This window comes from Flavobacterium piscis, assembly GCF_031457575.1.
Classification (GTDB): domain Bacteria; phylum Bacteroidota; class Bacteroidia; order Flavobacteriales; family Flavobacteriaceae; genus Flavobacterium; species Flavobacterium piscis_A.
The window spans coordinates 57,672-112,510 of record NZ_JAVDWQ010000019.1; the positions used below are offsets into that span (position 1 = coordinate 57,672).

The following is a 54,839-nucleotide window of genomic DNA, read 5'->3' on the forward strand; positions in this document are numbered from 1 at the left end:
CCAATGCCGTTTAAGGACCTCAAAAATCAAAATTTCATGGGAATTATTCAGGGCGTTTCTCCAATCGGGAAAATACAAATTTTACTTGAAGATGATTCTGTTACAGAATTTGATATAAAAGAGGTTCAGATGCTTTACTGATAGTTGGTGAATAGGGTTCAAAGTGGCAAAGGTTTAATTAAAAATTTTGCTTATATCTGGAAAACCTTCTTGAAACAAAAGGTTAATCCTATATTTTTAACAAAAAAAGTCCGATCAAATCGGACTTTTAATTAATAATTTACAATCAATCATTAACAATTATAGCTTTGTCATATTATTTGCCAAAGTTTCAATGAATTTTCCAATTGGACCTTTAATCATCATAGCCATCATTGCGTTGAATTCTCCTTCAAAAAGTAATTGTACTTCACTTGATGAATCAGAGGTGCTTTCTATATTAGAAACTAAAGTAAATGGAAGTTTATCACTTGCAGCTCCTAAAACAATTTTGTTTGGTGCTGTTTTCTCCTTCATTTTCAGTTTTATTTCAGGCATCCCTTTCAGTCCAAAAATAAAAGCATCTTCGCCAATTACTTCAAATTTAGCAATATTTTCAGGCATTAGTTTTTCAAAATTCTTAACATCAGACAATAAATCAAATAATTCTTGAGCTGATTTCTGAACAGTAACTTTCGGACTTTCTAAGTTCATATTTTTTATTTGTTTGTTTCTACAATTATTCCTGTCCCCAGGTAGACGGGGTAACACTCCATTCCTGTAAAGCAGTCAGATCATCTTCAGAAATGTATTGTTTTTCGACCGCCAATTCTAATAAATTAGTATAATTGCTCAATGTGTATAAATCAACATTAGCATTTTTGAAGTTTTCTTCGGCAACATTAAAACCATAGGTGAAAATTGCAGCCATCCCTTTAATATTTGCACCTTCGTTACGTAATGCTTCTACTGCCATCAGACTGCTGTTACCGGTACTAATCAAATCTTCGACCACCACCACATTCTGGCCTTTTTGCAAAAAGCCTTCAACCTGATTCTGTCTTCCGTGTTTTTTTGGTTCCGGGCGTACATAAACAAAGGGCAATCCAAGGCTTTCGGCCACTAAAATTCCTACTCCTATCGCTCCTGTAGCAACACCGGCAATAACATCCGGTTTTCCAAATTGTTTTTCAATGTTCTTTGCAAACTCATTCCTGATATAATTTCTTATCATTGGAAACGAGAGTATTAGCCTGTTATCACAATAAATAGGTGATTTCCATCCTGAAGCCCATGTAAAAGGATTTCCTGGATTCAATTTAATTGCATTTATTTGCAAAAGCAATTCGGCTGTTTTTTCGGCAGTATCTTTATTAAAAATCATAGTACAAATGTATAAAGTTTTTGTGAACGACAAACCACTTTTTTTGACAAATGAAATCTCAAAGGAGACCGATTTTCAATTGTTTCTATTAGAGAGTATTGATATTGAACAACTTATTGTCAAGATGTTTCAAAATAAAATTCAAAAGGCTTATTTATATCATCCTGACGAAAAGGAGATTATGAAAACTTTAAAAGCTAAAATTCCTGTTAATAAAGCGGGAGGAGGATTTGTTTATAATAATAAAAAAGAAGTTTTATTTATTTTTAGAAATGGAAAATGGGATTTGCCGAAAGGCGGAATAGAAAAAGGCGAAGAGATTGAAGAGACTGCTATGAGAGAAGTTGAAGAAGAAACCGGCGTAGGTAAACTTCAAATTATCAATAAACTTCAAAAGACTTACCATGTTTTTAAACGTAACGGAAAATATAAATTAAAAATTACGCATTGGTTCGAAATGCAATCTGATTTTGAAGGAATTCCTCAAGGACAGCTCGAAGAGGGCATAGAAAAAGTGGCCTGGCTTAATCCGGAACAAATCAAAGAAGCCTTAAAAAACTCTTACGAAAATATCAAATTATTATTTGAAAAAGAAAATCAATTGCAATAGCAATATCAGCTCCCAATTTCAAATTAGAATTTATAATATTAATCTTTGCCATTGAAATTTAGTATTGATAAGTGCTTGCCACCATTTAAAAAAAAACCCCAATGAACGCAAAGTTCATTGGGGGGTTTTTTTAAATGGTGTTGGGCTATCCGCGCTACTTGCCCCTAATGAGGAACTATCAGGTTTTTTGCGGGGTTTGTTCTGGAAAAGTACATAATTATATTTGATCCAGTTAGTGTTTTTAACTGAAACTGTATTTATTTTTTGATGAAGTTGTTATTCAAAAAACTAAAAATTTCATCAAAATGCTGAGTCGGTTCTGTATGTGTCCCTTCAAGAACCAGATGTTTATAAGGATATTTAAAATTGTATTCTTTCAATCTGGCCGTGATTTTATTTCCCATTTCTACTGCCGGTATTATTTCGTCTTTTGTTGCTGAAAGCAGTAGAATAGGGCCATTAATTTTTTCAACTTTTATCAATGCTTTTTGTTCTGCTATCGTGTCTTTAAGCATTGCTTCAAAAGTACCTCTCAAATCTCTTTTCATTAAGAAAGGAACGGCTTCTTCATTTACCGGTACATAAGGGAGTTCCTTTCCCTTGAATGTCCAGCAGGAAGAATTGAATTCCTGAGTATGTCCGGGAAAAACAGCATGACTGGTTGACATGCCTACAATACAAGTAATATCTTTGTAATAAGTGCCCAGGAGTAAAGCTAAATCAGCGCCTCTGGAACCTCCAATTACTGCAATTTTCTTTTTATTTATTCTTTTATTTTTTGAAGCTTCAGCAATTGCATTATAAATAGCATCGATTGCAATTTTATCTAAAATTTCTGGTGTATTCCTGCATCCAAAATATCCAATAGCTAAAAAAGCATATCCTCTTTCTGTAAATTCATCTCTTGTCTTTTTCCAATAGTCTTTTGTCCATACATTCCCTCCTTCTGAGCCCCCAAGTCCAACTATCAATGGTTGTTTTTCTCCTTTTCCAAGATATAAGATTGCTTCTGCATTTTTTGCTTTAATAGTGTCTTGTGTATAACCAAATATTGAACTAACTGAGAAAATTGCGATACTTACTAATTTTGAAATATTCATCTGTCTAAATAATTAAAGTTTTCACAAAGTTGAATTAAATAGACAGAATAGTTTTTGATCTATATCAAAAAATCATTTTTCAGCTCTGATTCTGCTCAAAGTTTCCTGAGTTATACCTAAATAGGAGGCGATCATCCCCAATGGAATTCTGTGATGAATGTCATGATAAGTTTCTATAAAGTGGTTGTATTTTTCTTTTGCAGTAGTAAAGCGCATTGACGTAATTCTCTCCATCAAATGCCCAAAAATGGTTCCCATTGACAATCTTGCATAACGTTCCATCTCAGGAAAATTTTCAAATAAATACATCAAATCATTCACCTGTAAACAAAATGCCCGGGTGTCTTCAATGGCATCAATATAATAAATGTCCAAAGTTCTTGTTCTAAAACTTTTTGGTGAATTACTCCATTCTCCTTCCGCCGGAAAATATTCACTAATTTCTTTTCCGTCTTTAATAAAATAAGTACGAAATAGTCCTTTTTGGATAAAATAGGATTTTGTACATACTTTATCTGCATGATGTATCAGATCACCCTTTTTAAAAGTAACAAAACTGATTTTATTGATTAAAGCAGTTTTCAATTCATTATTTAGCCTGATGTATTCTTCAAAATGTCTGAATAATATTTCTTCTTGTTCGATGATTCTGTTTTTTAAATTTGTTTTTCTTTTTTCGATAAATTTATCATTGATACATTATAAGTAATTTTTATTGGCCTCAGATATAGTTTACAACGATGTACTTTAAGTACATTTTGCTTTAGCTTCTTATAAATAGTGTTCAACCTTGCAGACTTCAGTCTGCCAATCAAATCTATGGACTTTTAACCCATAGAGAGTGGTCTGGTTTTTTACTACAATATTGTTGTTAGCCAATCATTTAATTTATTCGTAATTATATTATTGATTTTCTCTAACTTCTTAAAATCTTTTCCATTGCCTTTCCCTTGGCCAGCTCATCAATCAACTTGTCTAAATAACGAATTTTTTGCATGAGCTTGTTTTCGATTTCTTCAACCCGATAACCACAAATTACCCCGGTAATTTTTATAACATTTTCATTTAATTGAGGAGCCTCTGCAAAAAAAGTTTCAAAGTCTTTTTTGTTTTCTATTAGTAGCTTTAGCTGTTGTTGAGAATATCCTGTTAACCAACAGATTATAACATCAACTTCGGCTTTTGTACGACCTTTTTTCTCTGCTTTATTGATATAATGCGGATATACGCTTGCGAAAGAAGTTGTAAATATTCTATGCTTTTCCATAGTTCTTTTTAAGTTAAATTGAAAATTGCGTAGATTGCTGCTATTCAAAAATAGTTAAAATGGATGTAAATAATACAATAAAATTTATGACTAAAAGAATTGAAGTAATGAGGGGAATTCACTGTTAACCTAAAAATGGACGAATCTCAACTCTAATTTTCCTATTTTTGCAAAATGAATAAAAATCACCATTCCAACAATATACTTTCGAACTTAGGTATTCAGAGCCTTAACGAAATGCAGGAAGCTGCACAGGATGCTATTTTAAACGAGAATAATGTTTTGCTTCTTTCTCCAACAGGATCAGGAAAAACATTGGCTTTTTTACTGCCAGTGTTAGAATTATTACAACCTGAAATTCTTTCAGTTCAATGTTTAATTTTAGTGCCTTCGCGTGAATTAGGCCTGCAAATTGAGCAGGTTTGGAAAAAAATGGGAACTGCTTATAAAGTAAACATCTGCTATGGAGGCCACTCGATTGATACCGAAATCAAGAATTTGAGTAATCCGCCAGCTGTTTTAATTGGAACTCCGGGCAGAATTGCCGATCACATTGACAGGGAAACTTTCAGGACAGATAAAATTCAGACATTAATATTAGATGAATTCGATAAGTCATTACAATTGGGTTTTCATGAGCAAATGTCTTTCATCATCGGAAAATTATCAAAACTAAACAAACGTGTCTTGGTTTCGGCAACTTCAGATATTGAGATTCCAAAATATACCCGTGTGGTAAATCCAACGATTTTAGATTTCATTCCGGAAGAAGAGGAGAAGGCGAATCTTTCTATGAAAATGATTGAGTCACCGACAAAAGATAAATTAACGAGTTTGTTTAATTTGATATGCTCGCTGAAATCACAATCGGCTATTATATTTTGTAACCATCGTGATGCTGCAGAACGTATCAGCGATACGTTGAACGAAAAGGGAATTTATGCCACGTATTATCATGGCGGAATGGATCAGGACGAGCGTGAGCGTGCTTTGATTCAGTTCAGGAACGGAAGTGTAAGTTATTTAATTACGACAGATTTGGCTGCCCGTGGACTGGATATTCCGGAAATGAAACATGTGATTCATTATCATTTACCTTTAAAAGAAGATGAATTTACACATCGTAATGGACGTACAGCCCGTATGCTGGCTTCGGGAACTGCCTATATCATTATCCACGAAAGTGAAAAGCAATTAGATTATATCGATTATGGTATGGATGTCCTGAAAGTAGAAAACACAACAGCTTTACCAAAGCCTCCCGAATATCAAACCATTTATATCAGTGGCGGGAAAAAAACAAAACTGAATAAAATTGATATAGTAGGTTTCTTTTCCCAAAAAGGAAAACTCGAAAAAGGCGATTTAGGCCTGATTGAAGTGAAAGATTTTATTTCTTTTGCAGCCGTAAAATATAATAAGGTAAAAGATCTTCTTAAAAATATCAAGGATGAAAAAATGAAAGGTAAGAAATTTAAGATTGAAGTGGCCAGAAAAGTGGTAAAGAAAGAAGAGGAGAAATAATTTTGTATGGCATGTTTAAATACTTCAGATGTTTTTCTAAAGATTTTTTTCAAATATTCTAAAACCAGCAGCCTTTTTATAATCGATATTTGTAGTAAAATATCTGTTTTTTTAACATATTTACTGGGTTGTAATTTTATGATTTGGATACTTTATCATTAAATTAATGTTTTTTAATAGCGTGTTATTTATCTGATTTATAGAAGGTTATAATGTGTTTTTATGGAATGTAATTCAATTATGAACAACAATTTTCTTTAATGTTAAATAAATTAACGATTAACACTTTAATTTATCATAATTTCTGCGTTTATTGCACAAGCAAATAATAACCCCAAATTAATTATGAAAAGAATTATTACCATTGGCATTTTGTTCTTGAGTTTTGCGTCTTTCGCACAGATTAAAGTTTTAGAGACCGTACCAGTTGAAAAACTAGGAAAAGTAAACAACAACTACATTCAAAAAATTGGAGATGAGTATACAGTATTTTATACTAGTATTCAGAATGAGGATGAGTCTTCAAGTTTAAGAAAGTTTGCATTTAAAAACGTTAATAACGATTATGTAAATCTTTATAATATTATTATGAACGGCTTTACTGCAAGTCCTTTATATGATATTAAATTAGAATTGCCTAATAATTACATTTGGTTGCACTATACAGGAAGTGTTAGCCCTGATAAAGCTACAGTTCAGTTTATGGTTTCTTCTAAAGATGCTTCTTCTGTAACAAGCAGTATCTCTGAACCGTTTATAAAGGATCAGATTAATAAATTATTTCAAAAATAATTGATTCAAAATAAAACAACAAAGGCTATTCAATTCTGAATAGCCTTTGTTGTTTATAGATAAATATATAAAATCTGAATTATATCTTTTTCACATATTGAGTAATGATTACAATTTGCTGACCGTCTACTTTACCTTCAATGTATTCTGCATTTTCATGATCTAAACGGATGTTTCGTACGGCAGTGCCTTGTTTGGCGACCATACTGGAACCTTTAACTTTTAAGTCTTTGATTAAAACTACAGAATCTCCGTGCTCTAAAATAACGCCATTACTGTCACGGTGAATAATCTTGTTTTCATCATCTTCGCCTTCTCCGGTTGCCTGTGCCCATGCCAGAGTATCTTCATCTAAATACATCATATCCAATAATTCCTGTGGCCATCCTGCAGCACGCATACGACTTAACATTCTCCAGGCTACAACTTGTACGGCAACATTTTCATTCCACATACTGTCGTTTAAACACCTCCAGTGATTCAAATCAACATTGTCAGGGTTGTCAATTTGGTCAATGCACGTATTACATGCTAATATACTTTCATCAAGTCCGCCTTTTTGAGTGGGTAATACCTGGTATACTTTTAAGTTTTCTTCAGCGCCACAAAGTTCACATTTAGACCCGCTGCGTTTGTTTAATTCTCTTTCGATGCTCATTATATTATTTTGATTTTTGGCGAAAGTATAGTTAAATAGAACATTTCGCAAATTTATAATTCACGATTAGCAATTAATCTCGTTTAACTTCATAAATTTTCTCTTCCTTATAAAGTTTCAGCATATCTTTTTTAGCCACGCTGTATGTTTTTTTATAATTTTCGACTACATCAATCTTATCAATGTCAGTTTTTGAATCAATTTCCATATCATTCATGAAAACAACTAGGCTGTCTTTTGAAACCTGATCAACTTTCATAGTTGAATAATGCCTTTCTGCTGAATTGATGAAATAAATGTCCCCAACTTTTGGACTCTTAATAAAATTTTCACTATTTACATCTGTTTGATGTGAAGTATAAAAAATTAATACAAAAATACCAGCAATTAAAAATAATCCTGAAAACATCCATATAGGTGTTTTAACATTGTTCTTTTCTTTTTCTCTTTCTAATTTTTGCTGAATCGAAGATGACAATTCAGTCTTTTCAAATGTCTTTTTACATGAATTACATTCAGCAAAAGTTAATTTTTTAATCGGGAAAAAAGGAATCCAATATAAATGACCATATTTTCCAAATATGCTATAGGTCATAGATACATTTGTATTACAATTTGGGCAGTCTACATTGATAATTTGGCCATTTCTTAAATTGGCAGCTTTAGTTCCGTAAAAAAATATCATTTCAGGTTTTTTTGAGTTAGTTCTTGCAAAAATAAGAATATCGCTTACTTTTTTAAATTTATATTTTTAAACTAATAATAAAAATTACTTTTTTACTCTTACCGCATCCGGAACGAGCATTTCATATTCTCCACCATTACGCAATACATCACGAACAATACTTGAACTAATATAAGAAGTTTTTGCAGCTGTTAATAAAAATACTGTTTCAATTTTTGACAAGCGTCTGTTGGTATGGGCGATAGCTTTTTCAAATTCGAAATCGGCCGGATTGCGCAGACCTCTTAAAATGAAATTAGCTTTTAGTTTATGGCAAAGATCAATTGTAAGGCCTTCGTAGGTTATTACCGAAATCTTTGGTTCATCTTTGAAAGTTTCTTCGATAAAACGCTTTCTTTCTTCTAATGAAAACATGTATTTTTTTTCAGCATTGACACCAATCGCAATTACGATTTCATCAAAAAGGGAAACTCCTCTTTTGATGATGTCTTCATGTCCAAGTGTGATTGGATCAAAAGATCCGGGAAATATGGCTTTTTTCATTTTTTTCTTTTAAGGTTCAAAGCTGCAAAGGCACAAAGGCGCAAATGTTTTTAATTTTAAAAATTGAAATTGACTTTCATTCAGGTAATTCTTTTTGTATTTATTGCCGAAACCCATTCTTCTTTGTTACATACATAGCATTTTGCTGTTCCTGCTTTTTTTTCTTCGGTGTGACCACAAAATGTACAGGAATAAATACCGTCTGTTAGAATTATTTTACTTTTTGTGCAGAATAAAGCTGGCAGGATAGGAAGACCGTGTTTTACTTCTTTGTCTTCGTAATAAAAGACACTGATTTCACCGCTGGGTTCTATAAAAGCATGTTTTACCTGTCCTAAATGTTCAATTGATTTTACGCGAAGTTCAGAGAAAAATTCGTCCTGGGCTAAAGTCTCTTTTTTGAAACTTGATACAGAAAATCTCCCGTCGTTAATTAGACATTCCGTTTTGCCTTCTATAAAGTCTTCAAATTTTTTGCTTTTTCCGGTAAGCCAGGTTACAGAACGGTACAAAATAATAATAACAGTAAAAACGATAATTGCCGGTACAATTCCAACATCTTCATAAAACATGGGATCACCGGCTGCGGAACCCAATGCTATAATAATTACAGTTTCGAAAATAGACAATTGTTTTACGCCTCGTTTTCCGGCCAATTTTAGTGTCAACAATAAAATGATGAACATTACAGTAGAACGAAATATTACTTCCAGAATAAAAATTTCTGGTAATTCATTAAAAAGTATTCTATTCCATTCGAAGATTTCTTTCATTTTTTTGTTTGAGGTTCAAAGGTTCCGGGTAACAAAGGTTCAAAGGTTTTATCTTTTTTTATCAATTCTGCCAAGATTGTGTATTAAAAAAGGTTCTGAGATCTTAGCATTTAGAATCTCAGAACCCTGGTGACTTTTAAGAAAGCGCCAACTCAATTGCATTTGTAAATAAGTCTTCCAAAGAAATTCCGGCTGCTTTTGCTTGCTGTGGAATCAAGCTTTCTGTCGTTAATCCCGGGATGGTATTCATTTCAAGCATGTAGGGCTCATTGTCTACGATGATGAATTCGCTTCTTGAAAAACCTTTCATTTTTAGGACTTCGTAAGCACGTTTTGCTACTTCACTCACTCTGTTTGTTAGTTCATCGGAGATTCTGGCTGGTGTGATTTCTTGTGATTTTCCTTCGTATTTGGCTTCATAATCGAAGAAATCATTATCAGAAACAATTTCGGTGATTGGTAAAACCTTGATTTCTCCTTTATAATTGATTACGCCAACAGAAACTTCGGTACCGTCAAGGAAACTTTCAATGATAATTTCGTTGTCTTCTTTATACGCTACTTCAATGGCGATTGGCAGTTCGGCAGCCGTTTTTACTTTTGAGATTCCAAAACTTGAACCGGCTTTGTTTGGTTTTACAAAACATGGCAAACCTACTTTTTTAATGATTTCCGCGGTATTGATAACATCACCTTTGTTTAGGTAATAAGAAATAGCCGTTTTGATTCCGTATGGTTTTAAAACCGATAATAAATCACGTTTGTTGAATGTGAGTGCCGATTGATAATAATCGCAGGAAGACTGCGGAATGCCCAGCAATTCGAAATACGCCTGCATTAATCCGTCTTCACCCGGAGTTCCATGGATGGCGTTGAAAACACAGTCGAAAGTGATTTTTTCTCCGTTTGCAGTAACAGAAAAATCATTTTTATCAATTGGAAACTCAGCATCGTTTTCGTCTACATACACCCATTTTTCTTTGAAAATATGAATACGGAATCCGTTGTATTTTGTTTTGTCAAGATATTGGTGCACGACGTTTCCGCTGATAAGCGAAATTTTGTATTCGCTTGAATATCCGCCCATGATGATGGCAATGTTTTTCATTTTTTACTGTTTATATGTTGAATCGTTTTTTTTCAGGTTTCAGGTTTTCTTTTGTTTGCTTCGCCAATTCGGCTAAAGCCAAATTTCAGTTTTGCAAGGATTTTTGTTAATCTGTTTTCTATTTTCGTTCTGTTTGTCATTTCTGATAAAAAAAGAAAGAGTTCTTATAAAACCTAACGCCCTAGCCCTGATGGGAGCAGCATCCTTTTGTGCCGGTCCCGATAGCTATCGGGAGCACAAAAGATATAGCGGACAGCAGGAAACAGCTCCTTCTAATAACGAGTATTAAAAGCTTTCTTGTTTTAAACAAAATTATCATTTTTTTTGAAACGAAATAGCTTTATCTTTGCCACAAATAAAAATAAATTTATGAGTTTACGTAAGTATTTTACAAGTCGGGTTTTTTTTATACAAATATTGATTGCTATTGCTATTATTGTTGTTTTAGTGTATTTATTTATGCATTGGCTGACTTTTACAACTGATCATGGTCATGAAATTGAGGTTCCGAATTTATCTAAACTGACTGAAGAGCAGGTTGAAAAAAAACTGGACGAACTGGACCTGGATTATGTGCTTTTGGATAGCGTGGATTACCGAAGTGAATTTCCGAAATACAGTGTTGTTGAGCAGGATCCGTTACCTGGAACGAAAGTGAAAGTAGGAAGAAAAATATATATTAAAATTAACGCTTCCGGATTCTCATCAGTAAGAATACCTGATTTAATTGAGAAAACATATCGTGAAGCTGTTCCGACATTGAAGGCTTTAGGTCTTGAAGAAGGAACGATTACCTATATTCCGAACCTTGGAAAAGATATGGTTTTGGAAATTCGCCATAAAGGCAGAAACTTAAAAGCAGGAGACAGAGTGCTGAAAGCTTCTAAAATCGATTTGGTTTTGGGAGACGGAAAAGCAACCTATGTGCATGATAGCCAGGATGTAGATAGTTTAGGTGCCTCAACCGAAAACCCGCAAGATGAACAATAATATTGAAAATTTAGATCTGGAAGACGAGTTATTTGAACATTACAGATTTGAAATTCCGAAGGGTCAGGCGCTTTTGAGAATTGACAAATATCTGATGAATATGATTCAGAATTCTACTCGAAATAAAATTCAGAATGCTGCCAGTGAAGGGAATATTTTTGTGAATGATATTCCGGTAAAATCAAATTATAAGGTAAAACCTTTTGATATTATTACGGTGATGTTATCACATCCGCCGTTTGAAAATCATATTCTGCCTGAAGATCTTCCGTTGAATATTGTGTATGAAGATGATGCATTATTGTTAATCAACAAAGAACCTGGAATGGTCGTGCATCCGGGACATGGTAATTATACAGGAACTTTGGTAAATGCCTTAGCACATCATTTTGATAATTTGCCAATGAACAGCAGTGAACGTCCAGGATTGGTTCATAGAATTGACAAGGATACATCAGGACTTTTGGTGATTGCCAAAACCGAAGCGGCAATGACGCATTTGGCAAAACAATTTGAAGCCAAAACATCTGAACGTGAATATATTGCCCTTGTTTGGGGAAATGTTGCCGAAGAGGAAGGAACAATTGAAGGAAACCTTGCCCGACATTTGAAAGACCGTATGCAAATGGCAGTTTTTGCAGACCCTGAAATAGGAAAACCTGCAATTACACATTATAAGGTTTTGGAACGTTTTGGTTATGTAACGTTGATTTCCTGTAAATTAGAAACGGGAAGAACACACCAGATTCGTGCGCACATGAAGCATATTGGACATCCGTTATTTAATGACGAACGCTACGGAGGTCATTTGATTTTGAAAGGAACTACGTTTACCAAATACAAACAGTTTATAGACAATTGTTTTAAGGCATTGCCACGTCAGGCGCTGCATGCTAAAACACTTGGTTTTGTACATCCGAATACAAAGGAAATGATGCGTTTTGATACCGAATTGCCCCAGGATTTTCAGGACTGTCTTGAAAAATGGCGTAATTATTCGAAATCACATCATGTTGAGGAGGAAGAAAATTAATTTGATAATAGTCAATTAGAAAAGTATATAACAAAAAAGCTCCGGTTTGGAGCTTTTTTGTTATATACTTTTAATCGTTAAATCTGTTATTTGGACTTCTCCGTTTGTAATAAATCCTAATTTTCCTTTTAGGTTTAAATTGCTTTTTTCGATAGAACATTCTAACGTTGTTTCATCATTAACCGAGAAAGACAATTGGTTATTTAAAACTTTTATTTTCACCAAATACCACTTATTATTTTCTAATTTCATTGATTCAGTAAATAAACTTGGGCCTCCACGCATTTCATATTCGTCACTTCCTTTTTTGTATGTTCCTCTTCCGATAACGATATTTTGATCTATTTGATACAAATATGTTCTAATGTATTTTTCTTTTTCTGAGTTTAGCATGATCTCAAATAAAGATTCTTTTGTCATATTTACTCTAAAATTGATTTCATAATTTTTTGGAAGCTCTTTTTTAGATTCTATAACTCCCCAATGCATTGGACTTCCTTTTCCTGTTAAGGTATCTTTTGAAAGAAACCATTCCTTTGAGCTTGAACTCCAGTCTGATTTTAATTGTGAATCTTGCGTTATTGTATACTCTTTTTTTGCAGTTGAAATTGTACCTGAGCACGAAATTATTATTAGATGAACCACTAATAATGTAATAAATTTAATTTTCATATTTCACTTTTAATTTAATTCTGAATGGTACTTTATCTTTCCAGTTGATCCGGTTGGTGAGGGAATTAATTCGAAAACAGAGGTAGGGGCAAGGCCTTGTTCTATACGGTGCGAAACATATACAATACTGACGTTTGTTTCTTGCTTTATAGTATTGATAAGCTGAATGACCAAATTTACATTTTCATCATCAAGCCCTTCTACAGGTTCATCCAGAATTAATAAAGGAGGATGTTTTAAAACTGCTCTAACAATTAAAGCGACTCTTTGCTGCCCGATTGAAAGATCAATAAAGCGTTTTTTTCTTAAAGATGTCATTTCAATAACTTCCAGCCATTGCGAAACGACTTGTTTTTGTAGAGTTGTTGGCTCCATATATAATCCGATAGAATCAAAAAAACCTGAAAGAATCATTTCTTCCAAAGTGTGGCTTTTTTGAAATAAATCGGTCATTACCGTTGCAAAGATTCCGATTTGTTTTTTGATATCCCAAACGCTTTCGCCGCTTCCTTTTTTTCTTCCGAATAAAAATAAATCCTGCCCAAACCCTTTTGGATTATCACCTGTAATTAAAGACAAAATGGTGCTTTTTCCGGAACCATTTGGACCAATTAATTGCCAGAATTCACCTTTTTGGATCGTCCAGTTGATGTTGTTCAGGATTTTTCGATCATCATAACTAACAGAAACATTTTCCAGTTTAATTAATACACTTTCGTGGAAGGTATGTTGTTCTAAAGCTTTTGGAATTGACGATGCATTTAAAGTTTTAAAATGATTTTGGGTTTTCGAAATTGGATATAATTCAAATGTATTGTCTTTAATCTGAACTTTATTCGGAACGAAATCAAGCACGTCCGTTGTACGATTTACCAATTGGATAATGGCAACAGTACTAGTAAGTTTTTTTAACGAAAGAGCTAATTCAACACGAGAAGCCTGATCTAAATGATCGAATGGATTATCAAAAATGATAAAATCAGGGTTTTGATTGATACAGTATTTTAAAAACTCTTTTTTGCGTTCGCCTGATGAAAAGGTACGCAATTGTCTGTGAGATTCAGGAGCAGCTTCGATACTATCGTATTGATATTCTTTTTCGATGAATTTTTCGATAGAAATGTCTGAAAACAAAATCCCTTTTTGATTGTTAAAGACGGCTAATTTTCCTTGCGCCTGACCCGAAAGCAGAGTGTCAATAAAGGCTTTTTTATTTACCAGATTTGATAAAAGAATATCCCAATGCTGCATTTGTTTATTTTAAAATTTTAGTTTTTTTCTTTGGTTGCCATTTGACGATTATTACGCGACCATTCGCTCCAGGATCCGACATACAGTTTCGGAATAGGAATTCCTGCGTAATCCATGGCTAATAGGGTATGACAAGCCGTAACTCCTGAACCGCAATGGACAATAATGTTTTCTGATGGTATGTTTTTTAAAACTTTCGCATATTTTTCAGCTAAATTTCCGGAAGATTTAAAAAGGCCATCTTCTTGTAAGTTTTCGCTAAATGGAACATTAATTGCGCCCGGAATATGACCGGAAATTAAATCCAGTGGTTCTGTTAAGCCGTCAAAACGATTTTTGTCCCTTACATCGATTACAATTTTGTTGCTATTATTTCGGGCTATTTCTACTTCTTCTATATTCGCAGTTGCCAGCTTCCATTCAGAAATTGGATAAATATTGGTTGCTTCAAATGTTTCTGTTTCTGAACTTAAAGGAAATCCGATTTTTATCGCCGCTTGTAAGCCTCCGTTTAAAACCTGTACTTTTTCGTGCCCAACAGCTTTTAGCATCCACCAAAATCTTGATGCAGCATTTGAACCATTTTTGTCATCGTAAATAATGACATGGCTTTTTGGTGCAATTCCTATTTTTGAAAGTACTTCAGAAAATTTTTCCAAAGATGGCAAAGGATGCCTGCCGCCTTTTTCAGGATCATCTTCAACAGTTGCTAAATCACGATTTAAGTCGATGTAACGAGCACCTTTTAAATGTGCCTCTTTATAATTTTCTTCTGCATTAATTCCTGCTCTCGCATCAATTAATATAATTTCGGAAGTTTTTTTTAGTTCTGCTAATTCTTTAGAATTAATAATTGGGGAACAATGTTGTGACATCTAAATAAATTTTATTATAATTTAGCCGGGAATTTTTTCAATCAAAATTTCAACACCTGATTTGTCAAAATAAGTACATGTCATTTCAATAATATCAACACGCCATTTCGCAATTCCGCATTGACCTGATTGTTTGCAAAAAGTAATATAATCGGTCTGACCATCCTGATGAGCTACCAGAAATTCTATAAAACGTTCTTTGTTGGCTGTATCTTCAATTTTTATTTCAGGATATTTTTCATCAGAAATGACACTGTAATTATTTACTCCATAGTATTCTACATGCCCGTCATTTACAAAAGTGTCATAGCCTTTTACACCCAAAATAATCAGGTCCTGTATATAATTTGGAAAATCAGCACCACTTTTTACTTTTGCATGCGCTTCTTTTATTTGTTCTATTGTAAACATAAAATTTGATTTAAGGTTTTACTTTTATTGCTTCAAAAATACGATTAATGGTTTTATAAATTGATCGAAAGATTCAATATGCGGTAAATGTCCGGTATTTGGGATTTCTACCAGTTTAGAATTCGGAATTGCCTTTTGTGTTTTTTTACCTAATTCAGCATAGTTTCCCATTGTTTTTTTGACTTCTTCGGAGACTAATTGTTTTCCAATTGCCGTTTTGTCCCTTGTTCCAATGATTAAAAGTGTTGGGCTTTTGATATTTTTAAATTCATATAAAACAGGCTGAGTAAAAATCATATCGTACATCAAAGCAGAATTCCATGCAACAATGTTATAATTTGGAGCAGTGGTCCATCCGGCTCCAAGTTCTGCCCATTTTTGGTAATCCGCATTCCATTTTCCGTCGTAATAATTTTCTGTTTGATATTTTTTGATGGCTTTGTAGTTTTGTTTCAATTCAGATTCCAACCACCAATCAACGGATTTATACGGAACAACCAATTTCCAGTCTTCCAAACCAATTGGGTTTTCCAAAACTAATTTTTCGGCAGTTTCAGGATACATTAACGTAAATCTTGTGGCTAACATTCCACCCATCGAATGTCCTAAAACAGTTGTTTTTTCGATCCCCAAATGATCCAGTAATTTTTTGGTATTCTCGGCAAATTGCTGGAATGTATATTGAAAATTATCAGGTTTTGAGGACTTTCCGAAACCTATCTGGTCAGGAACGATGACACGGAACCCTTCTTTTGTTAAGGATTTGATAGTGGTTTCCCAATACGCCCCATTAAAATTTTTACCGTGAAGCAAAACAATATTTTTATTGGTGTAATTGTTTGGTTTAATATCCATATACGCCATTTGTAAGGATTGGCGCTGATTGCTCAATTCGAAAAATTGCACAGGAAAGGGATATTGGTAATTAGTCAGATTGATGTCCAGTTGCTTTATTTTTTGCTCTTGCGAAAAGCAAAATAGCGGTAATAATAAGAATATGAGTTTTATAGTTTTCATTCAAAGGATATTTTACGGTTGAGAATTATAAATTTACCGCAATACATTTTTAATGCAAAAATTAAAGTCTTAAAGTTATCAAAAAGTGGGAATAAGATAAAATTATGCCATAACAGCTATAATATTCAATGCTGCTTTTGCAAGTTCTTTATCTCCAGTAATTTCGACTTTTTCTTTTGCTTCATCAGACGTTATCCCTTTAGAAAATAAAAGCCATGCTTCATCAGGATTAATTTTTAGGGTTGCAGTTGGTTCTGTATCAAAAGATGTAGTAAATTCCCAATAATCTTCTTTTTTAATAATACTCCATTGCCCGCCAATTTCTGTATTTACAATTACGGTTACAATCGTATGATTTTGTGCTTTTATATTTTTATAGGCATGAGGCAAAGCCTGCATGAAAGTATCAATAAAAGGATAAAACAATGTTTTCGTTAAAAGAGCTTGTTTTCCAACGGCATTCCTAATTTGCTGTTGATGTAAAAATTTCTCAGTGTATTCGCGGGCAATATGAAACCAGTTTAGTGATGTCTCTTCGCCGGCCCAGGCCACTGAAAAGAGGGTATTTTCAAAAGGATTTAATGTTTGCAAATGTTCGGAATACTGCTTACCTGTAATTTCTAATAAATTAATTATAACATTCGGACTAAGTCTTTTTGTGGCATTGGTCCACGTCATATTCAATTGATTTAAGAGATTAACCAAATCTATGTAAGAATTAATATTTTCAGGTTTTTCTCCAAAATATTGATCTCTGGAAATAGATAAACCCCTTAAGTTTCCATCCAGTAAATGAGAAGCTATATCTTTTACTTTCCATTTTTTTGCTACAGTCTGCGCATTCCATTCTTCTTCAGTTAATGATTTCAAAAGGTCAATTAACAATTCATCCAGAACAGGAAATAAGTGTAAAGTTTTTATGGGGATGGTTTCTTGAGAATACATTCTATGGCTTTTAATTAAACTCAGTTTGACAAAGCTAATTTACAAAGTTTTGTAACAATTTGAAATCCGTTGAACTGGGATTCTTTCTGATTTGATATTGTGAAAATCAGAAGTTTAGTGTTGAAAAATATATGTAATTAAATTAAATAGTTAATTTTTTGCATTTCAATTGTCTGGCTAAAAAAAATACGGGTATAGCTATGTAAATAGTAATGTATTGATATTTAATAAGATAAAACAGGATAGGACAGGACGGTCTCTTTTTATCTTATGATTAAATTCGGTTATAACTATCTTATAACCAATTTGTATGAAAAAAAAAAAACCAACATTTAAGCATGCGCTTAAGTTTTTTATGATTTGTGGGTTAATTACCTGTTTTGATAATGTAAATGCCCAAACATTAGCATTTCCGGAAGCAACCGGATTTGGCAGATTTACTACAGGTGCAAGAGGTGCTGCAAATCCTCAGATTTATTTAGTAACGAATTTAAATGATAGCGGACCGGGTTCATTTCGGGATGCTGTAAGCCAGCAAGGAAGATTTGTAATATTTAAAGTAGGCGGAATTGTTAATTTGCTTACTCAGGTAGTGGTGTCGCCTAATACAACTATTGCCGGACAAACGGCTACAGGAGAAGGTATTGTGTTTTTAGGACCAAGAGTAACATTTTCAGGAGCAAGTAATACTATAGCGCGATATCTACGTATTCGATATGGAGGAACGGCCCAAAATCAGGATGCTTCAGGATTGTCAAATGGGGCGAACATGATTTTCGACCATATGACTTTTACCTGGGGTACAGATGAGGTTTTCTCTATCAACTGGGATAGTAAAGGTTTGAGTCCCGACAATATAACAATTCAGAATTCGATTATTGGTCAGGGGTTACATCGCCACAACCACTCGGCCGGCGGACTTATTCAGCCTTCAGGCGGGAAAATAAGTCTGATTGGAAATTTATACATCTGTAATAAAACCCGTAACAATAAAATAAAGGGAATTAATGAGTTTGTAAACAATGTCGTTTATAATTGGGGTAACTACGGAAATACGTACGGACATACTGAATCAGGAGACGCTTATATTATGGGTGGGGATTCTGCCGGAAATTCTGATGTAAATATTATCAATAATTATTTTATTGGAGGGCCTAATACCAGCAGCTCGGTTTCTACACCTTTTAACAGAGGAAATGCTAATTTCTTTTTATACGGTTCAGGCAATTATTTTGATAATAATAAGGATGGTATATTGAATGGTACTCTGGTACCGGCAGATTTAACAGGATACCCTACCGAAGATGCAGCATCAATTCTGTCAACACCATATGATTATCCGATGAAAAATACAACGCTTACTGCTGAGGATGCATATGATAAAATTGTATCAGGTGTTGGAGCTTCGTACCCAAGACGCGACCAGGTAGATAATTTAATGATTTCAGATTTGATGTCTAAAGGTACAACAGCTACTTATGTGTATGTTCAAAATGATTTAACCGCCAAGTTTGGTTTCATTAACGGAGGTGCAGGGCATGTTTATGGTGCTCCGGCTCCTTTAGATACAGATAATGACGGTATGCCAGATGAGTGGGAAGATGCTAATGGGTTAGACAAGAATACTGCTGATGCTTTAGCAATAAGTACGTCAAATGCACCTTATCTGAATATTGAAGTGTATATTAACGGACTAACGAATCAAACGCCAACAGATTTTGTTATTCCGCCATCAAATATAAATTTCACTAATGTTATCTCAATAGAAGTTCCGCCATCCAGTTCTTTAACCATTAATTGGATTGACGGTGCTGTAAATGAAGATAATTATGTAGTAGAGCGTTCAGTAAATGGCACTGATTATACAGAGATTGTTACGCTTGGTGTCAATGTTACAACCTATAACGACGCCGAATTGCTTCCAAATACTAAATATTATTATCGGGTTAAAGCAACAAACAGCACCGAGTCATCAGTATACGAAACCGCATCAATAACTACACCGCCAATTCCGTCAGCACCCACTAAAGCGACTGCACCAATTCCTGCTACAGGATTTAATAATGCAGAGCTGACAAATGGTAATTTAACATTGAAATGGAGTGGTAGTTCAAATACAGTAACTTATTCGGTATACTTTGGTACTGATTCAGGAAGCTTAACTAAGTTAACTGATATTGCTTATTCTGCAAGTGTGTCTCATCAGCTTACTGGTTTAAGTCCGGCAACTAATTATTATTGGAGAATTGATGCTACCAATACAAAAGGAACTGCAACAGGAGATATATGGAGTTTCCGTGCTCTGACACCAAGCCTTGTTGGTCATTGGCCATTTAAAGAAGCAGCATTGGAAGGTGAACAAATTACTGATCTTACTAATTATGCCAATCATGGCGTATTAGATGTTGCTTATGATAATGCAAATGTTAGAGTAGCAGGAAAACAGAACAATGCTTTAGATTTAACGACATCATCGAGCAGTATGTATCTGGCGAGTATTCCAAATCAGGATTATTTATTGTTTGATAAAAATTCTTTTACGATTTCTTTCTGGATGAAAGCCGCTCCTGGTTTACTGCCCAGTTCTTCGGCAACGAGTTTATATGTTTTATGTAAAGGATCAATTACAAAAAATGCCATAACTGGCGCAACTGGTAAACGTTTTAACGTTGAAATTAAAGGAGGGGCTTTGCGTTTTGCCATAGATGATGATGTAACAAAAAGGGAAGTAACGACACCTGCTGCTAAATTTTTTACTGATGAGTGGGTAAATGTAATTATCATGAGAGATGTTATTGCCCATAAAATAAGGATTTATACCAATGGTGTTTTTTCTGCTGAGCTTGATGAAACAGCAGTTACGGGTATTGGTGAGGCAAGTGATTTCGTAATTGGTAATATTGGTGAGTTGGAGTTTAAGGTAGCTACTAATGCTCCTGCACCATATAAAGGGTTATTTGACGAGCTTAAAATGTTTAATTTTGCATTGACTGTACCAGAAGTGTTGTCCCTATACAATGAAGCATTATTGAACAATGAAAAATTCAACCAAAATAAAAATAATATTATTGTATATCCTAATCCTGTAAAGGATCAAATTTTCATTGCTATTCCAGATTACAACCAATCGTTTGTTTCAGTTACTTTGAGTGATGTAACAGGGAAAATAATTATGAATGAAAAGATTACCTCTGATGGAAATGGAGTCTTTACCCTGAAAATTGCAAACAAAAAAATATCAGGACTTTATTTATTAAATGTTTCCGGGGAAAACTTAAACAGCAATTTTAAAATTGTGGCAGAATAAGAACTATTAAGTGTCTAGTCCTGAAAAGGTTATAATAAAAAAAACCGTTACATTAATTTGCAACGGTTTTTATAATTTATGAAGAGTCTTTATTTTAAAGTCCGATAAAATCATCACTTTTTGGAAAAGTGCTCAAAGCTTCTAGTGCAATTTCAGGAGTTGGTGAAGCGAGCTTTCTAAGTTTGGTATCCATCCAGGCGCCATCCACCGTAATAACAGCACAAAGCGTATCGTCTTCTCTTCTAAATTCGTGAATGATTGACCAGCGGGACGCGTCGGCTTTCATTTTTGATGTTTTGGTGTGGATGAATATTTTATCCGAAAGCTTTAATTCTTTTCTGAAAACACATTCTTCTCTAAATAAAACAGGCCCAAAACCCTGAGTCTGCATTACTCTCAATGTTAAGCCTAACTGTTCAAGGATCTCGATACGATGCTGTGCGCCAAAATCATAATAAGCACTGTGACGAACATGAAAGTTAGGGTCGAGATCTGACCAGCGGAAGGATATTTCTTTAATAAATGATGCCATTTTATAGTTGTAATTTTAATATTATTCAGACTGTTTTTATCAGGTTGGAAAAACAGTTATTTTCAGGAAATCGAAATTACAAATAAAAACAAACAGTTTATTAGAAAATAGAACTATTGATATTGAAATTGTCTTTTTAATTTTTAAACTAAAGTGAAATATTTTATTCCAGTTTAGATCTTGTATATCTAATTATTGTAATAATTTAGAGTCTATATATGTGTATTTGAAGTCAATTGTATATTAAGAAAAGAGTAACTTCGGAATTAAATAATCAAACAGTTGCAAGAACGTACTTGCAACTGTTTGATTATTTAATAAATTTGTTTTGCTTTTTTTTTAGAGTGGGCATATGTAAATACTTTTCTTTAAAAGAAAAGTTAAATTTATTTCGAATAATGATACAAAATTTAATTGATTAAGATTTTATTACTTTCTTCTTTACCATTATCATTTATTTTTAAAATGTATATCCCTTTTTCTAATCCTTGAACATTTATCGAAGTAACTTCATCCTTAATTTTAATTTCTCTTTTTTGAGTTCCGTGTAGATCATATAATCGAGCTTGGATTTCTGAGTCTATTCTAGCGTTTGAGTTCTTGTTTTTTAATTTTATGTTCACAATATTATTTGCAGGATTCGGATATATTTCAAAGTTTGAACTATTTATTGTATCCTCATTTGTAATTTTTACCCCAGGATCAGCAACTCTGCTTATTTCTTCATCTTCATTGTTTAGCCATTGAGAAACAAGTTGCTCATTTGTTCCACAAGAGTTTGTTGCTTTTAATTTCATTGTTATTGAAAAAGGAGGGTATGCAGTAAAATTTGCGTATCCACCCACACTGTAAAAATCGACACTACCAGTACTTGAAACAAATTCCCAAGTATAACTAGAGTAGTCATTGTATAGATCTACAGCGTTATAATTATAAACATATCGTTCAACTCTTTCTCCGGTATAGTGTAAATAAGGATAGTCAACAATTCTTATAACTTTTGTTATTGCAAAAGTTTGTCCACAAGAGTTTGCTACTAATCCTGTTAATGTAAAAATACCTTTTGAAACTGGAATCACGATTGCCTGATTGCCTGAATTTGTAACAGTTGCAATTGAGTTATTAGATGAACTCCAGCTGACGGTGAGCTCATTATTGTTTAGATTTGGAATATTATAAGTTGCTGATGGTGATTGATAACATATTCCAGGACTGCCACTAATTGTTAGTAAGGAAGGACTAAAACCAAGCCTTGCTGTCGAACAAGTTTTTGAAGGTTGATCTACACCATTTAGTACTGGAACTACTGTAACGCCTGAAGGTACGGTTGTATAATTTGTAGGTTCTAAGTATATGTAATTTTCAGTTGTTGTAAAGCTTGTGTTTCCAGGGACAGGAGTACCATTTCTACTCCAACCATAGCCAACATACCACTTATATGACAAAGTTCCTGGAGAATTATAAACATTATTAACAGTAAAACTATAGCTTGAGTTTGGGGCACATCCAATTAATTGTGATGTAGGGCTAAGTTCAAATGTAGGAGACGGATTCTTGGTTAGTTTGTAGGTACAAGTTTTTGCAGGAGAATTGCCTGAAGAATGAATGTATTCCCCATAAAAATTGCTCCCAGTAACGTCAATACTTGAAGCTAATATTGTTTGGCTAAATGTCCCCTCCCATGTTGTTCCACCTGAAAAAGCAGAGTTGTTAACTAATATCCCATTAATTTCAACAGGAGTAGCGGAACTGTTTTTTTTCAAAAAGATTTTAAATTGTGCAAAAGATCCAACATCTGTTGATGAAGATGGTTTTGTAACTCTTAAAGTAAAAGTCACTGTCACGGAGGTATTATTCCCTAATGCTATTGTACTGCAATTTTCAATAGGTGAATTGTTAATCTTAACATTATACATTCCTACTATTATCTGGGAGTTAACCAAATTTGTAAAAGTAAAAATAATAAGAAGAACTTGGAGTATAACTCTTTTCATAATTTATTTATTAAAATTAGTATTAATTTTTTTATAAAAATAAGATTTTTCAACAATATATTTTAACTTTAATTAAAAAATATTTATTGAAATTATAAAAATAGATTTAAACATAAATTTTATAATTTTCGAAATATTTGTTTTATTAAGGAATTTATTAAAATTCACAGAAAAAACTAATTTAAGAATCCTTTTGTGGCGGTGTTCGCCATAAAAGATTGTAATGTATAGCAGGAAACAGCTCCTGATAATGACACGTAAAGTACTGATATGCCACGAATGTCAGTCTCCAAAAATGTCATGTTGTCAGATGATTAATGTCGTGCCAATATTAAAACTGACAATTTACTTTGGTTTTTTATATTGGCACAAAGATTGACTTATGCCACCTGAGTTATAAAATGTATATCAAAATTAAATATATAAAAAATGGGTAAAATAATCGGAATTGACTTAGGTACGACGAACTCTTGTGTTTCTGTAATGGAAGGTAACGAAGCAGTTGTTATTCCTAACGCAGAAGGAAAAAGAACAACGCCATCTATCATCGCTTTTGTTGAAGGTGGAGAAATTAAAGTAGGTGATCCTGCAAAAAGACAAGCGGTAACGAATCCTACAAAAACGATTGCTTCTATTAAACGTTTTATGGGACACACTTTTGCTGAAACTACAAGTGAAGCAAAAAGAGTATCTTATAAAGTAGTAAAAGGTGACAACAATACGCCACGTGTGGATATTGATGGTCGTTTATATACTGCTCAGGAATTGTCAGCAATGACTCTTCAAAAAATGAAAAAAACTGCTGAGGACTATTTAGGTCAAACTGTAACTGAAGCGGTTATTACTGTTCCTGCTTACTTTAATGATGCACAACGTCAGGCGACTAAAGAAGCTGGTGAAATTGCGGGTCTTAAAGTTATGCGTATCATCAATGAGCCAACTGCTGCTGCACTTGCTTACGGATTGGATAAAAAAGGAACTGATCAAAAAATTGCTGTTTACGATTTAGGTGGAGGTACTTTTGATATCTCTGTTCTTGAATTAGGAGATGGTGTATTCGAAGTATTGTCTACAAACGGTGATACTCACTTAGGTGGAGATGATTTTGACCACGAGATTATTGACTGGTTAGCGAATGAGTTTTTAGCTGAGGAAGGTATTGATTTACGTCTTGACCCAATGTCATTGCAACGTTTGAAAGAAGCTGCAGAGAAAGCAAAAATTGAATTGTCTTCTTCTTCAGAAACTGAAATCAACTTGCCATACGTTACAGCTACTGCTTCAGGACCAAAACACTTAGTTAAAAAATTATCAAGAGCTAAATTTGAGCAATTGACTGATTCTTTAGTTAAACGTTCTATGGAGCCAGTTGCTAAAGCATTAAAAGATGCAGGTTTATCTACATCTGATATTGACGAAGTAATCCTTGTTGGAGGTTCTACAAGAATGCCAAGAATTGCTGACGAAGTGGAGAAATTCTTTGGTAAAAAAGCGTCTAAAGGAGTTAATCCTGATGAGGTTGTTGCTATTGGAGCAGCTATTCAGGGTGGAGTTTTATCCGGAGATGTAAAAGATGTATTGTTACTTGACGTTACTCCTTTATCTTTAGGTATCGAAACTATGGGTGGTGTATTGACTAAATTAATTGAGTCTAACACAACTATTCCAACTAAAAAATCACAAGTTTTCTCTACTGCTGCTGATTCTCAACCATCTGTTGAAATTCATGTATTGCAAGGAGAAAGAGCGATGGCTGCTGATAACAAAACTATCGGTCGTTTTCACTTAGATGGTATTCCACCAGCACCAAGAGGAGTTCCTCAAATCGAGGTTACTTTTGATATCGATGCGAATGGTATCATCAAAGTTTCTGCAACTGATAAAGGAACTGGAAAATCTCACGATATCCGTATCGAAGCTTCTTCCGGATTAACAGCTGAAGAAATTGAAAAAATGAAAAAAGATGCTGAAGCTAACGCTGACGCTGATAAAATAGCTAAAGAAAGAGCTGAGAAACTAAACGAAGCTGACAGCATGATTTTCCAAACAGAAAGTCAATTGAAAGAGTTAGGAAGCAAATTAGCTGATGACCACAAAGTTGCTGTAGAATACGCTTTAACTGAATTGAGAATGGCTCACCAATCTCAAGACATTCCAGCTATTCAAACCGCTCTTGACAACATCAATGCAGCCTGGAAAACAGCTACAGAAGCTATGTATGCTCAAGGTGAACAAGGCCAACAAGCAGCTCCTCAACAAGAGCAATCGCAAGGTGACAATGTTGAAGACGTTGAATTTGAAGAAGTCAAATAATTACTGATTAACATCAGTTAATAATAAGTATTAAACCGCTGTAAACGAAATGTTTACAGCGGTTTTTCTTTTTTATTCTTTTTTGTTTCCGCTGTTTTTTAATCATTTTTTGCCATATATTTGTACCATATTTGTACCGGCACTTAAAAGGAGACAAAGTGGCACTTATGTATACTTATGGTACCTTAATGAGGAGACAAAGACGATGAAAAGAATAAATAAACAATGGGTAAAGTATCAGATGTGTTGGTGGTCAATTATTCTATCTAACATTTATAGATAATTAACTATTTATAGTATTATAGCAGTAAAAATTAAAACAACCTTCGGGTTGTTTTTTTGTTTTATAACGTCTTAAATCGAAAAAAATGGGTTCAAACCAGACTTGGTGTATCAGATGTGTTGGTGAAATTAGAAACATGATAAAATATGGAAAAACAAAGTCTGGCGTTCAGAGATATATTTGTAAGCTGTGCAGGAAAACCAGAGTTGAAAATTATGCTTATCAAGCTTATAAGCTAGATATGAATAAAAATATTATTCAATTCACAAAAGAAGGTTTGGGAATAAGAAGTACCGCAAGAATATTAAAAATTTCAACTACAACATTATTGAAAAGAATTGTATCAATTGCTAAAACTATTAATCAGCCTATTATCAGTAAAGGAAAAACTTATGAGGTTGATGAAATGTGTACATATATCAGACACAAAAGAAATTTTATCTGGTTGGTTTATGCTCTAGAAAAGAATTCTAAAAATGTTGTCAGTTTTAATGTCGGCAGAAGAACCAATAAAACATTAAGCCATGTTCTGGATACTTTAAAATTATCAGAAGCTAAAAAGATATTTACCGACAGATTAAAAAACTACAGATATCTGATTGATGAGGAACTGCATTCTGTAAAGCGTTTTGGTACAAATCATATTGAGAGGAAAAATTTGACACTCAGAACTCATCTTAAAAGACTAAATCGAAGAACGATATGTTATAGTAAAAGTTTGGTAGTTTTGATTGCCATTTTAAAGATTTACTTTTGGTTTTGAGTGTTAGTCAATTGTTTTATGGGTTTAAAAACTTAACGGGACTCGAACCAATTTTCCTTGAAAACACTTATTCTAGTAGCCCTAACGGGACAATTCTCGAACCATTTTTTAAATGATTTAAAAAATAAATAAATATTGTCACATAAATTAAATCTTCTAATTTAAATTAGCAGTGGAATCTATATTAAAGTATGATGAAATGCCCTCTAAAGAAAATTTCAATGAGAACATAATGATTTATTTTTGTCATTATCTCTTCAATTTAATCATAAAAAGAAGCGTTACAATAAATGTTCACAATAGGCTTGTTAAATAAGTGTTTTCTAATATGGTCACTTAGTTTTCGTCAAGTACTAGCTATAATTTTTTTCCAATTCGGCGTACTCCATAGGAGTGAACCGCATCCCACAATTTGTGTTATGTTTGAATTTTCTCATTTCATCATCTTTCATTTTTATTGTTCCCAAGCTCTTTTCTCTAGCTGTCTTCACCTCCGAGTTTTGAGGATATAAACGGCAAAACAAATGGCTGTAATGTTCGTCTTGTAGTTCATAGGAACATTGTGATCTGGCAGATTTTTCTTGTTTCTTTATCTCAAATACTTGATGTGGTTTCAACGATTCAGTAGTTTAAACTTGAAAACCTTTTGGTTAATTACAATTTAAAAAATTATAAACTATGAATCCTATCAGGACTATATTTTGAACATGATAGCTATTGACTGTTATTTTAAGTAAATGTTATATATGTACAGTAAAAAGTAAATGATAATGGAAAATGAGAAGTAAAATAATTTCTTTTTATTCAATATAGAGATGGAGATTTGTAATTTTTTTTGAAATTCAGTAGTTTTTTAGATATAAAAATTCAGGCGAATTCTTTGTGATGCCAAGTAAATACTGCATTCTTACATATTAGAGTTGTTCTATTGGATTTTTTTATGAAAAAAATTACAAATCGACTTGTTTGTTTCGTTTATAGTCATATATTCGTACTAATATTGATTACGAATCACCCTCCCCTTCCTACAAGAAGTAAATCAAAAAAAGTACTTAAGTACAAAAAGAGGTATTCTAAAATCATATAGAATACCTCTTTTTTTGTTTATACTAGTCACACAACAGAGAGAGGGTTCTAAAAACAATTTTTAACAATTTTACAAATTAATTATTTTTATTATGGCATTTAAAGCAATTTTAGAATTCGAAGGAAACGAGTACCAAGTATTATTCTCAAAAGTTGATATGTTAAGACATACTGATGGTAAAGGAGCTGTTTCATCTGAAATTAAAGGAGGTAGATTAAACCTAAAATTAAAATCTACAGACAATACTACTGTCATTGAGCAGGCAGTAAACAGTCAGCACAAACCGGTAAGCGGAAAAGTAAAATTTTTCAAAGCAGATTCTGAACAAGTAATGAAAGAACTTTCTTTTGAAAATGCATTTATTGTATTCTTCAGCGAGCAGCTTGATGCTATGGCAGAAACTCCAATGACTACTGAGATTACTTTCTCTGCAGAAAAAATTACATTAGGTAATGCAACATTAGATAACAATTGGGCTAAAATTTAATTTTTCCTATTGACAAACAAGAAGCGGTTATGTGTCGCTTCTTGTTTTTTTATGCAATTTATTGAACAAAACATTGATTAGTATCACTTCTATATTTTCAGAACACGATATTTTTAGCTTAAAATGGAATTCGGTATAAGAATTTTAGACTATAATCTATTTAAGTTAAAAATTAAAAATCAAACTTATAACTAAACATATTATGGTCATTCCTAAAATAATATTTGGTATTGATAGAAAAGAAATCTCACATTTTACGACTATTGAGCTACACCAAACCATTAATAACCACCATCATTTTAAAATTAGTGTTCCGCATTCTGTGATCGAACAACCAAGAGCATATACGATGCAGAGTGCACAAAAATGGTTGGGAGGCGTTTTGCACATTGTTTTTGAAAACAATAATGATTTTTTGGGAATAGTAACCAATATTCAATATGCTCAGGAATTAGGGCATGTAGGAAGCCAAATTATTATTTCGGGTTATTCTAAAACCATACTTCTTGAATCGGGACCAAAACTAAGCTCCTGGCAAGATACTAATTTGCATGATATCATTGATGAAGTGATAAAAACAGCAGCGGGTGAAAAATTACAAAACGATATTAAACCGGAGTTCGGCAACAATTTAGAATACCAAACCCAATACCTCGAAACTGATTTTCAATTTATACAACGCTTAGCCAAACAATACAATGAATGGTTGTATTATGATGGAGAAAAACTTTTTTTTGGCAAACCAACTACCACTACAGAGTTTACAAAATTGATTTATAATAAAGATCTTTATAACCTAAATATTTCTGTTCAGGCAATCCCTAACCAGTTTGGAGCCTTTACTTATAACGAAGATGTAGGCAAACTGTATCAAGCCAAAACCAGAGACCAGATAGAAGGATTTCCAAAATTGGGTACTGATGCCATAACTGCTTCTCAAAAACTATATGCTACATCATCATTAGAATATGGCAGAATTGCCGCTGGTGACGATATGTATTTGCAAACTATACTGCAAAACAGGCAGCAAAGTGCCGCAGCAGAATCTAATTTTATAACCGCAACTAGCCGAAACAGAAGCTTACGAATAGGCATGAGCATTAGTATAGATGCCATGCAGGTAAAAGACAAATTGGCTGCATATACCAGCGGACAAGACATTAATAAAATCAATTACGAAACCAACGAAGTAGGAATCTATATCATCACCGAAATAACGCATAAAGCCAGCGACATAGGTGAGTATGAGAACAGTTTTAAAGCGCTGCCGGCCAAAATACGCAAGCTGCCTGAACCAAACATCGCTTTTCCTATGGCCCAAATGCAACAAGCTGAAGTAGTAGCTAACGACGACCCAAGAGGACAAGGCAGGATACGTGTAAAAATGCTATGGCAATCCACCAAACAACAATCTACACCATGGTTACGTGTAATGACACCCGATGCAGGAACTAGTGGTGAGGTGAGCACCAATCGCGGTATGGTTTTTATCCCCGAAGTGGGTGATCAGGTTATGCTGGGGTTTCGCTATAACGATCCCAACAGACCATTTGTAATAGGTAGTTTATTTAACGGTAAAACGGGTACTGGCGGAGACCTAAAAAACAACATCAAAAGTATTTATACCCGCACAGGAAGCACCATCACTTTTGATGAAGGTGATTCGAGTATTTTGGTAAAAGACCCTTCCGGTAACAAGTGGTTTATGGATGGTGATGGAAATATTGAGGTTACGGCTCCAAAAAACATTACGATTAATGCAGGAGAGAGTATAATTATGTCGGCAGGGCAAAACATTGTGGCTTCAGCACAAAAAGATATAAATGTTATTGCGGGAGAAAGCATCACAGAAATAGCAAGTGAAGATTATAATCTTACAGCAAGTAATATTATTGAGACTGCCCTGGTAGGCAGAAATTCTAAAGCTAAAAGTATTACTGAAAACATGGAAACAGGCTCTTACATAAGTACTAAAGAATCTATAAATGTAGAAAGCGCCAAAGAGGTAAATATTAATAGCGGAAAACAGGTAAAGATGCAGTAGTATGGCGGGAGAAAGCGGAAATATAATACGTAACATAACTGGGAAATCCTACAAGGAAGCAGAGACTATTACAAAAGATGCCTCTAAAGGAGCATTGGATTTTAAATCTCCAAAAGAAAATACTTTTTATGGAAAAGATGGCGGAAAAAAATTTGCGGATTATGAAGCAAAAAAGGAAGAGAAAGTAGAATCTAAGCTTATAAAAAACGCATATTGGTCTGATAAATATGGAAAGAAAATTAATTGTTTACTATATTCAGTTAAAACAGTTTATGTCTTAGTGAATTTATTACAAGGAGCAAAAGGGAAAAAAATATCAATAACCTACAAAGAGTATAACTCAGTATCTAATACAAAACTAAATAGAGATACTGACTATATAATTCCAAATGACAATTTACAACAATTATGTCCAATAGCTTTTACTATTAATGATTATACGATAGAAGATGAGGATGATATAGCAGAGTATATTTTTGAGATAAAAATTGATAATGGAGAATACAGTAATGAAGAAAAACTTAGAGTGCATGCGGTAATATATATTCCTGAAATAATGAAAAGTTTAGGTTGGAATTATGCTTTTAAATCTCAAGAAGATTGGTTTAACGGAAAAAAGAATAATTATCCTTGGGAAAGTAAGCCTAAAATTGATGATTTTACTATGGGTTGGGCGTTAAGTTTTGAGAGATTTAAAAAACGTTATAATGAAAATTTAAATAAATGGAAAAATAGTCAGTCACTAGAATCATTAAAAAAGGAGATTGGTAAAATGGTAAAAGATGGGTATGCAACTTATCCTTCTTCTAAAAACACAATAACAACCTTTGGGCTTAATAACATTGCTAGTGCAGAATTGGTTGACAGTATTATTAAACCTGAGGAATTTAAAAATGAAAAAATAAAAAATGTCAATGTTAAAATTCCGTTATTTGACAAATACTATTTTACTAGTGTTCCGTATGAAGAATCAAAATTTAGTGATTTAGATGATTTTTTTGGTTCAATTGCTAATTGTAATATTCGATTTGTTGCTAAGGGAACTTTAGAATTTAAAAGCTCAATTGAAACGGAAGTAACAATTACAGAATTAGGAATATATATTAGGGATGGATTTGATTATGTGGGAGATCAGCCTTTAGGGTATTGGTCACTCAAAGATAAAAAGACAAGTAAAAATATTCTATCTGGAGGAAATTTCAGATATATTAATAATGAATCATATAGAGATTATAGAAAAGACAGTGGTATGGGAGAAGATTTTTATAGATACTCAAACATTTATATTTATAAACCTAATTTCAAATTTAAACTATGAGAGCGTTTGTAATTAAAAAAACAAGAAGTGTTTTTCAATTTTCTTTTTTATTGTTATTTTCTAATTTTTTAACTCTAATCTTATTTTATGACAGATTGCATGTAACAGATTGTTTGGCTGATGATTTAGAAGAAAGTAGTAAAACATTTTATTATTATAAAATTCTAAATTTTGAATATGCTTCAAGTTTTTTGACTCCCTGTTTAATTCGGTATATTATAGCTATCTTTTTTGTGTCTATATTTTATTGTATCTGTCTGTCTTATTTGAAATTGCATCTAAAGATAAGTATAAAAAAAATGTTTCTTTTAGTGGTATTGACAATTATTTTTGGATGTTTTCTATTTACTATTGAAACATTATTTGAAGAACCTGCTTTATTTAATTTTAATAATCTCTTCAATTTATTAACTCTTTACTTCGGGTATTTTGTTATTATTCATTTTGTTGATGTAGGTATATTTATTCTGGTAACGATAATTGCGACATTTCTTTTTTTTAGAAAAAACTATATTATGGTGTGATTAATCATTAATCAAAGAAATAGAAAAAATGGAGAAGGATGGATTTACACTTAAAGTCGCATTTGAAAGGAAAATAAAAGGTACTTTATGAAAAAGATAATGTTTTTTTTAATTATAGTAGCAGTTTTAAATTCTTGCTCTAAAACAGAATTTTCAATCGAACCAATCCCAAATGCAGTTATGTATTTAGGAAAGGATAAGTTTGAATATTTTGATGTAATGGGTAGTGATGGATTAAGTAATGAGCAAATGATTGAAAAACTAAAACAACATACTATTCAAAGTTTAAATGTTGATTCTGTTAAGGCATACGATTATCAATTGCGCATTTACTATAAACATTCTTTTTTTTCAAAATATAATACCTCAATAGGCTCGAAATGGGATGGAGAAGGCACTAGAGATGGTGATTCTCCAAACTTATTTGGTGCTGGAGACAGAAGGATTGGTTTAGTGATGATAAATAATTCTGGCGCAGAATTTAATTTTCTGTCTTATGTAGATACATCAATACCGGGACATGAAGAAATAGATAGTACTTTCCTTGCGAAAATTCTGAAATACAAAAAAAGAGTAGTTAAAGAAAGTGAATATTATTAGAAAAAAAATGAACCTCATGGAAAACTTCAATTTGATTTTTATGATCATTTTGGTTTAGATTATCCTGATATAGAAAAATATGATAATGATATTTTTATAGCATGGTTTGTCTTACAGCATTTTAGAGATTATAAACCATTTATTACAAGAGTTTCCTTTACAACTAAATTTTGATAAATATGATATTGTTTTTTTTCAGTTTAAAAAGAATATTTGAATTAATAGTGATTCTACTTATATCCTTTTTAATATTTTCTATACAATTTGGCGGACTACCCCACGGAGAATGGGTTGCATTAAATCTTTATCCAGCAATTGGCGGTTTACTCACTTGGGTTATTTTTAATATAATTTTATTTTGGACAAAAAAAAATGACACTAAAGATTTTAAATATTATTTCTGTTTTATTTTATTCGTAGTACCTTCAATTATGATGATTCTGTTTTTACTAAAAAAAATGTAACCTTATAATGTGAATTTGCAATCCTTAATCAGTAACTAAAAGTTCTAAAGATTTACATATGATGTTTGGACATATCAAATATATATAACGAAATATAAAGTAAAAGGAAATACTTTTGAAATAGGATTAGAATATATATATTATGATCACTTTGGATTAGACTATCCAGATATTCAAAAATATGATAAAACTATTTTTTATTCTTGGTTTGTTTTACAGCATTTTAGAGGATTTAAACCTTTTGTTACAAAACTTGATATTGTTGGAGAATTAAAATGAACCTTTTAGAAATACTAAACTATGAAAATTAATATGACAATTCTTATTCCTTTTTTATGTTTAACATCATGTAAAAATAAAAATATGGAAATAGAATCAATAGACAAAGAATTAAATGATAAAGCAGAATATGGGATTCAATATTTTGAAATTTCAAATTATGAAAATTTATCAAATGATGAATTAATTAATAAATTAGAAGATTTTGAGAAAAATTATAACCTAAATCGAAAACTTGAGGCTTATAGTATGTTTCAAGTATTGTTTTATAAAAAAACAATGTTTGCAAATTATCAAAAGTATGCTTATGAAACAGCACGAGATAATGAATTTGGAGGAATTGAAGGATTTGAGGATAATCTAGTTTCTAAGATATATTATTATAGAGAAGATTCAAATAAAAATCAACTTCGTTATACAAGAATATTGTATAAAAATGATTCGATTATTCTAGAAAAAAAGAACATGATTTCAATAAAGTAAAGATTTGGACATGCATATAATACAAAATATATCTGGGAGATCTCATAAGGAAGCAGAGTCTATTACAAAAGATGCTTCTAAAGGAGCATTAGATTTAAATCTCCAAAAGAAAATACTTTTTATGGAAAGATGGTGAAAAAGTTTGTTTGGGGATTATGAAGAAAAAAAGAAAGAGTTGCGAATTTTATTAGAATATAGAGATAAAAATCAAAATTATTTCCCCAAAGAAGTATTGGCTGAGTAATAGCAAATAAGAAGAGAATATGAAAAAGACGTTAATAATAGCAGGCGGAGTAATCGGATTTTTATATTCTTTAATAGGACCAGTAGTTAGTTATGCTGATACAGCACCTTTAGATGATGAAATAGGTTTTGAAATTGTTTCCTGGAAAGTTTTTATTTTAGAATCTTTGTTATGTATAAGTGTAGGATTATTAGTAGGATGGATAATGTTTTTATTCCTAAAAAAGGTTGTAAAAAAGAAGATATAACACATAAGTGCACAGAAAAAATGACTTTTGAAATAACACATAAAATAAACACAATAGTTAATGATAATGCAAAAGAAATTCAAACTTCTTTTGATGTTGAATTTCTTGCTTTAGAAAAAAAATCAGATTTTAATACATATGAAATCAGCAAGACAAGAGTTGTTAATAACCCTGTTCACGAAAATACCTATTTAACATTTCTGGAAAATTTAGATCAGCTTACCTATCCAATTAAAATTCAGACAACAAGTCAGGGAGAATTTGTTAAGCTAATAGAATATAAAGAATGGCTCGAAAGATGGGAAGAAAACACTGCTATTCTAATGGAAGAATATGATGATAACAAAAATGCCAAAGACATATTAGAAAGGTTTAATCTAAATGTATATGATGAACAAACTTTTACCCAAAATAAATTTAAAGAGCCTTTTTGGAATTTGATTTTTTTTAATCCGGAAGTTGATGAGGAGCAATCCGATAACACAGCTATTAATTGGAATATAAAATCCATTGGAAATTTAGAATGTATCGGAAAAACAAAATTTGTTATATCAGATGCCGGTGAATCTTTACTCTGTTTTGAATCGCAAGAAGCAGTAAATGAAGAATGCACCGAAATGATAAATTTTATAACAGGTAATAAATTCAATCATAAGCAGTATCTGACAAACGTAAAAGTAATTACAACTTTAGATACTTTTAATAGAAAGGCAAAACACAAAAGTGCAATTTTTGAAATTCAAAAAGATAATTTATTTCATTATAAAGAAGAAACATTTTTAAATATAAAAAGAGAAATTAATTCTAAATAATATGGCAAAAGGAGAAATAATAGTAGAAGGGGCTAAATGCTTTTGCTCTAATTCTGTTGCTAATAACAGCAAGGCTACTGCAGTGCCCTTAGTAGTAAAAAGTCAGTCTAAAAAATTAAAAGGGAACAAATATTTTGCTCAGGAAAAACCAATTGCTACCAACCTTGATGATAAAGCAGAGAACTTTAATAACGGAGAAGGTTTTGGTGATTGTTATCTTCCGGACAAAAGCAAAAAGCCAATGCCATGCAAAGCAAAATGCAGCATCAAATACAAAGACTATTATAAAAATGTAGATTTTGATAAGAGTATGAAAGTATTGCTAGATGTCTCTACAGGCACCTGCCCGGGCTATGGTACAGCTGGCAATATTGAATTTGCTACCACCGGACAAAAAAAAGCTGTAAACACAATTGATGTAAAAGAAGCAGATCCTTTTACCGTAGAAAATACCTCTTCTCAGTGGGAAACCTCAGATCCAACCAAAGAAGATTCGGTTTCTGAAATCACCATTGTTGCTCCGCTTGCAGAAAAATCAACGGGCAAGTATTATTTTATTGAAAAAGCTAAAAACACAAATATTTGGCCTTTGGCAATGCCAATTGTAGAAGCGAAACTTCAATTGAAAGCAATCTATAAAGGAGATCCGACAAAAATAACATGGGCTTTGTTTAAAGGAGATGGGGTAAAAGATAAAGTGAAAACTTTTGTGGGTATTGGAGCCAACATTGCATTTACATTAGATAAACTTTTTAAAGATCAGGAAGAAGGTTTGTATAGAATTGAAGCTTATGCAAACAAAGCAGGATTTAAAGGATGTGCAATACTTGTCGAATACATAAAAGACCATGTTGAAGGAATTACTGCACCCGGTAAAACCCTGTTAAAAAACACACCAATTCCTTTAACTTTAAAATTTAAAGCAGCTTCCTTAGTAGAAAAACAAAAAATACTTAATTTATCAGCACCTGGTCCTGTCTATGAAACATCTCCAATTGCCAGTTGGAGGGTAACTCATAATAATACTGTAATTTACAATAGCCAGATTAGTAGTGAATCTAATCTAATTAAAGTGGAAACGAAAACAGGGTCACTCGGTATTTTTACCTTCAAAAACCCCGGAGAATACCAAGTTGAAGCTTATACATCGCCCAATGATTCAAGCCCAATAAAAACAACTTTAAATGTTTTAGAATCATTAGGTGTCAATACGGTAAAAGGAACCAGCAATCAGCTGTTGCGATATAATGAGAGTCTGAAAGTAGAAGTAAGCAAGTTTAATGTAGAATTTTTGCCTGCCAACGCTACCAAAATGCAATGGTATTTGCAAAAAGACGGCATACGATTAACAGCTTTTGAAAACGCAGCTATTTCAAAAGAAAAAAGTATCAATAAACCTATTAATCAAATTCTGTATAATGATGCCAGAGCAGGAAACAACTACTTTGGTAAATATGCGATAGAAGGTTATGGAAAGCCGGCTAACCAACCTTTATTTAATGGATCTGACTGCTTTTTCTTTGAGGTAATAAGGAACTCCATGGACAAAGTTACTTTGCCAAAATCAATACCTAAAGGAGCAAAAGTAAAACTCGAAACGGCAGCCCGAATTATGCCTTTGGTTGGCGATGAAAAAATAAATTTAGAACTGCCAAATGATGTGGTAAATAATAATGACGGAACAATTACCTTTAATAATGAAGGAGAGTTTGAAATAGCGGCCTATCTTACAGGGGAACAAACTATTGATACAAAAGCAACAACAAAAATAAAAGTAGCTACCCCAGAATTAAAACGTGCATTATGGGCTTATGGCACAGGTTATAAACGTACCGAAACAGGCTATAAAGAAGAAACACATGCCTTTGTAGAAATTGCAGGATTAGAAAATCAATCCATCACCATAAAAGTTTGGGTAAGAGGCACAAGGGAATCTTTTTATTTGGAACCGTCAACATACATGCTCGAAGAAAAAAAGATAACTCTTAACGACAAAGGTATTGGTTCGTTTAAAATTACTACCGATGACAAGTATAAAGAAAAAATAAAAAAAGCGCTACCCGCAACAACCGAAGTGCCAAACCCCAATATAAGTTTGATTTTTACTGTAGAAATGCCTACAGGAAGCCAGGGAACAATAACCTTGCCCGACGATATGGCTATAAAAAACGGCAAACCGGTAGTGGGAACAAAATTTATAGAGGTATTAGACAGTAACGAAGAACTTGCAGTAACCAGTGAAAAAAAAATAAAATCAATATTTTTTGCTAAAGAAGATGGTAAAGGCGTACAGCAAACCCTTACCCATCAAGACAAAACCCACAAAGTATGGGTGCATACTGTCAATATGCAGGAAGAAGAATTAAGAGTTGATGTTATGACCCTGGTACATTCTGATTGTATGGAAGAAAAAAACGGCATCATAACAGTACTGCAAAGCATCCAGGAATATAAAGAAAAAGTGGGCAGTGACGGGTTATTAGAACTCCCTTTTACAGCCGAAGAAAAATACCTGACAGATGCAGAAACCAATCCTGTACGTTTTAGTATACAAGTAAGCCGAAAAGTAAAAGATCCCAACGATGACAAAAAAGAAGTTTATATTTTTGAAGACGATCAGTTAGCACAAATGCCTTTGCCAAATGCAAGTTTGGTACGAAGTCCTGATATGAAAACCGTAGGTATAAAAGCTACCAAACAAGATAAAACTCCTTTTAGTAAAGAAGAAAAAATTGCCTTACGAAAACAACTCATCTGTTTTAAAAATACAGCTTTAATAGTCGAAAAAGGCATTTTAACCGAGGAAGCTATTGAGAATTGTACAGTTCCTGTAGTGGTAGATTTAGAAATGGCGGAGCTTGTAAAAGGGAAAAGCTGCTATTGTAATAAAGACTTAACTGAGGAGGAAGTAAAAGCAATCATTAAAATAATAAAAGGGTCTGAAACTATTTTTGGACATGCAGACTGTACCATTAAAGATAAATCAATTGCGAGTTTTACATTAGCATTGAATACAACATTTAGAAAATATAATATAAGTAGTTGTATTCAAAAAATCACATTTTTAGCCCAGGCTTTCCATGAATCTGATAATTTTAATACTGCAGAAGAATATTCAAGCAATCACGATTCTAGTAAAAGTTTGTATAAAGGCAGAGGTTTAATACAAATGACAGGCGTACAAGGTGCGGGCTCTTCACTTTATAATGAACCAGGACCGTACAAAACTTATGCAGAATATGTAGGTAATAAAGAAATAATAAATAAACCAGAATTAATTGCACAAGAATTAACATATGCTGTGGACTCAGCAGGATGGTTATGGTCAAAAATTAAGAAAACTACAACATTCCCTGTTTTGGATAAATTTACAGAAACGCAAAAATCTAATGCTAGATGGAAATCAGAATATTTTAAAGAGGGTTTAAAAAAAACATTAAATGATTTAGCTCTTGTTATGGAAAATGTAGATGAAGAAAAATATTTCTATTTGCAATCTAAAATGTTAAATGGTTATTCTATAGATCATAAATTAGAAAAAGATCCGAATGGATGGAGTGATAGAAAAAGTACATTATCTAAATTAAAAACTTGGTTTAAATACAATAAAAATATTTGTAATAGTGGAGGAATAATTCCTGTATTATCGGGTAGGGTGCCGTGGCTTATTATTGCTATGCAAGAATTTGAAAAATATAAAGGTTTAAGAGAGATTGACAGCCCTTTAAAAGAAAAAGTGCATGAGTATTTTAAAGTTTCGTCAACAGGATCTCAAAAAGCTGACGAAACTCTCTGGAATTATACAGATGCATGGTGTGGTGCTTTTTTAGCATGGTGTTTTGAACAAACAGAAGAATTTAAAAAAATTAATACAGCCTATAGCGCTCAGGCGTTTGGCTGGAAATCAGATAAATGGAATAAAGGCGAAGATTCGGAACCATTTGTAGGAGCTTTAATTATTTTTGATTTTTCTCACGTAGCTCTAATCGTCGGTGAAAATATGGATGGGACAGCATATGTATATTTAGGAGGAAATCAAGGTAACGGAGAGAAAAGATCAGGTTATCAAAAAATCATACTAGGATCAGTTCCTAAAAATGATAAATCTATATTAGGAATTACTAAACCCAAAAAATATATTATAACAGAAGAAGATAAGAAATTACCCAAATATGATGTAAATGCTGAAAATTCAAGAGAAAGTTCGAGATAATAATAAAAATAGTTAATATGAATGCAAAAAGTAAAATTAAGATAGCAATGTGTCTCTTTTTAGTTATAAGCAATGTAGGTTGTCAAGAAAAAAAAGATATTCGTTCCACTATTGAAAATGTAAACAAGATGAATGATACTATTATAGAAACGGTTTTAACGAAACAACTTAAGCAAGGAACCTCTCAGACTATTGATGAGGCTGGTGCTGGATTACCTAAAATTCAATTTGGAATAGACGAATTAGAAGCTGCAGTGCAAATAGCCGATGAAGTATTGAAATCAAATGGTTTTAAAGAGTTAGATAAAGAAGATTTTAATCAAAAGGTTAAAAATGTTTTTGGAAGAATTATAGATCCTAAATCCAAATCAATTTTTTTACACGTTAATTTTTTTGATAAGTGTGATAGAGAATTTGTCATGTATAATAATAATGAAATAGATTATGACGGAATATTTATAGAAAAGCAGAGAAAAATAATTCTAAAATTTTATTATATACCGGAACTTATTGATTACCAAAAACAATACTCTAAATTAAATAATATTGAAAATACTAAAATAATAAGAAAATCAAGTATAGATAATTTAGAAATTGAAATTCCTCACTGGAAAGACATTCCTAATTTGAAAGATCAACGCAAAAAAAATATCCAAACGCTTGTTGCCCGCAACATGTATTTGTTTAACGACAGCCGCGCCTATTTTAAATGGTTACTCTTAAATGATCAAAATTTTATGCAGAGGTTGGTTACTATTTTTGGTTATTATGACGATAAAGAATTATTAAAATGGGTAGTTGAAAACACAAAATTTGACAGCAACAATCCAAATGAATTAGATAAGATATTCTGGAATAAAAAATGTGATGGAACTGTAAAATTAAACACTGAAATTTATTCATTATTAAAAGAAATAATTAATTCTAACGATCCTAAATGTCTGGAAGCTTTAAAAGAGTATGTTAATTATCTTTTAATGGAGAGTGATCAAAAAAACGATCTATCAATAAAAGACAGAGCTAACCTTTTAGCGCATTTGGTCTATTTTGGAGAACAATATCGTTATGATCAGAAATACAATGATCAAAGTTTTTTTATGCAGCGAATAGAGTTGTTAGATTTAGGAGGAGTTTTACGAAAAGAAATAGAACGTAATAATTTCTATAATTTGCCAAATTATAAAAACCTTTATAAAAAATCAGAGGAATATCAAGAAGCACTTATTCAAGAAATACAGTAACTTAAAACTGTTTCTTTTATAGATTAATTTTTATAGTCGAAAAAAGTATTTTAACCGAGGAAGCTATTGAGAATTGTACAGTTCCTGTAGTGGTAGATTTAGAAATGGCGGAGGTTCAAACAAGCAAAGTTTGTGTATGTAAAGAAAATAATTTTTATTGGAGTTCAAGAATTAGTTGCGATGAAAGAAAAAAAGTTTTAGAAGTATGTGCAGGACTATGGGGAGAAACTAAAAAAGTAGAAAAAGCAAGTGAATTAATGTCAATATTCCATTTAGAAACTGCTTCTTCCTTTTCACCATCAATAGAAAATGGAAAAGGTTATGTAGGATTAATTCAGTTTAATGAAGAAGCTGCAAAAACAATAGGTACAACCTATGCCAAGTTAAAAATAATGACTTTTATAGATCAGCTAGATTATGTTAAAAAATATTTAGAAAAAAATAAGGATAAGCTTTCAAGTTTGACCGATTTTTATTTACAAGTAATAAAACCTAATGCAGTAGGTAATGGTAATAATCCAGATTATATAGTATTTGACGAAAGTATAAGTGTTCCTGATAATGGTATTGAATCTGACCTAGAAAAAAGGAAAAAAAATATCACACGGGAACCATGGGTTACAAAATATGGTTATGCATCAAATGCTCCTTTTATGAAAGAAGAAGGTGAATTTAACAACAAACGAAACGCATGGCATTATACTTCTCAAAAAAATGTTGAAAGAAGAGGATTTACAAACGGAAAAACAACTGTTAAAGAAATAACCCAAGTCGTTACAGAATTGCATTATGACATAGGTAAAAATGAAATATTTAGAGGCAGTTGTAAAAACGTTGCTAATGTTGAGTTGTTTGGTAAGGCCCCATGGTTTATTGTTGCTCTGCAAGAATTTGAGGCATATAAAGGTTTAATAGAAAAAGAAAGCCCTCTTAAAGAAAAAATATCGATTTATTTTGATGTATCCTCAGCAAAAGGAGTAAAAAATAAAAATAAAGAAAATTATGGCTATAATGAACCATGGTGTGGAGCTTTTCTAGCTTGGTGTTTTGACCAGACAGATAATTTCAAAAGAATTAATACTAAACATAGTGCGGCAGCTTTTGGTTGGAAATCAACAAATTGGGAAAAGGGAGAGGACTGTGAAGCGTTTATTGGAGCAATTATTGTCTTTGATTACTCACATGTTGCTATAATAGCTGGAGAAACATTAGATGGGTCAGGATATGTTTATCTGGGTGGAAATCAAGGAAATGGAGATTTAAGAGTAAATTACCAAAAAATAATTATGGGTTCTGTTTCAAAGAATAGTAAATCAATAATAGCCATTACAAAACCAAAAGATTATAATATTTCAAAAGAAGAAAAAATATTGCAGAAGTATGATATAAATGCCGAAAATTCAAAAGAAAGTTCCAGATAAAAATTTAAAATGTGTTATGAAAAAAAAAGCTATGTTATTGTTTCTTTGTTTTTCAACCTTTGTGTGTTGTCAAGAAAAAAAAGAAAATAAAAGTGATGTAAATAATATCAAATCTCCAGAAAAAAGTACAGATATGTTAGAAAAAATATTAAAAAAACAGCTAAAAGAAGGGGCTAATAAGTTTCTTGATGAAGCTGGTCTAGAGCTAAAGAAAAGAGCTTTTGAAATAGAAGAATTAGATGCAACATTAGTAATAATTTCAAATATTTTAAAATCAAATGGTTATATACAGCCAAATAATAAGTATTTTAGTGTTAAAATAAAAAATGTGTTTGGAAGAACTATAGATTTTAATTCTGATAATAAGTATTTGTATATAAATTTTACTGACCAATGTGATAAGAAAATGATTTTTTTTTCGAACAATGGTATTGACTATAATGGGACAAATATTGTTAAAAACGAAAATTTTATAACTGATTTTTATTACTTGCCTGAGATATTTGATTATACAAAAGAATTTTCTGATTTGAAAAATATTGAGAATGAGAAAATATTTAGACATACTGAAACTAGTAATTCTGAAATTCAAATTCCCCATTGGAAAGACATTAAAGATTTAGCAAAACAACGCAAAAACAACATTCAAATTATCGTTGCTCGTAATATGTATTTGTTCAACGATAGCCAAGCTTATTTCAAATGGTTAATCTTAAATGATGAATATTTCATGAGAAGTTTAGTAACAACTTTTGGCTATTATGAAGATAAAGAATTAGTAAAATGGGTAGCTGATCAAACAGAATTTATCAATCAAAATATAGAGGAAGCAAATAAAATAATTTACAACAAAAAGTGCGATGGAAAAATAGTTTTCAGCCAGCAACTGCTTACGATATTAGCAGAAGATAAAGCAAAAGCAACCCAATTCTATGAGCTTGTACATTACAACAATTATACAAACTGGCTGTTAAGCGAAAAAAGTAATGTTGACCTCACTTTTTCACAAAAAGCCGAGATAATAGCTCGAATACATAGTTTTATTTACAGCCATAAAGAAAATTATAGAATATTTGATTTTATGGGGGTATTCGCTGAATACTTTGATTCAGATAACAAGTATACTAAAGAGTTTAAACTTAAAAATTATTATAATATTCCAGAGTTTGAAGAGCAATGGAAACAAGCAAAAATAGACGGCGATGGTATTTCCTTACCTGGTGAAGAGTAATTTAAAAGTAACTAACATACTTGTAAATAAAAAAGAAAAAACGATTTGCTTTACAACAAGTTAACGATTTCTGTGGGTGAGAGGAGAAGGCGGATCTTTTTATTTAGAACCGGCAACATACATGCTAGAAGAAAAAAAGATAACTCTTAACGACAAAGGTGTTGGCTCGTTTAAAATCACTACTGATGACAAGTATAAAGAAAAAATAAAAAAAGCGCTGCCCGCAACAACCGAAGTACCAAACCCCAATATAAGTTTGATTTTTACCGTAGAAATGCCCACAGGAAGCCAGGGCGCAGTAACCTTGCCCGACGATATGGCTATAAAAAACGGCAAACCGGTAGTGGGGACAAAATTTATAGAGGTATTAGACAGTAACGAAGAACTTGCAGTAACCAGTGAAAAAAAAATAAAATCAATATTTTTTGCTAAAGAAGACGGTAAAGGTGTACAACAGACCCTTACACACCAAACTAAAACCCATAAAATATGGGTGCATACTGTCAATATGCAGGAAGAGGAATTAAAAGTTAATGTCATGAGCCTGGTACACTCTGATTGTATGGAAGAAAAAGACGGCATCATAACAGTACTGCAAAGCATTCAGGAATATAAAGAAAAAGTGGGTAGTAACGGCTTATTAGAACTCCCTTTTACAGCCGAAGAAAAATACCTGACAGATGCAGAAACCAATCCTGTACGTTTTAGTATACAAGTAAGTCGAAAAGTAAAAGATCCAAACGATGACAAAAAAGAAGTTTATATTTTTGTTGATGATCAATTAGCAAAAATGCCTTTCCCAAATGCAAGCTTGGTAAGAAGTCCTGATATGAAAACCATAGGCGTAAAAGCCGTTAAACAAGATAAAACTTCTTTTACCAAAGAAGAAAAAATAGCCTTACGTAAACAACTCATCTGTTTTAAAAACACAGCTTTAATAGTCGAAAAAGGTATTTTAACCGAGGAAGCTATTGAAAATTGTACTGTTCCTGTAATGGTAGATTTGGAGATGGCGGAGGTTCAAGCAAGCAAAGTTTGCGCTTGTAAAGACAACAATTTTTATTGGAGTTCAAAAATAACATGTGACGAAAGAAAAAAAGTTTTAGAAGTTTGTGCCAACATCTGGGGAGAAGAAAATAAAATAGAAAAGGCTAGTATGCTTATGGCAGTTATGCATTTAGAAACAGGAAAAACATTTAGTCCTTCTCAAAAAGGAGTAAGTTCGTCTGGAGCCAAATATATAGGTTTAGTTCAGTTTAGTGCTACTACAGCTCAATCATTAGGCACATCATATGATGCGCTGGGAGAAATGAGCTTTATAAAGCAAATGGAATATGTTGAAAAATACCTTAAACAAAATAAAGATAAAATGACTACGCTTACAGATTTTTATTTGCAAGTACTCTTACCTAGTCATGTTGGTCATGGTTCTGAACCAAACTATATCGTATTTGATGAAAGTATAGCAGTTCCAGATAATGGTATAGAGAGCAGTTTAGAAAAACGAAAAGTAAACATAACAAAATACCCCTGGGTTACAAAATATGGATATGCTTCTAATTCTCCTTTCATGAAAGAAACTGGTGAATATGAAAACTCAAGAGAGGCTTGGCATTACTCTACCCAAAGCTACAAAACCAGACGAGGGTTTGTAAATGGAAAAACCTATATGTGGGAAGTAACCAAAGTAGTAACGGAAGATCATTACGAACCTGGGAGAAATGAAATGTTTAGAGGAAGCTGTAAAAACGAAGTAAAAGTTGGATTGTCAGGCAAGTATCCGCCATGGGTAACAGTTGCAATTGAAGAAGAAACTAAAATAATTAGGGAGTCTACCCACTGCCAATATATTATTGATACCTATCACAAAAGTACAGATAATGCAAAAATGAAAAGATGTGGAAGTGAAAGTGATGCTACTCGTGCAAATTCAGCTTGGTGTGGAGCATTTGTTGCATATTGTTTAAGCACATCTGGGTATAAATATCAGCCAGATCCTGGCGCAATTTGGCATGGAAAAGAAAGCTTAGTAAAAAGAAAAGACGGGGCTCCTTATGAAACATCTGAAAAGTGGGAAAAAAAATATACAGAGATGTACATGGGGGGAATTGTCGAATGGCACAATGATGGTCATACAACTATTATTGTTGGTATTGATAAAAGTGATTCAAAAAACTATATTTTATTAGGAGGAAATCAAACTAATGGATTACGATTTTGGACTGCGCCTAAAACTAAAGTACATTCGTATTGTATTTTTCCTATTGATTATGAAGGGGATTTACTGCCGCTTGAAGAAATAGAACCTAAAGATTTAAGCCCAAATGCTATAAAATATGTAGAAGGTGATACTGAGTAATAAAAAATATAAAATAAAGATGAAAAGAATATTAATAATAATTGTGCTGTTTACTATTTTTTTATCATGTAAAAAAGAAGAAAGTAAAGAATCAACAAAATTACAAATTACTAAGGCAAACGATATGAATGTAAATTCAATAGATACTACAAAAAAAATTATTGAACAACAAGTATTGCATGGATATGCTATAAAAGAAGCTGGACTTGATATGCAAAGTGATTACAATTATAAGAAAGAAGATTATGATGTAATAAAAAAATATCAATTGATATTTTGAAAAGCTATAATTATAAAGTATTAAATAATGAAAATTTTCAAAATAAATTATCTAGAATTTTTAATTTTAAAATTACAGAAAAAGATATTAATTTTTTAGTAGAGTTTGCTTGTCCATTAGAGAATATAAAATATCAGTTAGATATTAATTATACAGTGAGTAATAATAATCCACTTTTTATTGATTTAAAAAATAATATAATACTTGAAGCACTTTTTACACCACAACTTATAAATTATAAAACTGACTATCCTGATATTTATAATAAAGAAGAAAAAATAGAGAAAAAGAAGTCAATAAATGGGGAGCCAGTTGATATAATAAAATGGAAAGAAATTCCAAATCTTAACGAACAGCGCAAAAAAAATATTCAAACCCTCGTTGCTCGTAATATGTACTTATTCAATGACAGCCGAGCTCATTTTAAATGGTTAATCTTAAATGACGAAAACTTCATGAGAAGTCTGGTAACTACTTTTGGTTATTATGAGGATAAAGAATTAGTAAAATGGATTGTTGATAAAACAGAATTTACTAATAAAAATATAGATGAAGTAAACAAAATTATTTATAACATAAAGTGCGATGAAAAAATAGTTTTCGACCAACAGTTGCTAAATATATTAGGTGAAGATGATGCAAAAGCAGCACAATTTTATGAGTTTGTAAGATATGATTATATAGATTGGTTATTGAGTGATGGAAGTAATACTGAACTCACTTTTTCGCAAAAAGCCGAGATAATAGCCCGAATACATAGCTTTATTTACAGCCATGCAAAAGAGTATCGTACAGTAGATTTTATGGGGAAATTTGCAGAATACAACGATTCTGATAACAAATATAGTAAAGAGTTTAAACTTAAAAATTATTATAATATTCCAGAGTTTGAAAAACAATGGAAACAGGCAAAAATAGATGGTGATGGTATTTCTTTACCTGGTGAGGAATAATTTAAAAGTAACATTAATTGTTAATTAAAAAAGCAAAACCAATTTGGCTTACAATATATTGCAATTTTCGTATAAAAGCTTGGCCTATGTTAGTGTAGCATAAACTTCTGGCTTGTGTTCGTTGATTTCTCAGCAGAATGAAAAGAGATATACTATTGGAATTAGGAATTATAAAAAAGAAGTAGAAATTCTGAATTAATATTAGTTTAATGTTTTGAATAGCCTTCGCTATTATGTTACGAAATAGTTTAATTAATATCTTTATTTATGACAAATGAATCAAAAAAACATCATTATTTGCCTCAATTTGTTCTGCGAAGATTTAGTATTGATACAAAAGGAAAACAAATTTATGTTTTTGATAAGCAGACTGAAAAAAGTTATACTTCCTCAATATTAAATAGTGGCAGTGAAAACGACTATAATACTATCCTAACAGATACCGAGGAGTTTAATCTTGAGTATCTTTTCCAAAAAACAGATAATTTATATGCAGAACTTACAAGAAAAATAATTGAGCAAGGATCGTTTGACGGACTTGATTACGATGATTTTGAGTCTTTAGCTTTAGTAACTGTAAATCAGTTGAGAAGAACTAAGCTTGAAAGATCAACAATGGATTATGTTAACAGAGAAATTTATAATACAATTGAAAAAGCAATTAAGGACTTAAAAGGCAACTATACCAATGGTCATGAAAGGTTAACTTCCGAGGAAATTAAAGCTTTTTCAATTATGGGTGCCTTTGATACTGAAAAAGAAATCCGTTCACTTCTTACTATGGGTATCTATTTAATTAAAAACCAGACAGAGCTTCCATTTTTAATATCGGACACTCCTGTAGTTTTTGATAATAATTTTGATTATGGAGGACTAGGAATTTTTGAAAAGGGAATTGAAATATACCTGCCTATAAGTCCTGAATATTTAGTAGGTTTTTGTTGCCCTACAATAATAAATAAATTGCAGATAGCGGATAATTTAGGAACTTTAGATATCGAGGCTACAAAATTTTTAAGAGCACTTGAAGAAGACCATACTTTAATATTAGATGATCTAAATCACGTTAAATATTACAATAGCCTTCAAGTATTAAAGTCATATCGTTTTATATATAGTACTAGTGATGTTTCCAATTTAATACAAGGAATAATTTCACACAATCCCAAAATTAAGTTTAATGAAACAACTGTAAGGCTGGGGGAGATGGGAAAGGGGCCTCCGCCAAACAAAAATCTACCAATGGGTGATTTAGTGATTATATTTGGAAATAAGGATCATAATATGCTGCCGGTAAAAATTATTAGCGCCTCTCAGGAAAAAGTAGAATTTAAATGCGAAAAAAGCTTTTTGCTTTCAACTGTCTTAGATGATATTCCCTATGAAAGAGCAGAATGGTATAGTGATCAGTCTTTAAGATGGGCAATTGGAAAACCTGAAATAAACATTATTGATCAAGAGGATAATTTATATGAGTTAACTTATGCAGATAAAAAAATGTTTCAAATTTTTGAGCTGATAAGAAATGAAAAGATGAAAAAAGAGGTAAAATTTAAGCAAAGTGGATTACGCAGAATTCTAAATTTTATACGAACAATAAAAATATAACTATTAATAAAAAAACTTTATGAGTAATGACAGGCAAAATGAACGAGGATTTGACAAGGGTTTAATAGTTGAATGGGAAAATAATAATGGCGTAAACTTTGCTATAGCATTGGCCAGAATTACTGGATGGCTTCTTCACGTTGACTGGTTTGGAAAAACTCAGGATGACTTGCCTGAAAATATGAAATCACTTCGTGCCTATGTTGGAACAGATGCTAATTTAGCTATTGATTTTAATGGCATTCATGACTTATAAGAATTTTGCAATAACACAATTAACCCAATAGTAATGAAAAGGGCGAGCAGTCAAGGCGGAGTAGTTACTAGATATTATAGCGAGGATGATCTTAAGAGGTTACCTCTCCGTGTAAAAGCAGACGAAAATAAAATCAAAATTGCTGAAAATGCTCTTCTTAATAATTTAAATTTTTTGGAGTCAATACCAAAAAGACTCAATCCTAAAATTCCGGCTCATTTAGCAGGTAATTTTTCATTTGGGTGGTGTGTAATTTTTGCACATGCAAAACAAGATTTAGAGAAACTTCCGGCGACGTCAATTATTGTAACAAGATTTACTGAGGAGTTTGCTCTTGGTGAGCTTGGATATTGTCATACAGTAAATATACATCCAGATGGTGAGGCCGAACATGTCTGGGGGAAACAGCCCCTAACAAATATTCTGGCAAGATATGGTATAGATCAATATTTTCTCAGTACAGAAGATCATATGAAAAATACTGAAAAATTAATTAGAAGTTCACCTGAAAAATACATATCTGCATATAATTTAGCAATAGATTTAATCAAGAAAAGCGCGCTTTAGGATTATAAAAAATAGTATTCCAGATCTCTTCAAAATTTAAGTGATAAAAATTCCTTTTGAAAATGACATTATTCGCAGGCCAACTGTAAATAATAATTTTATTGAAGGTATAATATCTTTTTTATATTTTTTAGTAATCATATATAATTCAAGTTTTTCTAGATTAGTAGTTATGTAATCAGGGCTTGTTAATAGTATGTAACTTAAAAAATCTTCAGCTGCCTCCTTAATATGATGATATTTAACTTTACCTGGGTTTTTAAAAACGGAAAGAATTACAGGCTGCTGATTTTGTTGGTTTTCGATTGTATCTGGAATAAATACAAACTTTACCTTGCCCTCTGGTGTCTGTGAAATTATGAATGCACCACCGTTTATGACCTCAAGGTCGCTATTTATTAATTGTCCTTCTTCGTTAAATTCGTGATAAAATCTGCCAGAAGGTCTCTTTCCCAAATAAAATTGGATAAAATTAGAGAAATTCTTGGTTCTTTGGAGCATTGGATCTTGATCATCAATTATATATAGAGAGTCGTAATATTTAACATTGCGAGCTGTGGTTTTTATTTGGAAAAAAATATCTTTTGAAAGTTCGCGTAAAGAATTCCAATCTTGCCTGGCTGCATGAGTTTTCTTAAGATTTTGTATTTTTTTTCTATTTAAATTTTTTAGGTGGTTTTTCATTATAATGTTTTAAGGCAGTAACATCCTAACTAGGATGTCTGGTTTATCTAACAGCTAATTTTTCTATTTCGCCACATTCCTAAAAAATACTGGAATTATTACTTTGAAGTTCTTCAATTAAACCGATTTGTTTTAAAAGTAACTTTCCAAGGGTCGTTATTCTAGTATGGCTTGTTTCTGGTTGACCAGTTGCTTTATTGTATCGAGGTTGATTACTATCTTTATCTATTTTTATTTTTGTATTTAATAATTCAAGTCGTTCTAAATGTTCTAAATAACTGTCCTGGATTGCTGCTTTTATTAGAGTTTCGTCATCACATTTCACGTATGCATAAATTTTTTCTAATATATTTTTATGTTTTTCTTCAAACTCCTTATCTCTGGCGTCATAATAATTATGATGATATCTTAACCAGATAATTTCAATATCATTTAGTTCATTAAGGATTTTTAATAGATGTTTTGATTGTATAATTTCTACATTTTCAGCTTTAACACCATTAATGACAATTTTTAAAATATACATTCGCCTTTCCTCGGTAAAAGCACGAGAAGCTTGCAGAAAACTTTCTTCTAGAAAATCGATAAATTCCTCATTTTCTTGTAAAGACTTGATAATTTCGATTGGCAGGTCTTTAATTTCTTTATCTAATTCAATGCAAAATTTTGCAATGCGATCTATCCTTTGATTTGGAATAATGTTTCCTATTATTTCTCCTATGAAAGGTCCAGCGTAGGGAATTATTCCCAAAGTTGTTTTTGCAATTGTTGCGGCTAGATCAGTTTTATTTGAGGCTAAATTATTTTCTTGTGGAGTAATGTCTTCCATGATTGGTTATTTAATTAAATAAAAAAGTCAAAAAAAATAAATTGGATAAAAGATTTAATATTGAGCAAGATCTCAGAAATTTAACGCTTTTTTTATTCAAAATAATCACTTACCTCAATTAAATTAATTCTCTTCTATAATGTTTTTTAGTATTGCCTGATTTGCGTTTACGTGTTTGAAAAACAGGTAATTATACTTGTGAGTTTTTATTTTGATTTTATTAAATTTGGTTAGAAACATGAACTTATGAAAAAGTACAGTACCACTCTTATTGTTTTTTTTATGCTTATACTTAATAAGTACAATTTTTTTGTTATATTTTAAAAAACAGAAACAAGATAGTCCCGAAATAAACTTTTGTACAGAGCTTCGTTCTGAAAAGGCCCACTCGTACGAAAAGCTCAAAAGACCCGAAGCATCTGGAGAATCACGGTTTTTATGGTCTACAGATGTTGGTTTGCCATTACGATTAAGAGTCAAATTTTTAAATGGAACTGATTTTCAAAAGTCTAGTGTTAAACTTTATGCAAAACAATGGGAACTTTCATCCGAACACAGTAAAGAAGGACTTTCTAAAATTCAGTTTTTATATTTTAATTCCAATAGCCCTGAAAAAGGCGATATAAGAATTTTGTTTGAACCAGGAGGCTCAAATTCATACATAGGGAGTGATGCTGAAAATATCCCTTTAACAGAACCAACGATGAGGCTGGGATGGATCGATCGTTCTAAGTCAGATCAGGAAATTCGGCAGGTAATTTTACATGAATTTGGACACGCATTAGGACTTATCCATGAACAGCAGCATCCTGACGCTAATATCCAATGGGATCCAGAGAAAGTCTATGACTACTATAAGACAACTCAAAATCCGCCATGGTCACGTGAGCAAGTTGATCTCAATATATTTAATCGTTACGATAAAACGACACTCAATGGTCTGGCTTATGATCCTAAATCTATTATGCATTATGCTATTGATGCAACTCTAACTAAAAATAATTGCTGTCCTGTACAATGGAATCATACCTTATCGGATGAGGATCTGCTTATTATTAAAAAACTATATCCTTTAACCGAATGCATGCAGTTTTTTGAAGAATGCTGTTTTGACAAACGTGGCGTAAGAATAAAATGCCTTCCTAAAAAACCAAAAATATGAAAGAAAAATTACCATTTTTAATCGTTATAGTATGCTGCTGTCAGTTTTTATATGCTCAAGATATTCATACTATTAAGATCAATTTTAAAGACCGCAAAAATATTGTGAATTTGCCTGATAGAATAGCAACAGGGGATTGGTATAAAATAGAAGTTGATGATATAAATCCAAATTTATACTCAATAATTATTAATTCCAAGGATACGCTGTTAAGTCAGGCTCTTAAAATCCCAACATTTTCTGATATAGATTTAAGCGGACTTACAAACTTAGGAGCTGCTGCAGCAATACCTGAAGCAGGAACTAAGGTGTCAGTAAAAGTAATTACAGAAATTAATTCATATCTAGCCATAGTTGAGAAAGATAAAGCTTTGTTTTTAAAGTTGGTTAATGATTATGAAACTCTAAAATTTCAGCTTTACAAGCACCAGATCGAACAGTTATCAATAACAGGTGTTGGGAGTGTATATGATGGAGTGAAGGGACTAAAAGACTTTACTGATCTGCGGGATAAAATTAATATTCTTCAAAAGGACGTAAAACGACATTTAGATAGTTTTAAAAAATTTCTTGAAGATGAAAAAACTAAAGATTTTTTAAAAAACAATTCTGGATATAAAAGCAAATTAGAAGGTATCGAGTCAGATTTTGAAAAAGTCAGCGCAAAAAACCAAGAACTGCTTGAGACATTATCTGCCGACAAAGTTAGTGTACTAATTAAGTCAGTACTTTATTTGAATCACAATCAGAATAAATTTATATCACTTCCTATTCAATTCTCAGGAGAGCGCACAACAGTCAACATCAAGTTTCAGCCGAGAGACTCAACAATTGCTGTGCAAGAAGAACAGATGATGTTTACTTTTCCTTTACACTCCAAACAATATTGGTCTGTTGGAACATCATTTTATTATTCAAATCTAAAGCAGAGTCGTTACTCAGTAAAAACTACAACTATCAACTCATTAAATACTTACCAAGTGGTAGAGCAAGATCAGCTAGATAATGAAATTGGAATCGCAGCGATGTTGAGAGCGGGGATAGAACTTAAGAATGCCCTAGGTCTTCATTTGAATGTTGGTCCAGGAATTTCAGTAGATGACGATGTTAGGGCTAGATTGCTCCTCGGTGCAGGATTTTCATATGGAAAAAAACATTGTATCACGTTGGATTTTGGTGGAATTGCAGGAAATGTGGATAGAAAGGCTAATGGGTATGATATTGGCGTTGATTTAGCAGATAAACCTGAAGAACTTACGGTAAAAAAACTTCAAGTTGCAGGGTTTATTGCTGTGGGATATACATTCAAGCTATAACTTATGTTTTTATTCCCTAATTAATTTTACTCTCAAACGTATATAATTTTAATAATTTAATTTTGTTAACTCTTTTTACTTCATCAGTAAACAAGGTAGCTTTATCCAGCATGTTTCTCCTATCTAAAGATCGGTAATTGATGTTTCGATCTTTTCCATGATCTTCATATTACTGTAATAGACCGAATGACATAATTAAATTTTTTTAGGATTCTGGCCTGAGAAGGGCCTAATAATGATAGGTTACTTACAAAACTACTTCTTAAGTTGTGAGTGCTAAAAAATATGTTGTTTCATGAAATAAAATATTAATTTGTTCCATATTTGTACCATTGTTTCATAATGTATTGGTAATCAGATATTGTTATTTTGGAAGAAGTAAAATAATTTACTCGTAGAGACGTACTGCTGTGCTTCTTTGCAAATGATGAATAATGAAAACCGGGTCAGAAATGACTCGGTTTTTTTTATGTAAAAATATCGTTATTATATTAAAATAAGAATTTCCTTAATTGTATTGTTTTTATATTAAATTTGAAAATAAACTAATATAAAAATTATGAAAAAATATCTAAGCATTGGATTAGTTATATTATCTATTTTATTTACAGCTTGTAATAATGATGATGATGACAAAAATAGTAACAAAAACAACTCAGTTTCAGCAACTATTAATGATAAAGACTGGAAATCAACAAAGATTAATAGTGTCACGTTCACTTGGACTGCTGGAAGCGGTCAAAGGTTTGAAATCAACATTCAGGATGACTCACAAATGCTTATGTTAGCTTGTGAAAGTGAATTAATTACCAGTGATGCGATGCCCTTAAGGGAATATAATTTTTATGAAGACCCCACTGGTGATGAAGTTAGTGATGCCTTGTTTATTAATACTTATTTATTACCGGGTGGTTCTTCTTTAACAGAACATATGCCAAAATCTGGTAAAATAATCATTACGGCTATGGATGCTAATAAAAAAACAGTGTCAGGAACATTTAGCTTTAAGTCTGAAAAAGAAGCTAATAATTCAAAGATAAAAGAAGGAACTCCTAATGTTTTTGATGTTACAAATGGAGTCTTTAAAAATTTGCAATATAAGGTTATTAAAGTAATTGAGTAGTAAAAAGCCGAATCATCATTGTAGACTCGGTTTTTTTTATGGATGTATGTTAGTTAAACCCGACAGGTTTTCGAAACATAGGTGTTCGGAAGACATAAGTTTATAAAACATAGGTGTTCGGAAGACATAAGTTCATTGAAATATTTTCATATTTTAGTTTTACAAAACTAAATCTTATGCAAAAAGGAGTTACGGTAA

The 54,839-nt window shown here is 32.1% G+C and carries 49 protein-coding genes and 2 pseudogenes (1 of these 51 only partly in view); 31 read left to right on the forward strand and 20 right to left on the reverse strand.

From position 1 onward, the window contains the following. On the forward strand, nucleotides 1-141 hold the final stretch of the coding sequence (locus tag J2W48_RS20115) for a biotin--[acetyl-CoA-carboxylase] ligase (protein WP_310283601.1). It extends 588 nt beyond the left edge of the window; 141 of the gene's 729 nt are visible here — the last part of the coding sequence; its start codon lies beyond the left edge, outside the window; its stop codon occupies nucleotides 139-141. A 159-nt stretch (nucleotides 142-300) separates the two neighbouring features. On the opposite strand, the gene J2W48_RS20120 is transcribed toward J2W48_RS20115, so the two are convergent. Together J2W48_RS20120 and pyrE are read right to left on the reverse strand one after the other, a co-directional pair. After that, a complete protein-coding gene (locus J2W48_RS20120; protein WP_310283602.1) occupies nucleotides 301-693 on the reverse strand; it encodes an SRPBCC family protein in 393 nt (130 codons plus the stop codon). Nucleotides 694-718: 25 nt separating this feature from the next. After that, on the reverse strand, nucleotides 719-1,363 hold the full coding sequence (gene pyrE, locus J2W48_RS20125) for an orotate phosphoribosyltransferase (RefSeq protein WP_310283604.1): 645 nt from the start codon (nucleotides 1,361-1,363) through the stop codon (nucleotides 719-721). A 7-nt stretch (nucleotides 1,364-1,370) separates the two neighbouring features. Here pyrE and J2W48_RS20130 point away from each other — a divergent pair, with 7 nt between their 5' ends. Next, nucleotides 1,371-1,973: an NUDIX hydrolase gene (locus J2W48_RS20130; protein WP_310283605.1), complete on the forward strand. Its 603-nt coding sequence runs from the start codon at nucleotides 1,371-1,373 to the stop codon at nucleotides 1,971-1,973. 257 nt (nucleotides 1,974-2,230) lie between these two features. On the opposite strand, the gene J2W48_RS20135 is transcribed toward J2W48_RS20130, so the two are convergent. The 3 genes from J2W48_RS20135 to J2W48_RS20145 all read right to left on the reverse strand — a co-directional run bounded on the left by J2W48_RS20135 (nucleotide 2,231) and on the right by J2W48_RS20145 (nucleotide 4,340). Continuing rightward, nucleotides 2,231-3,073 carry an acyl-CoA thioester hydrolase/BAAT C-terminal domain-containing protein gene (locus J2W48_RS20135; RefSeq protein ID WP_310283607.1) on the reverse strand — a complete coding sequence of 281 codons (843 nt, stop codon included), beginning with the start codon at nucleotides 3,071-3,073 and terminating at the stop codon, nucleotides 2,231-2,233. 72 nt (nucleotides 3,074-3,145) lie between these two features. Next, the gene (locus tag J2W48_RS20140; protein WP_310283609.1) at nucleotides 3,146-3,658 is read right to left on the reverse strand and encodes a Crp/Fnr family transcriptional regulator; all 513 of its coding nucleotides are present in this window, start codon (nucleotides 3,656-3,658) and stop codon (nucleotides 3,146-3,148) included. A gap of 331 nt (nucleotides 3,659-3,989) precedes the next feature. Further along, nucleotides 3,990-4,340, reverse strand: a complete 351-nt coding sequence (locus J2W48_RS20145; protein WP_310283610.1) for a DUF2200 domain-containing protein — start codon at nucleotides 4,338-4,340, stop codon at nucleotides 3,990-3,992. A gap of 174 nt (nucleotides 4,341-4,514) precedes the next feature. Between J2W48_RS20145 and J2W48_RS20150 the strand changes: the two genes are divergently transcribed. Both J2W48_RS20150 and J2W48_RS20155 read left to right on the forward strand, forming a co-directional pair. Then, nucleotides 4,515-5,864: a DEAD/DEAH box helicase gene (locus tag J2W48_RS20150; protein ID WP_310283611.1), complete on the forward strand. Its 1,350-nt coding sequence runs from the start codon at nucleotides 4,515-4,517 to the stop codon at nucleotides 5,862-5,864. Between the two features lie 345 nt (nucleotides 5,865-6,209). After that, complete coding sequence (locus tag J2W48_RS20155) at nucleotides 6,210-6,656, forward strand: hypothetical protein (RefSeq protein ID WP_310283612.1); 447 nt, start codon at nucleotides 6,210-6,212, stop codon at nucleotides 6,654-6,656. A gap of 79 nt (nucleotides 6,657-6,735) precedes the next feature. On the opposite strand, the gene J2W48_RS20160 is transcribed toward J2W48_RS20155, so the two are convergent. The 5 genes from J2W48_RS20160 to J2W48_RS20180 form a co-directional block, all read right to left on the reverse strand. Beyond that, entirely contained in the window at nucleotides 6,736-7,314 is a 579-nt protein-coding gene (locus tag J2W48_RS20160; RefSeq protein WP_310283613.1) for a PhnA domain-containing protein, read from the reverse strand. A gap of 73 nt (nucleotides 7,315-7,387) precedes the next feature. Next, on the reverse strand, nucleotides 7,388-7,999 hold the full coding sequence (locus J2W48_RS20165; protein WP_310283614.1) for a zinc-ribbon domain-containing protein: 612 nt from the start codon (nucleotides 7,997-7,999) through the stop codon (nucleotides 7,388-7,390). Nucleotides 8,000-8,083: 84 nt separating this feature from the next. Beyond that, nucleotides 8,084-8,542, reverse strand: a complete 459-nt coding sequence (gene coaD, locus J2W48_RS20170) for a pantetheine-phosphate adenylyltransferase (RefSeq protein WP_310283615.1) — start codon at nucleotides 8,540-8,542, stop codon at nucleotides 8,084-8,086. An 80-nt stretch (nucleotides 8,543-8,622) separates the two neighbouring features. After that, on the reverse strand, nucleotides 8,623-9,315 hold the full coding sequence (locus tag J2W48_RS20175; RefSeq protein WP_310283616.1) for a DUF421 domain-containing protein: 693 nt from the start codon (nucleotides 9,313-9,315) through the stop codon (nucleotides 8,623-8,625). Between the two features lie 136 nt (nucleotides 9,316-9,451). Next, nucleotides 9,452-10,423 (reverse strand): D-alanine--D-alanine ligase, encoded by a 972-nt coding sequence (locus tag J2W48_RS20180; RefSeq protein ID WP_310283617.1) that lies wholly within the window; start codon nucleotides 10,421-10,423, stop codon nucleotides 9,452-9,454. Between the two features lie 369 nt (nucleotides 10,424-10,792). Here J2W48_RS20180 and J2W48_RS20185 point away from each other — a divergent pair, with 369 nt between their 5' ends. Next, nucleotides 10,793-11,413 (forward strand): PASTA domain-containing protein, encoded by a 621-nt coding sequence (locus J2W48_RS20185; protein WP_310283619.1) that lies wholly within the window; start codon nucleotides 10,793-10,795, stop codon nucleotides 11,411-11,413. Further along, nucleotides 11,403-12,446 (forward strand): RluA family pseudouridine synthase, encoded by a 1,044-nt coding sequence (locus J2W48_RS20190; RefSeq protein ID WP_310283620.1) that lies wholly within the window; start codon nucleotides 11,403-11,405, stop codon nucleotides 12,444-12,446. The genes J2W48_RS20185 and J2W48_RS20190 overlap by 11 nt, the downstream gene beginning before the upstream one ends. Nucleotides 12,447-12,506: 60 nt before the next feature. On the opposite strand, the gene J2W48_RS20195 is transcribed toward J2W48_RS20190, so the two are convergent. The 6 genes from J2W48_RS20195 to J2W48_RS20220 all read right to left on the reverse strand — a co-directional run bounded on the left by J2W48_RS20195 (nucleotide 12,507) and on the right by J2W48_RS20220 (nucleotide 17,617). Further along, nucleotides 12,507-13,118: a 3-keto-alpha-glucoside-1,2-lyase-like domain-containing protein gene (locus J2W48_RS20195; protein WP_310283622.1), complete on the reverse strand. Its 612-nt coding sequence runs from the start codon at nucleotides 13,116-13,118 to the stop codon at nucleotides 12,507-12,509. A gap of 9 nt (nucleotides 13,119-13,127) precedes the next feature. Next, complete coding sequence (locus J2W48_RS20200; protein WP_310283624.1) at nucleotides 13,128-14,369, reverse strand: ATP-binding cassette domain-containing protein; 1,242 nt, start codon at nucleotides 14,367-14,369, stop codon at nucleotides 13,128-13,130. A gap of 17 nt (nucleotides 14,370-14,386) precedes the next feature. Beyond that, nucleotides 14,387-15,244, reverse strand: a complete 858-nt coding sequence (locus J2W48_RS20205; protein WP_310283627.1) for a sulfurtransferase — start codon at nucleotides 15,242-15,244, stop codon at nucleotides 14,387-14,389. A 21-nt stretch (nucleotides 15,245-15,265) separates the two neighbouring features. Continuing rightward, entirely contained in the window at nucleotides 15,266-15,655 is a 390-nt protein-coding gene (locus J2W48_RS20210) for a DUF1398 domain-containing protein (RefSeq protein WP_310283630.1), read from the reverse strand. Nucleotides 15,656-15,679: 24 nt separating this feature from the next. Beyond that, a complete protein-coding gene (locus tag J2W48_RS20215) occupies nucleotides 15,680-16,672 on the reverse strand; it encodes an alpha/beta fold hydrolase (protein WP_310283631.1) in 993 nt (330 codons plus the stop codon). Between the two features lie 102 nt (nucleotides 16,673-16,774). Further along, complete coding sequence (locus J2W48_RS20220) at nucleotides 16,775-17,617, reverse strand: maleylpyruvate isomerase N-terminal domain-containing protein (protein WP_310283633.1); 843 nt, start codon at nucleotides 17,615-17,617, stop codon at nucleotides 16,775-16,777. A 310-nt stretch (nucleotides 17,618-17,927) separates the two neighbouring features. Here J2W48_RS20220 and J2W48_RS20225 point away from each other — a divergent pair, with 310 nt between their 5' ends. Beyond that, nucleotides 17,928-20,924, forward strand: a complete 2,997-nt coding sequence (locus tag J2W48_RS20225) for a LamG-like jellyroll fold domain-containing protein (protein ID WP_310283635.1) — start codon at nucleotides 17,928-17,930, stop codon at nucleotides 20,922-20,924. Nucleotides 20,925-21,018: 94 nt separating this feature from the next. On the opposite strand, the gene J2W48_RS20230 is transcribed toward J2W48_RS20225, so the two are convergent. Both J2W48_RS20230 and J2W48_RS20235 read right to left on the reverse strand, forming a co-directional pair. Next, nucleotides 21,019-21,456, reverse strand: coding sequence for an acyl-CoA thioesterase (locus tag J2W48_RS20230; RefSeq protein WP_310283636.1), 438 nt, complete (start codon nucleotides 21,454-21,456; stop codon nucleotides 21,019-21,021). 410 nt (nucleotides 21,457-21,866) lie between these two features. Beyond that, nucleotides 21,867-23,450, reverse strand: a complete 1,584-nt coding sequence (locus J2W48_RS20235; protein ID WP_310283638.1) for a T9SS type A sorting domain-containing protein — start codon at nucleotides 23,448-23,450, stop codon at nucleotides 21,867-21,869. Between the two features lie 429 nt (nucleotides 23,451-23,879). Between J2W48_RS20235 and dnaK the strand changes: the two genes are divergently transcribed. From dnaK to J2W48_RS20330, 21 genes and pseudogenes are all read left to right on the forward strand, one after another. Beyond that, nucleotides 23,880-25,763, forward strand: a complete 1,884-nt coding sequence (gene dnaK, locus J2W48_RS20240; RefSeq protein ID WP_173966835.1) for a molecular chaperone DnaK — start codon at nucleotides 23,880-23,882, stop codon at nucleotides 25,761-25,763. A 368-nt stretch (nucleotides 25,764-26,131) separates the two neighbouring features. After that, nucleotides 26,132-26,809, forward strand: a complete 678-nt coding sequence (locus J2W48_RS20245; protein ID WP_310283639.1) for an IS1 family transposase — start codon at nucleotides 26,132-26,134, stop codon at nucleotides 26,807-26,809. A gap of 1,178 nt (nucleotides 26,810-27,987) precedes the next feature. Beyond that, nucleotides 27,988-28,383, forward strand: coding sequence for a type VI secretion system tube protein TssD (tssD, locus tag J2W48_RS20250; protein WP_042563897.1), 396 nt, complete (start codon nucleotides 27,988-27,990; stop codon nucleotides 28,381-28,383). A gap of 202 nt (nucleotides 28,384-28,585) precedes the next feature. Then, nucleotides 28,586-30,427 carry a type VI secretion system Vgr family protein gene (locus J2W48_RS20255; protein WP_310283642.1) on the forward strand — a complete coding sequence of 614 codons (1,842 nt, stop codon included), beginning with the start codon at nucleotides 28,586-28,588 and terminating at the stop codon, nucleotides 30,425-30,427. A gap of 1 nt (nucleotide 30,428) precedes the next feature. Beyond that, nucleotides 30,429-31,745: a DUF6402 family protein gene (locus J2W48_RS20260; RefSeq protein ID WP_310283643.1), complete on the forward strand. Its 1,317-nt coding sequence runs from the start codon at nucleotides 30,429-30,431 to the stop codon at nucleotides 31,743-31,745. Between the two features lie 611 nt (nucleotides 31,746-32,356). Beyond that, nucleotides 32,357-32,869: a hypothetical protein gene (locus J2W48_RS20265; protein ID WP_310283646.1), complete on the forward strand. Its 513-nt coding sequence runs from the start codon at nucleotides 32,357-32,359 to the stop codon at nucleotides 32,867-32,869. A gap of 18 nt (nucleotides 32,870-32,887) precedes the next feature. Next, nucleotides 32,888-33,043 (forward strand): annotated as a pseudogene (locus J2W48_RS23170) (DUF3289 family protein); the annotation flags it as partial. Nucleotides 33,044-33,402: 359 nt separating this feature from the next. Then, nucleotides 33,403-33,612: pseudogene (locus tag J2W48_RS23175) on the forward strand (DUF3289 family protein); the annotation flags it as partial. A gap of 84 nt (nucleotides 33,613-33,696) precedes the next feature. Further along, on the forward strand, nucleotides 33,697-34,095 hold the full coding sequence (locus J2W48_RS20270; RefSeq protein WP_310283648.1) for a hypothetical protein: 399 nt from the start codon (nucleotides 33,697-33,699) through the stop codon (nucleotides 34,093-34,095). A 263-nt stretch (nucleotides 34,096-34,358) separates the two neighbouring features. Beyond that, nucleotides 34,359-34,586: a hypothetical protein gene (locus tag J2W48_RS20275; protein ID WP_310283650.1), complete on the forward strand. Its 228-nt coding sequence runs from the start codon at nucleotides 34,359-34,361 to the stop codon at nucleotides 34,584-34,586. Nucleotides 34,587-34,606: 20 nt separating this feature from the next. Continuing rightward, the gene (locus J2W48_RS20280; RefSeq protein ID WP_310283653.1) at nucleotides 34,607-35,398 is read left to right on the forward strand and encodes a hypothetical protein; all 792 of its coding nucleotides are present in this window, start codon (nucleotides 34,607-34,609) and stop codon (nucleotides 35,396-35,398) included. Between the two features lies 1 nt (nucleotide 35,399). Continuing rightward, the gene (locus tag J2W48_RS20285) at nucleotides 35,400-39,611 is read left to right on the forward strand and encodes a PAAR-like protein (RefSeq protein WP_310283654.1); all 4,212 of its coding nucleotides are present in this window, start codon (nucleotides 35,400-35,402) and stop codon (nucleotides 39,609-39,611) included. A gap of 17 nt (nucleotides 39,612-39,628) precedes the next feature. Next, complete coding sequence (locus J2W48_RS20290) at nucleotides 39,629-40,852, forward strand: hypothetical protein (protein ID WP_310283656.1); 1,224 nt, start codon at nucleotides 39,629-39,631, stop codon at nucleotides 40,850-40,852. 89 nt (nucleotides 40,853-40,941) lie between these two features. Continuing rightward, nucleotides 40,942-42,273, forward strand: coding sequence for a C40 family peptidase (locus J2W48_RS20295; RefSeq protein WP_310283658.1), 1,332 nt, complete (start codon nucleotides 40,942-40,944; stop codon nucleotides 42,271-42,273). 16 nt (nucleotides 42,274-42,289) lie between these two features. Then, nucleotides 42,290-43,504, forward strand: coding sequence for a hypothetical protein (locus tag J2W48_RS20300; RefSeq protein WP_310283660.1), 1,215 nt, complete (start codon nucleotides 42,290-42,292; stop codon nucleotides 43,502-43,504). 76 nt (nucleotides 43,505-43,580) lie between these two features. After that, nucleotides 43,581-45,863: a C40 family peptidase gene (locus J2W48_RS20305; protein WP_310283662.1), complete on the forward strand. Its 2,283-nt coding sequence runs from the start codon at nucleotides 43,581-43,583 to the stop codon at nucleotides 45,861-45,863. Between the two features lie 19 nt (nucleotides 45,864-45,882). Next, nucleotides 45,883-46,143, forward strand: a complete 261-nt coding sequence (locus tag J2W48_RS20310; RefSeq protein WP_310283664.1) for a hypothetical protein — start codon at nucleotides 45,883-45,885, stop codon at nucleotides 46,141-46,143. Beyond that, nucleotides 46,140-47,096 carry a hypothetical protein gene (locus J2W48_RS20315; protein ID WP_310283666.1) on the forward strand — a complete coding sequence of 319 codons (957 nt, stop codon included), beginning with the start codon at nucleotides 46,140-46,142 and terminating at the stop codon, nucleotides 47,094-47,096. The genes J2W48_RS20310 and J2W48_RS20315 overlap by 4 nt, the downstream gene beginning before the upstream one ends. Nucleotides 47,097-47,363: 267 nt before the next feature. Then, nucleotides 47,364-48,704, forward strand: coding sequence for a DUF4238 domain-containing protein (locus tag J2W48_RS20320; RefSeq protein ID WP_310283668.1), 1,341 nt, complete (start codon nucleotides 47,364-47,366; stop codon nucleotides 48,702-48,704). 19 nt (nucleotides 48,705-48,723) lie between these two features. Beyond that, a complete protein-coding gene (locus J2W48_RS20325) occupies nucleotides 48,724-48,960 on the forward strand; it encodes a hypothetical protein (RefSeq protein WP_310283670.1) in 237 nt (78 codons plus the stop codon). A 33-nt stretch (nucleotides 48,961-48,993) separates the two neighbouring features. After that, complete coding sequence (locus J2W48_RS20330) at nucleotides 48,994-49,527, forward strand: hypothetical protein (protein ID WP_310283672.1); 534 nt, start codon at nucleotides 48,994-48,996, stop codon at nucleotides 49,525-49,527. Between the two features lie 36 nt (nucleotides 49,528-49,563). Here J2W48_RS20330 and J2W48_RS20335 read toward each other — a convergent pair whose 3' ends face one another. Continuing rightward, entirely contained in the window at nucleotides 49,564-50,211 is a 648-nt protein-coding gene (locus J2W48_RS20335) for a hypothetical protein (protein WP_310283675.1), read from the reverse strand. A gap of 79 nt (nucleotides 50,212-50,290) precedes the next feature. Then, a complete protein-coding gene (locus J2W48_RS20340) occupies nucleotides 50,291-51,040 on the reverse strand; it encodes a hypothetical protein (RefSeq protein WP_310283678.1) in 750 nt (249 codons plus the stop codon). A 310-nt stretch (nucleotides 51,041-51,350) separates the two neighbouring features. Here J2W48_RS20340 and J2W48_RS20345 point away from each other — a divergent pair, with 310 nt between their 5' ends. The 3 genes from J2W48_RS20345 to J2W48_RS20355 all read left to right on the forward strand — a co-directional run bounded on the left by J2W48_RS20345 (nucleotide 51,351) and on the right by J2W48_RS20355 (nucleotide 54,641). Continuing rightward, nucleotides 51,351-52,202, forward strand: a complete 852-nt coding sequence (locus J2W48_RS20345; protein WP_310283681.1) for a M12 family metallopeptidase — start codon at nucleotides 51,351-51,353, stop codon at nucleotides 52,200-52,202. Then, on the forward strand, nucleotides 52,199-53,518 hold the full coding sequence (locus tag J2W48_RS20350) for a hypothetical protein (protein ID WP_310283684.1): 1,320 nt from the start codon (nucleotides 52,199-52,201) through the stop codon (nucleotides 53,516-53,518). The genes J2W48_RS20345 and J2W48_RS20350 overlap by 4 nt, the downstream gene beginning before the upstream one ends. 559 nt (nucleotides 53,519-54,077) lie before the next feature. Further along, nucleotides 54,078-54,641: a DUF6252 domain-containing protein gene (locus J2W48_RS20355; RefSeq protein WP_310283687.1), complete on the forward strand. Its 564-nt coding sequence runs from the start codon at nucleotides 54,078-54,080 to the stop codon at nucleotides 54,639-54,641. Nucleotides 54,642-54,839 lie beyond the last annotated feature (198 nt).

What these genes read in the sequence shown, in the direction of transcription:
- J2W48_RS20235 (WP_310283638.1), bottom strand. Translation starts at nt 23,450, where the DNA reads ATGAAAAGAGTTATACTCCAAGTTCTTCTTATTATTTTTACTTTTACA.
- pyrE (WP_310283604.1), bottom strand. Translation starts at nt 1,363, where the DNA reads ATGATTTTTAATAAAGATACTGCCGAAAAAACAGCCGAATTGCTTTTG.
- J2W48_RS20145 (WP_310283610.1), bottom strand. Translation starts at nt 4,340, where the DNA reads ATGGAAAAGCATAGAATATTTACAACTTCTTTCGCAAGCGTATATCCG.
- J2W48_RS20270 (WP_310283648.1), top strand. Translation starts at nt 33,697, where the DNA reads ATGGAAATAGAATCAATAGACAAAGAATTAAATGATAAAGCAGAATAT.
- J2W48_RS20300 (WP_310283660.1), top strand. Translation starts at nt 42,290, where the DNA reads ATGAAAAAAAAAGCTATGTTATTGTTTCTTTGTTTTTCAACCTTTGTG.
- J2W48_RS20275 (WP_310283650.1), top strand. Translation starts at nt 34,359, where the DNA reads ATGAAAAAGACGTTAATAATAGCAGGCGGAGTAATCGGATTTTTATAT.
- J2W48_RS20290 (WP_310283656.1), top strand. Translation starts at nt 39,629, where the DNA reads ATGAATGCAAAAAGTAAAATTAAGATAGCAATGTGTCTCTTTTTAGTT.
- J2W48_RS20320 (WP_310283668.1), top strand. Translation starts at nt 47,364, where the DNA reads ATGACAAATGAATCAAAAAAACATCATTATTTGCCTCAATTTGTTCTG.
- J2W48_RS20190 (WP_310283620.1), top strand. Translation starts at nt 11,403, where the DNA reads ATGAACAATAATATTGAAAATTTAGATCTGGAAGACGAGTTATTTGAA.
- J2W48_RS20220 (WP_310283633.1), bottom strand. Translation starts at nt 17,617, where the DNA reads ATGTATTCTCAAGAAACCATCCCCATAAAAACTTTACACTTATTTCCT.
- J2W48_RS20325 (WP_310283670.1), top strand. Translation starts at nt 48,724, where the DNA reads ATGAGTAATGACAGGCAAAATGAACGAGGATTTGACAAGGGTTTAATA.
- J2W48_RS20350 (WP_310283684.1), top strand. Translation starts at nt 52,199, where the DNA reads ATGAAAGAAAAATTACCATTTTTAATCGTTATAGTATGCTGCTGTCAG.
- tssD (WP_042563897.1), top strand. Translation starts at nt 27,988, where the DNA reads ATGGCATTTAAAGCAATTTTAGAATTCGAAGGAAACGAGTACCAAGTA.
- J2W48_RS20255 (WP_310283642.1), top strand. Translation starts at nt 28,586, where the DNA reads ATGGTCATTCCTAAAATAATATTTGGTATTGATAGAAAAGAAATCTCA.
- J2W48_RS20180 (WP_310283617.1), bottom strand. Translation starts at nt 10,423, where the DNA reads ATGAAAAACATTGCCATCATCATGGGCGGATATTCAAGCGAATACAAA.
- J2W48_RS20120 (WP_310283602.1), bottom strand. Translation starts at nt 693, where the DNA reads ATGAACTTAGAAAGTCCGAAAGTTACTGTTCAGAAATCAGCTCAAGAA.
- J2W48_RS20155 (WP_310283612.1), top strand. Translation starts at nt 6,210, where the DNA reads ATGAAAAGAATTATTACCATTGGCATTTTGTTCTTGAGTTTTGCGTCT.
- J2W48_RS20340 (WP_310283678.1), bottom strand. Translation starts at nt 51,040, where the DNA reads ATGGAAGACATTACTCCACAAGAAAATAATTTAGCCTCAAATAAAACT.
- J2W48_RS20205 (WP_310283627.1), bottom strand. Translation starts at nt 15,244, where the DNA reads ATGTCACAACATTGTTCCCCAATTATTAATTCTAAAGAATTAGCAGAA.
- J2W48_RS20200 (WP_310283624.1), bottom strand. Translation starts at nt 14,369, where the DNA reads ATGCAGCATTGGGATATTCTTTTATCAAATCTGGTAAATAAAAAAGCC.
- J2W48_RS20215 (WP_310283631.1), bottom strand. Translation starts at nt 16,672, where the DNA reads ATGAAAACTATAAAACTCATATTCTTATTATTACCGCTATTTTGCTTT.
- J2W48_RS20265 (WP_310283646.1), top strand. Translation starts at nt 32,357, where the DNA reads ATGAAAAAGATAATGTTTTTTTTAATTATAGTAGCAGTTTTAAATTCT.
- J2W48_RS20175 (WP_310283616.1), bottom strand. Translation starts at nt 9,315, where the DNA reads ATGAAAGAAATCTTCGAATGGAATAGAATACTTTTTAATGAATTACCA.
- J2W48_RS20225 (WP_310283635.1), top strand. Translation starts at nt 17,928, where the DNA reads ATGAAAAAAAAAAAACCAACATTTAAGCATGCGCTTAAGTTTTTTATG.
- J2W48_RS20335 (WP_310283675.1), bottom strand. Translation starts at nt 50,211, where the DNA reads ATGAAAAACCACCTAAAAAATTTAAATAGAAAAAAAATACAAAATCTT.
- J2W48_RS20310 (WP_310283664.1), top strand. Translation starts at nt 45,883, where the DNA reads ATGAAAAGAATATTAATAATAATTGTGCTGTTTACTATTTTTTTATCA.
- J2W48_RS20355 (WP_310283687.1), top strand. Translation starts at nt 54,078, where the DNA reads ATGAAAAAATATCTAAGCATTGGATTAGTTATATTATCTATTTTATTT.
- J2W48_RS20150 (WP_310283611.1), top strand. Translation starts at nt 4,515, where the DNA reads ATGAATAAAAATCACCATTCCAACAATATACTTTCGAACTTAGGTATT.
- J2W48_RS20230 (WP_310283636.1), bottom strand. Translation starts at nt 21,456, where the DNA reads ATGGCATCATTTATTAAAGAAATATCCTTCCGCTGGTCAGATCTCGAC.
- J2W48_RS20245 (WP_310283639.1), top strand. Translation starts at nt 26,132, where the DNA reads ATGGGTTCAAACCAGACTTGGTGTATCAGATGTGTTGGTGAAATTAGA.
- J2W48_RS20160 (WP_310283613.1), bottom strand. Translation starts at nt 7,314, where the DNA reads ATGAGCATCGAAAGAGAATTAAACAAACGCAGCGGGTCTAAATGTGAA.
- J2W48_RS20260 (WP_310283643.1), top strand. Translation starts at nt 30,429, where the DNA reads ATGGCGGGAGAAAGCGGAAATATAATACGTAACATAACTGGGAAATCC.
- J2W48_RS20285 (WP_310283654.1), top strand. Translation starts at nt 35,400, where the DNA reads ATGGCAAAAGGAGAAATAATAGTAGAAGGGGCTAAATGCTTTTGCTCT.
- J2W48_RS20135 (WP_310283607.1), bottom strand. Translation starts at nt 3,073, where the DNA reads ATGAATATTTCAAAATTAGTAAGTATCGCAATTTTCTCAGTTAGTTCA.
- J2W48_RS20210 (WP_310283630.1), bottom strand. Translation starts at nt 15,655, where the DNA reads ATGTTTACAATAGAACAAATAAAAGAAGCGCATGCAAAAGTAAAAAGT.
- J2W48_RS20165 (WP_310283614.1), bottom strand. Translation starts at nt 7,999, where the DNA reads ATGATATTTTTTTACGGAACTAAAGCTGCCAATTTAAGAAATGGCCAA.
- J2W48_RS20330 (WP_310283672.1), top strand. Translation starts at nt 48,994, where the DNA reads ATGAAAAGGGCGAGCAGTCAAGGCGGAGTAGTTACTAGATATTATAGC.
- J2W48_RS20185 (WP_310283619.1), top strand. Translation starts at nt 10,793, where the DNA reads ATGAGTTTACGTAAGTATTTTACAAGTCGGGTTTTTTTTATACAAATA.
- J2W48_RS20280 (WP_310283653.1), top strand. Translation starts at nt 34,607, where the DNA reads ATGACTTTTGAAATAACACATAAAATAAACACAATAGTTAATGATAAT.
- coaD (WP_310283615.1), bottom strand. Translation starts at nt 8,542, where the DNA reads ATGAAAAAAGCCATATTTCCCGGATCTTTTGATCCAATCACACTTGGA.
- J2W48_RS20130 (WP_310283605.1), top strand. Translation starts at nt 1,371, where the DNA reads ATGTATAAAGTTTTTGTGAACGACAAACCACTTTTTTTGACAAATGAA.
- J2W48_RS20195 (WP_310283622.1), bottom strand. Translation starts at nt 13,118, where the DNA reads ATGAAAATTAAATTTATTACATTATTAGTGGTTCATCTAATAATAATT.
- dnaK (WP_173966835.1), top strand. Translation starts at nt 23,880, where the DNA reads ATGGGTAAAATAATCGGAATTGACTTAGGTACGACGAACTCTTGTGTT.